This is a genomic window from Lysinibacillus sp. fls2-241-R2A-57 (genome assembly GCF_030209535.1).
GTDB lineage: Bacteria > Bacillota > Bacilli > Bacillales_A > Planococcaceae > Lysinibacillus.
This window is the reverse complement of record NZ_JARVRU010000008.1, coordinates 1-43703: the sequence shown is the minus strand read 5'-3', so window position 1 is coordinate 43703 and position 43703 is coordinate 1. Positions and strand designations below refer to the sequence as shown.

The following is a 43703-nucleotide window of genomic DNA, read 5'->3' as shown; positions in this document are numbered from 1 at the left end:
TAAACATTGTTGCTGCCGCTCCGCTTTCGCACAGATAAACATTGTTGCTGCCGCTCCGCTTTCGCACAGATAAACATTGTTGCTGCCGCTTCGTTGCACTACGCTTTCGCACAGAAAACATTTGTTGTTGCTGCCGCTCCGCTTTCGCACAGATAAACATTGTTGCTGTCGCTACGTTGCACTACGCTTTCGCACTGATAAACATATTGCTGAAGTTTCGTTTTATCACTATGAATTAGAGTGCATACCAGAAGATACACACTATACGAAATGGTTGATCTTCGTTCCAGCTAGACGCCCCCAGGAAACCGTCCAGTCGGAACGGAAATCATGCCTTCGTTTTGCCGAAGAGATCTATATTATATACGACACCTTAATTTCATCTAAGTAATAGTTATCACAACAAAAAGTTGAAGCCACTAACATATGGGCTTTAACTTTTTTGTTTAAAAAACTTTTTGACATAAAACAAACAAAAGTTTATAATGTAAACAAATATAATAAAAGGTGATGCTATGAATGAAAGAGAACAGGCTGTCCTTGCATTAATTCGCCAGAATCCGTTTATGTCTCAGCAAGAGATGGCAGATAAGATGAAACTATCTCGTCCAGTCCTTGCTAATTTAGTGTCGAGCTTAACGAAGCAGGGGAAAATTGTCGGTCGTGCATATATTTTGCCTGAGGAAAATGAAATTATTTGTATCGGTGGAGCCAATCTTGACCGAAAATTTCATGTCAAGGGGAACGTACAGTTTGGTACATCCAATCCTGCTAGCTCTTCATTTAGTGTAGGTGGTGTTGGTCGAAACATTGCTGAAAACTTAGGCAGATTAAATCATCAGGTTACATTACTGACTACTGCCGGCAAAGATGCTGATTGGCAAGTAATCCAAGAAGCTTCAGAGCCATTTATGAATTTACGTTATGTAGAGCAGTTACCGGATGCTTCGACGGGTTCCTATACTGCGGTTATGGATGAGCAGGGCGAGCTAGCATTAGCGGTAGCAAACATGGAAGTATATGATCTTTTATTGCCAAGTTTGCTAAAAAAACATGAGGCAATGCTGATGAATGCTGACTGTTTTATTATGGACTTAAATTGTCCAAAGGAAACAGTAGCTTACATTCAGCAGGTGTCGATTGCCCGCGAAATTCCATTTGTCATCGTACCGGTATCTTCGCCAAAAATGAATCGATTACCAGATACGTTGCAAGGTGTAACATGGTTTATTTGTAACACAGATGAAGCAGAGACGATTGTAGGTCATAAAATCGAAAACGCTGCACACTACGAAAAGGCTTTACAGCAACTTCTTACACTAGGTGCTGAGCATGTCATTATTACAGCTGGTAGTAAGGGTGTGTATGCTGCTTCTACTACAACGAAGCCAAGTCATTTTGCAGCTAAAGCTATAGAAAAAATTGAAGATGTGACAGGTGCAGGAGATGCCTTTGTCAGTGCTGTGATCCATAGCTGGCTTACTGGGCAATCCTTTGCAACATGTATTGATGCAGGCTTAACAAATGCCAAAAATACGCTTGCATCTCCATATACGGTAAGACCTGAGCTATCAGTTGATTTGTTAAACAGTGAAATGGAGGAATAACAACATGAAAGAATTCATCGTATTATCAGAGGAAGTAAAAGCAGGACAAGCGAAAGGTTTACCAATCGTAGCATTAGAATCAACAATTATTTCTCACGGAATGCCATATCCACAAAATGTGAAAACAGCACGAGAAGTAGAACAAATTATTCGTGATAATGGTGCAGTACCAGCAACTATTGCATTAATTGACGGTAAAATTAAAATTGGTTTATCAGATGAAGAACTTGAAATGTTCGGTAATTCACAAGGTGTAGCAAAAGCATCTCGTCGTGACTTAGGCTATCTTTTAGCAACAAAAAAATTAGGCGCGACAACTGTAGCTGCAACAATGATTTGTGCGGAGCTAGCTGATATCGAAATTTTTGTAACTGGCGGTATCGGTGGTGTACACCGTGGTGCTGAAACAACAATGGATATTTCAGCAGACTTAGAAGAGTTAGCACAAACAAATGTTGCTGTAATTTGTGCGGGTGCTAAGTCCATTTTAGATATTGGTTTAACTTTAGAATATCTTGAAACAAAAGGTGTACCAGTCGTTGGATACGGTACAGATGAACTGCCAGCATTCTACACACGTCAAAGCGGTTTTGATGTAAACTTCAAGATTGATACGCCAGAGGAAGTAGCAGAAATGCTACGTGCAAAATGGCAATTAGGCTTAAAAGGTGGAGCAGTCATTGCTAACCCAATTCCAGAGTCTGAAGCACTTGAACATTCATTCATTACAGAAATCATTGAAAAAGCTCTAGTAGAAGCAGAAGAAAACGGAATTCAAGGTAAAAACGTGACACCATTCTTACTTGGAAAAGTTAAAGAATTAACAGAAGGTAAAAGCCTTGATGCCAATATTGCATTAGTAAAAAATAATGCAGTAGTTGGGGCAAAAATTGCAGTTGCGTATAATAAATTAGGCTAAACAATTATACGAGAAGATAGACTCTTTGCGAAAGATGAAACTCGCAAAGGGTCTTTTTATTCATTTCGGAGGATATTTTTCCATTTTTCATATTGTTCACGAGATTAACTAAACAAAATGACACAGTTACTTTACAATAGCCCATAATATTTTATACAATTGAATTTATATCTAATCTGAAAAATTTGACGAGCAAGGTGGACATGTTATGGCGAAAGAGCAAATTTTGACTCCCGAGGACGTTTTTGAGTTAGTCAAATCCTACATGAATGATGAAAATGTCGCATTCGTGAAAAAAGCATATGAATTAGCAAGGGATGCACATATAGAGCAATTCCGAAGCTCGGGTGAACCGTATATTATTCACCCAGTGCAAGTAGCTGGTATTTTAGCTGAATTACAAATGGATCCTGAAACAGTTGCGGCTGGTTTTTTACATGATGTTGTCGAGGATACGGATTTTACGCGCGATGATTTGGTTCGTGAATTTGGCGAAGAGGTTGCAATGCTTGTAGATGGTGTAACGAAGCTTGGAAAAATTAAATATTTATCTAAAGAAGCGCAACAAGCAGAAAATCATCGGAAAATGTTTGTAGCAATGGCGCAGGATATTCGTGTCATTTTGATTAAACTGGCTGACCGTCTACATAATATGCGCACGTTAAAGCATTTGCCTGCAGAAAAACAACGCCGTATTTCTAAAGAGACGCTTGAAATTTTTGCACCACTTGCGCATCGTCTAGGGATTTCGACTGTTAAATGGGAGCTTGAGGATACAGCACTTCGTTATTTAAATCCACAGCAATATTATCGCATTGTCAGTCTTATGAAGAAAAAACGTGACGAGCGTGAAGCATATTTAGACAATGTTATGGCTGAGATGAAGTCACAGCTTACTGAGGTTGAAATTGAAGCGGATATTTATGGTCGTCCTAAACATATTTACAGTATTTATCGTAAAATGGTATTACAAAAAAAACAATTTAACGAAATTTACGATTTATTAGCCATTCGTGTACTTGTCGATAGTATTAAAGATTGCTATGCCGTGCTTGGAATCGTCCATACTTTATGGAAGCCGATGCCTGGCCGTTTTAAAGATTATATTGCGATGCCTAAACAAAACCTATATCAATCATTGCATACAACAGTCATTGGTCCTTATGGCGATCCATTAGAAGTACAAATTCGTACGAAGGAAATGCATAAAATTGCTGAGTACGGGATTGCAGCGCATTGGGCGTATAAGGAAGGTAAAAAAATTGATAATGAAAAACAAAATGTTGACCAAAAATTAACGTGGTTCCGAGAAATTTTAGAATTCCAAAATGAATCTTCTAATGCTGAGGAGTTCATGGAATCTTTAAAATTTGATTTATTCTCTGACATGGTCTATGTATTCACGCCTGAAGGAGATGTCATTGAATTACCAGCAGGCTCTGTACCTATCGACTTCGCATACCGTGTGCACTCAGAAGTTGGAAATCGTACAATCGGCGCAAAAATAAATGGTAAAATGGTACCACTTGATACACCGTTAAAAACGGGAGATATTATTGAAATTTTAACTTCTAAGCAATCGTTTGGTCCGAGCCGCGATTGGCTAAAAATAGCCCAATCCTCACAGGCGAAAAATAAAATAAAGCAGTTTTTCAAACGTCATCTTCGTGAGGAAAATATCGTCAAAGGTAAAGAGATGATAGAAAAGGAAATCCGTGCACAAGATTTCGACTTAAAAGAAACAATGTCAGCGGAAAATTTAAAACGCGTTTGTGAGAAATTTAACTATACAAATGAAGAAGATTTATATGCCGCTGTCGGTGTGAATGGTATTACAGCACAGCAAGTCGTTAATCGTCTAGCGGAAAAACGTCGCAAAGAGCGTGAGCAGGAAGAAGCGCTCGAGAAAATTGAGCAAAAAATGAAAAACCCTATTCCACAAAAACGTACGGAATCGGGTGTTATCGTAAAAGATATCGACAATATGCTTATTCGACTTTCACGTTGCTGTACGCCAGTTCCAGGAGATGACATTGTCGGTTTCATTACGAAAGGTAGAGGTGTTTCAGTGCACCGTGCAGATTGCCCGAATATTCAAGTTGATGATGAGCAGGAGCGCTTAATAGAAGTTGAATGGGAACACGGACTTACTCCTGAGAAAAAAGAATACCCTGTCGATATTGAAGTTTCAGCCTTCGATCGCCCAGGTATTTTAAATGAAATCATGCAAATTGTTAGCGAAACGAAAACGAATATTTTAGCAGTGAGTGGTCGTGTAGATCGAGATAAAATGGCAACGATTCATTTAACGATTTCGATTTCAAATATTTCGCATTTGCATAAAGTGGTAGAGCGTATTAAACAAACACCAGATATATATTCAGTACAACGTGTTATTAACTAATTGATTTCTTTGCTGAATATATATCGATAGGTAGTAGCAACTTTGTAATGCACCGAAAACGAGTCTTCTGGTGCATACAATGACAGAATTGAGGTTTTAAAGAATGAAAGTAGTTTTACAACGTAGTAAAGCAGCCTCTGTTACTGTTGACGGGAAAGTAACAGGAGCTATTGATAGTGGCTATGTTCTTCTTGTTGGTATTACACATGGGGACACGCAAGAGGATGTTGAATATTTAGCAAAAAAAGTAGCTAATCTCCGCCTTTGGGAAGATGCTGATGGGAAAATGAATCATTCCATTTTAGAGCATGGAGGAGCTATTTTATCCGTCTCACAATTTACATTGTATGGGGATGCAAAAAAGGGGAATCGTCCAAGTTTTACAAGTGCAGCAAGACCAGAAGTTGCGGAGCCATTATGGGAGGCTTTTAATAATGCCTTACGTGAATTTGGTTTATGCGTGGAGACAGGGATATTTGGTGCAATGATGGATGTTGCGCTTACAAATGATGGCCCGATTACAATTCTTCTTGAGTCCAAATAGTGGTACATTTCCTATCATTCCTTCATACACTATTAAGTATGGTTAATTTTTGTAGGAAGGAAGTGTCTTAAAGATGACGCAGATAGGAAGCATATCAAATCCATATTTATACGAAACTCTTAACATGATGATTGGTCAGTCAATTGTAGTGCAAACTGAGAAAACTATTCATCGAGGAATATTAATCTCTGTATTACCTGATGATATCGTTGTAGAGATTAGCCATGAGCCTTTCTTCATTCGTATGGGGGAAATTATATGGGTTACATTGGCAACAAGAAAAAAATGAGTGCATAAGCATCTCCCTACTCATGTAATGTGAGGTGGAGGTGTTTTTGTTGTTGAAAAACTATTATGTCAATGAAATTAAGGTGTCAGATTAAATAAAGTATGGCTCTTCGGCAAAACGAGTGGTTGATTTCCGTTCTGACTGAGCGCTTTCCTAGAGGCGTCTGATGCCAACACGATGTTTTATGGCGAAAGCGGAGCGACAGTAATAGCAGGTTTGAGAATAAAATAGCCTTATTAACAATTAAAGCCTAATTTCTATAACTGAAGAATATTTAATACAAGCTCATTGTTGGATGATAATAGTAAAAAGCTGCGAGGAAAGTACAATTCTACTTTCCTTCGCAGCTTATTTTAGTGAAAATTTATTGATTTTCATCAAAGTAATTTAATATCCCTTGATAGATGCCGAGAGTCGCTTGTTCTCGGAATTTAGCGGTTGTAACTACACGTTCCTCACTGGCATTACTTAAGTAACCTAGCTCAACGAGAACAGCTTTTTGACGATTTTCTCGTAGTACTAAATAATTCCCTTGTTGAGTACCACGATCTTTTAAATCTATTTTACTTGAAAGTCCATTATTTATGGCTTCTGCAAGACCCTGTTGATTACTGTTCATATAATATGAGGTGAAGCCATTAATGGAGCTATCTTCTGCTGCATCATAATGAATGCTGATAAAAGCATCTGCCTCATATTGGTGTGCAATTGATACGCGTTTGCGGAGGTCTACATATTCATCTGATTCTCTTGACATAACAACATTTGCACCTGCTGCACTAAGCTTTGAGGCAAGTAGAGAGGCTGTTTTCAGAGTAATATCTTTCTCATCGGTTCCTCGTTGACCGGTTGTGCCATGATCATTACCACCATGTCCAGCATCTACGACAATTGTTAGCCCATTTAAAGTGCCTTTTTTGCGTGGTTTAGATTTTTCCTTTTTTGTAGCAGTATCAGCTTTGTTCGACGAAGTAGTAACGACCCAGTTCGCCACAAATGCAGTTTTGTCATCTACTTGTATTTCATAAAAGTCATCTTTAGCGCCTACAATAGGGTAGGTTTCACCAGCATCTACACGTTCAACTACATCAGCAGTTGTTGTAGCATCTGTCCGAAGGTTTGTCCCATTATAAATGATTGTGACAGATTCAAGCTCTGAAGAAGAAGATGAAGATTTAGATGTCTTTTTTTCTACATTTGAAAAAGTACCATAAAAGCTATAAACCCAGCCTGCTTCTTTATCGTTATATTGAATTTGTACCCAGTTATGCTCTTGAGCAAGCACTTTAAACTCTTGTCCATTTGAAACAGTACCTATATTTTTAGCATTTAAGTCTGGTTTTTTACGGACATTAAGTGTATCTACTAAAACTGTAAAGGTTGTATCTTTGTTGACCTTTTTTGTAGATACTTCAACTTTAGGTTCGTCAGCCTCAGGTTCATCAGCTTCAGCTTTTTTTTCAGGTAGGTCATTGATTGTAACATAGTCTGCAGATACCCAACCAACTAGCCCATTCCAATCTATTTTCGACCATTCGCCATTTTTTTCAATAAGATTTGCTTGTTCGCCTGTTGATAATTGTCCAAGAACTGCTGAAGAAATATCAGGCTCAGTACGGATATTTAGACGATCGACCTGTGAAATCACGGTTTGATCAATCGTTTGTTTAGCGTTTGTTGGAGCTGTTAGCCAGGATGCTACCCAACCTTCGTAATTGCCTGCTTTTACTTGAATCCAATCGCCTTCACGACCAATAGAGGTTAACGGATCACCCTCTTCTAATGTCGTAATGATTGGATAAGACAGTCCAGGTCCCTCACGTAAATGAAGAATCGATCCAGTTACTGTTAAATCACTGGTGTCGGCTAGTGCTTTTTGAACATTGTTCATACTTGGAATCGCAATCGTTAACACTAGTACGAAGATGATTATAATATGTAATAATTTTGTCCTCATCAGATTCCTCCTATTCCTTGTGCTATTTTACCATGCTTTAGTAATAGAATTCGTGGGAAAAAGGTAATGGAATTTGTAATTTTCACGACTGTATTGTAAAAAACACAAAAACAGTTGACATTACCTTTCGTTGTGACTAACATAAAGGGTAATCAAAAAATGATTAATCGCTTATGACCAAGCAAGTAGCGTATACCTCTATTGGAGAAGAGAGGGAAAGACTTAGGCTGCAATCTTTCCTACAAAAATGTATAACGTGAACAACACTTGAGAGGCTTTTTTCTGAAAAGTAAATCTTAGTAGGAAAAAACGGAATCGGCCGTTATCCGATCAGGAGGAGGACGCATGTATTTGATGCGTCAACTAGGGTGGAACCGCGGAAGCTTATACAGCTCTCGTCCCTTGCAATATGCAAGGTGGCGAGAGCTTTTTTTATTGGACAAATTTGGAGAGAATTATTGCTCAAAATGAGAGTAGTCCAGTTGTAAGCTTGTTCATAAGCAATCTACAGAGGAGGTATTTATATGAGTTTTAAAGTGCCACGAGGGACACAAGATATTTTGCCTGGGCAATCGGAAAAATGGCAAAAGGTAGAAGCGATTATCCGTGATATCTGTCGTGTCTATCGCTACAATGAAATTCGCACACCAATTTTTGAGCAAACAGATTTATTTGCACGTGGTGTCGGTGAAACAACAGATGTTGTTCAAAAGGAAATGTATACATTTGAAGATCGCGGTGGCCGTTCGTTAACATTGCGTCCAGAAAATACAGCTGGTGTAGTTCGAGCTTATGTTGAACATAAAATGTTTGGTGCACCTGATCAACCAGTGAAGCTTTCATATTTAGGACCAATGTTCCGTTATGAACGTCAACAAGCAGGGCGCTACCGTCAATTTGTTCAATTTGGTGTAGAAGCAATTGGTTCAGCAGATCCAGCTATCGATGCTGAAGTAATTGCACTAGCAATGGATGTCTATGAATCAGCAGGTTTAAAGGATCTAAAATTAGTTATTAATTCCCTTGGTGACAAATCAACACGTGATACACACCGTACGGCACTGCTACAACACTTTGAACCACATATTCATGAATTTTGTTCAGATTGCCAAAATCGTTTGCAAAAAAACCCACTACGCATTTTAGACTGTAAGGTAGACCGCGAGCATCCATTAATGAATACCGCACCTGCGTTAACTGATTTCCTAACAGAGGAGTCAGCAGCATATTTTGCTCAAGTTAAAACGTATTTAGATACATTAGGAATTACGTATGAGGTTGATCCAAATCTTGTGAGAGGTCTTGATTATTACAATCATACGACTTTTGAAATTATGTCTACGGCATCTGGCTTTGGAGCGATTACTACACTTTGTGGTGGAGGTCGCTATCATGGCCTTGTTCAAGAAATCGGTGGACCAGAAGTACCAGGTATCGGTTTTGCATTAAGTATTGAACGTTTGTTGCTTGCACTTGAAGCTGAGGGTGTTGAATTAGACACAGCATCAGGACTCGATGTCTATATGATCGCTATGGGCGATGAAGCGAAGCTAAAGACTGTAGAATTAACAAGTACCTTCCGTGCGAAGGGCATTTCTGCAGAGATGGATTATTTAGATCGCAAAATGAAAGCTCAAATGAAATCCGCAGACCGTTTAGGTGCAAAATATACGATTGTTTTAGGTGAAACAGAGCTAGAAGAACAAGCGGCTACTGTTAAACATATGGAATCAGGTGAACAACAAAAAGTCGCATTCTCAGAATTAGTAAACTACTTGTTAAAACAATAAACGAACACAAGTATTAATCGTTTACAGGATTATCTGTCCAAATGATTCAAATATCGACTTCATTTTGGACAGATAATTCAGTTAACAAAGAACTACTAATTGTCCTTGGCATCAATTCACTACGTTGGTGGGAACTGTATGCTACATAAGTGAAATAAATGGACTATCACCAAAAGTTATGGTGATTAGCCAAATAAATTTTGGAGGAATTAAACAAATGGCAATAAGAACACATGCTAGTAACGAGCTTTCAGAAGCATTACAAGGCGAAAAAGTCGTATTAAAAGGTTGGGTACAACGTCGCCGCGACCTAGGTGGTTTAATTTTCATTGATTTACGTGACCGTACTGGAATCACACAGGTTGTGTTTAGCCCTGATGTTGCAGAAGCACATGCTTTAGCCGACAAAGTGCGTAGCGAGTACGTAATTGAAGTAGAAGGGACAGTTATTCTACGTTCAGAAGATCAAATCAACCCAAATGTACCAAACGGTAAAATTGAAGTAGAAGCGACAAAATTAATCGTTATTAATACGGCAAAAACAACACCGTTCCAAATCGAAGATCGCACTGACGTATCCGAAGATTTACGTTTGAAATATCGTTATCTCGACCTGCGTCGTCCTGTTATGTTTGATACATTCAAAATGCGTTCAGACGTTACTCGTACAATTCGCAACTTCTTACAAAACGAAGGCTTCTTAGAAGTAGAGACGCCAATTTTAACAAAATCGACTCCTGAAGGCGCTCGTGACTATTTGGTACCATCACGTGTTCATGAAGGTGAATTTTATGCATTACCACAATCACCTCAGCTATTTAAACAATTATTAATGGTGGCTGGTTTCGAGAAGTACTTCCAAATCGCACGTTGCTTCCGTGATGAAGACTTACGAGCTGACCGTCAGCCAGAGTTTACACAAGTTGATATTGAAACAAGCTTCTTAACACAAGAAGAAGTTTTAGAAATGAACGAACGCTTAATTCAAGCTGTTATGAAAGAAGTAAAAGGTATTGATATCCCTGCTCCATTCCAACGAATGAAATATCAAGAAGCGATGGATCGTTACGGCTCAGATAAACCAGACGTGCGTTTCGGTTTAGAGCTAATCGCATTAAACGATATTTTTGATGGCTGCGATTTCAAAGTATTTGCTGATACAGTAGCACAAGGTAAGCAAGTAAAAAGTATCAACATTAAAGGTGCGGCAGATAAATACTCTCGTAAAGACATGGACGAACTAACAAAATTCGTTGGTATTTACGGAGCAAAAGGTCTTGCTTGGTTAAAAGTTACTGAAGAAGGCTTGAACGGACCAATTGCAAAATTCTTTGACGACGCATTAGCTGCGGCATTAATCGAACGTATGAAAGCTGAAGTGGGCGATATTTTAGTATTCGTAGCTGATAAAGCGCCTGTAGTAGCAGCATCTCTAGGTGCACTTCGTACGAAATTAGGTCAAGAATTAGGCTTAATCGACGAATCACAATTTGCATTCCTATGGATTACGGATTGGCCATTATTTGAGTACTCTGAGGAAGATGGCCGTTACTATGCAGCACATCACCCATTCACACGTCCGTTCGATGAAGATATTCATTTAATGGATACTGATCCTTCAGCAGTCCGAGCACAAGCTTACGATATCGTCTTAAACGGCTATGAGCTTGGTGGAGGTTCATTACGTATTTATGAGCGCGATTTACAAGAAAAAATGTTTAAATTACTTGGCTTCACAGAAGAAGAAGCTAAGGCACAATTTGGTTTCTTATTAGAAGCATTTGAATATGGTGTGCCGCCACATGGAGGTCTTGCATTTGGTCTTGACCGCTTCGTAATGCTACTTGCTGGCCGCACTAACCTACGTGACACAATTGCCTTTCCGAAAACAGCAAGTGCTAGCTGCTTAATGACAGAGGCACCGAGTGGAGTATCTGCTGATCAATTGAGCGAGTTAAGTCTAGCGATCAAACCATTCAGAAAATAATTAGCACTTCTAAATACCTGGATTCTCTAGCGAAAACGGTTGAGAATCTAGGTATTTTTTGCGTTTTCACAAAAATTTAGATATTTTAAAAGAAAATAGTTTGAATTATCAGAAATATCGTGCTATTATAACTGTAATACGAATCCTGATGTGTTTGTCTAACTGCTAGTTCTACTTAACAGTTTTGACCGAACACAATAGAATCGGGAGCCTTCATTTTGTAGTCGCAAACATGCCCCATGCGGAGCGGGACGTTTAAAACTGCAAAGCGGGCACCCACCTGCAAATTGCGGGTTCAAAACGAATGTTTCTTGGCATTACGGCACAATCGGGATTCGTCATACATAATTCATAAGCACAAAAGGAGCATTGAAATAGCTCCTTTTATTAACTTATTTCAGCAATGGTTTTAGTAGCGAAAGCAAAGCGTCAGCTACAAATGTTTTTTGTAATGAAAGTGCAACGGCAGTTACAGATGTTTTTTGTAATGAAAGTGCAACGGCAGTTACAGATGTTTTTTGTAACAAAAGTGTAACGGCAGTTACAGATGTTTTTTGTAACGAAAGTGTAACGGCAGTTACAGAAGGCTCCCACTTCTATAGCTTTAGCAGGAGATGAATAAGGTGTGGATATAGACTGCAAAAATAGAACGAAGAAATTGTATGATAATTAACATGTTCTTATCACTAAAAATGATCTTTTACAAGTTGGGGTGTCGGGGATGACATTTGTTAAAACGTATACCATGTAATATAAGTTGATCTTCGTTCCGGCTGGACGCCCCCGGGAAAGCGCCAATCCGGAACGGAAATCAACCCCACGTCATGGCGATGAATCGAAAAATTTTGAAAATATGAAAAATACTTTTTATTTTTTTAGAAGAATCATATAATTGGTATAGACAACTATACCAAGTTGATTAATAGTTTGTTAACTTCAGCAAAGCTCCTCAAAAATGAATAGGGGTGATCTATTGAAGAAAACGCTTTTAATTTCCAATGTTACGATCGTCAATCATGGAGAAAAGCCGTTTAAGGGTGACTTATTCATTGACAATGGTAGGATTATTAAAATAAGTCATGATTTATCTGATAAGGCTGAGCGTTATATAGATGGCAAAGATAAAAATTGGTTACTGCTACCTGGCTATATTGATATGCACATACATGGCTCTGCTGGGCATGATGTGATGGATGCTACGCAATTAGCTTTACATCAAATGGCACGCTCTTTAGTACAAGAAGGCGTCACAGGCTTCCTTGCTACTACCATGACGCAATCTATAGAAGCAATTGAAAGTGCTCTAACTAATGTTGCGCAATTTGAAAATAGTGATGATGAGGCAAGTTTATTAGGTATACATGTAGAGGGGCCATACGTATCGAAAAAACGGGCAGGTGCTCAGCCTTTAGAATACATTATTTTACCATCTATTGAGCAATTTGCATCATGGCAGAAAAAAAGTAAGTATCGCATTAAACAAGTAACAATTGCACCTGAGGTAGAGGGAGGATTTTCGTTTATTGAAACGTTAAAGGATTTAAATGTTATTGCTTCCATTGGCCATTCTGACGCAACAATTGAGGAGGTAGATAGATCAGTAGCATTGGGAGTAAGACAAGCTACACATTTATATAACCAAATGAGCCCTTTCCATCATCGAAATCCAGGTGTCGTCGGTGCAGTGTTTTTAGAGGATAAGGTGAAGGTTGAAATTATCGCAGATTTCGTGCATAGCCATCCTCAAGCCGTAAATCTGGCGTATCGGATTAAAGGCGCAAAGGGCATTGTTTTAATTACCGATGCGATGCGGGCAAAAGGCTTACATTACGGTGATTATGATTTAGGTGGGCAAACCGTTCATGTTTCTAAGGATGGAGCTCATTTATCTAATGGGGCTTTAGCTGGTAGTGTGTTAACGATGGAACAAGCAGTAAAAAATATAAAAGCAATCACTAATTGCTCATTGCAGGAAATTGTCGCAATGTCCTCTATGAATGCTGCTGAACAATTACAGCTTACAACTAAAGGTCGTATTGCAGAAGGCTACGATGCAGATTTTGTATTACTAGATGAAAAATTGAATGTGCAAAAAACTATTTGTCGAGGTAAAGTTGTATTTGAGAAATGAAAGTAAAGTTGGATAAGGATGGTGCAAGACTTGTTAGATAAAAATTCTCATATACCAATCTATATACAAATAGAAGAGATTATAAAACAACGTATTTTTTTAGAAGAATACAAAATCGGTGAAAATATACCTTCTGAGCGAGAGCTTTCTACGCAATTTGATGTTAGTAGAATGACTGTTCGTCAATCGATCACAAATTTAGTCAACAGCGGCTTACTGTATCGTGAAAAAGGGAGAGGTACCTATGTAGCTAATCCAAAATTAGAGCAACCACTAAAAGGGTTAACAAGTTTCACAGAGGATATGCGGGCTAGAGGGATGGAACCGAGCAGTAAAGTTCTACGCTTTGAGAAAATCATACCACCCGTCGATGTTGCAGGAGATTTAATGTTAGAGCCGGGTGAAGAGGTATTCTTTGTAGGGCGAATTCGTAATGCAGATTCCGAGCCAATGGCAATTGAAAGAACATATATCCCAGTAAAAGTATATCCTGAATTAGATGAAAAGAAGATAATGGGATCATTATATGCCTTAATCGAAGCAAAATCTCATCGGAAAATTGGAAATGCTATTCAGCAAATGGAGGCAGCAATTGTTTCAAAAGAAGACAGTAAATTTTTGCAAATTAATAATACTGCACCGGTGTTAATTATTAAGCGTATTAGTTATTTATCAGATGGAGTCCCGTTTGAGCTTGTACGAAGCACTTATCGAGCTGATCGATACAAATTCATTAGTGAAATTAAAAGGTGATCTTATGGATGCGTATTTTCTAGAAATACAAAAGTTAATGCAGGTTGTGAAGGTGCAAGAAAATGCTCAAATAAAAGGAGCCGCTCAAATAATTGTACAACGGCTTCAACGAGGAGGGATTGTCCAATTATTTGGTTGTGGTCATTCTCAACTTTTAGCACAGGATGCATTTTATCGAGCTGGAGGGCTTGTACCTGTACGTCCTATAATTATTGAACCTTTGACATTACAGGCAGGAGCAATGACATCGTCTAAAAACGAGAAGGACCCGACAATCATTGAACAGTATAAAGATCAATTTGATTTTCGTGAAAATGATGTTTGCATTGTTATTTCGACATCTGGTAGAAATCAAGCCCCTATAGATGCAGCATTTTTAGCGAAAGAATCAGGGGTATTTGTTATGTCTTTGCAATCTCTCGCTTATCGTGAACAGCCGTCACGCCATCGAAGTGGACAACGCTTAGAGAATATAGTGGATTTAGTTATCGATACCCATATACCAATTGGAGATGGTTTGCTACATCACAATAAAATACAGTATGCACCTGCCTCTACAGTTATTAGTTCAATTATTTTAAATGCATTATTCAGTGAAATCATTGAGATCATGGCCATATCTATCGAAGCATTACCTGTTTTTAAAAGTAATAATGTTGACTCGGATTTGTCTCATAATGAGGCTATGATTGCCAATTACCAACATCGTATTAAGTTTTAATGACATGCGGAGGGATAGCGATGAAGAAAATGTTTAAAATAACAACGCCAGAAGGACTACATGCAAGACCAGTAGCGTTACTTGTAACTGCTGTAACGCCATTTGAGTGTGACGTTCAGTTAACCTATAAAGAGAAATCAGTCAATTTAAAATCAATAATGGGGGTTATGGCACAAGGAGTAGCGCCTGGAAGTATTGTTGAAATTTCAGCAGAGGGACCTGATGCTGAGAAGCTTTTCCAAACAATAACAGAAGTAATTGTTTCTGAAGGGATTGGTGAGGAATGCTAGAAATACAAGGAATTGCTGTGTCTCAGGGCATTGCCTTTGCAAATGCTTATTGTTTAAAGGAACCAGATCTATCTTATGAAGAGGTAAAGGTCGCTGATGTAGATGCTGAACTAGTAAGGTTCAAGGCAGCAGTTGTGAAAACGAAAACGGAACTCCGAGAAATCCATGAAATAGCTCAGGAGAAATTTGGTGCAGAGAAGGCGGATATTTTTGCGGCACATCTATTAGTACTAGAGGATCCTGAAATGCTAGCAGCTATTGAAGCTAAAATTCAAGCTGGGGTGAATGCAGAATTTGCATTAGATGAAATATCAAATATGTTCATAGCTATGTTTGAGGAGCTAGACAATGTCTATATACAGGAGCGAGTTGCTGATATTCGAGATGTGTCTAAACGAATATTAGCCAACTTGTTGGGGGTCGAAATGGTGGATATGAATCATTTAGCCTCTGAAGTAATTATCGTCGCTAAAGATTTAACACCGTCCATGACTGCGATGCTAGATACAAAGTATGTAAAAGGGTTTATAACGGATATTGGCGGCAAAACATCTCACTCTTCTATTCTCGCACGAACATTAGAGATTCCAGCAGTAGTAGGGACAAAAAATGCCACGCAAAATATACAACACGGAGCACCAATTATTATAGATGGAACAAATGGCAAGATTATTGTCAACGCTACATCGGAAGTATCTAGTTATTATATGCAACAACAACGTTTACAAATTGAAGAGCAAGAAGAACTTTTCCAATATCGTACATTGCCAAGTTTGAGTGCGGATGGATGCTCTGTAGAAATTGCTGGGAATATAGGGAAGCCTGAAGATGTGGAATTTGTTATAAATGCTGGTGGAGAAGGTATCGGCCTTTTTCGTACGGAATTTTTATATATGGAACGTCAGGAGCTACCTACAGAAGAGGAGCAGTTTCAAGCATATAAAAGTGTACTTGAGAAAATGCAGGACAAGCCGACGATTGTTCGAACATTAGATATAGGTGGCGATAAGCACCTTCCATATATGAAGCTTGCTGCTGAAATGAACCCTTTTCTTGGCTATCGAGCGATTCGAATTAGTTTAACGCAACAAGAAATGTTTCGTGTACAGCTTCGCGCATTACTAAGAGCAAGCGCTTACGGCAATTTAAAGATTATGTTTCCGATGATTGCTACAGTGGATGAATTTAAAATGGCGAAGGCAATTTTGTTGGAGGAAAAACAAAATTTAGAAAATAATGGTTATACTCTATCTGAAACGATTGAAGTAGGGATGATGATTGAAATTCCGTCGGCAGCTATCATTGCAGATTTATTTGCAAAGGAAGTGGATTTTTTCTCAATTGGTACAAATGATTTAATCCAGTACACGTTGGCGGCAGATCGCATGAACGAAAATGTTTCTTATTTATATCAGCCATACCATCCTGCTGTCTTAAGACTTATAAAAAATGTCATTGATGCAGCACATCATCAAGGAAAATGGGTAGGTATGTGTGGTGAAATGGCCGCAGATGAAATAGCATTACCGATTTTACTTGGATTTGGATTAAACGAGTTTTCCATGAGTGCTTCATCTATTCTAAAGACTCGTGCACACATCGCTAAGCTTTCGAAACAGCAGTTAATGACACATAATGAACGCATTTTATTGCTATCCACTTCTTCTGAGGTTGAGGAGTATGTCAAAAAAAATCAATTAAGTCTATCTTGAATTTTAAGAATATTCAGTGTTGTTATAAGGGATCTGTTATGGAAATTAAGATAATTCCACCAAAAGATTATATACAGGTACATCAATTAAGAGATTATTGTTTTCCTAATAAGTATACTGGTGCCAGGCGAGATGATTTTCATTATTGGATTGAGAACAGCACAACATTAGGTGCTTTCGATGAACATAAAGTAGTTGGTCAGCTTTTAATATTGCCACTTAATATGATCGTACATGGTGCAAAATATGATATGGGCGGAATTGGCTTTGTTGCATCCTATCCGGAGTATCGGCAGCAAGGTATTATCAAAAGACTTATGATAGAGGCACTTAAGAAAATGTTAGAGAATGGACAAGTCATTTCTGTGTTAGCACCATTTTCTGTATCCTTCTATCGTTACTTTGGATGGGAATTGTTTTTTGAGAAGCTACATTACACCATTCCGCAAATGATGTTTCCTTCTTTCGGAAAGCAATTTGATGTAGTCGAATGAGCTTTGAATGGCCAGATTCCGCTCTTTTCCAGGCGATTAAGGATTTTCACAATGCACAAGCGCTCATTAATAATGGAAGTATGCTACGAGATGATGCTTGGTGGAAAAGAATAGAGAGAAGGGCGCCTGATAGTCATTTTGCAGCATATTTTAAGTCTGATCAAATTGCAGACTATATTCGTTATATTATTCAGGATGGAACGTTTGAGATTCATGATTTTATAACAGAGGATTTACTAGCAGAACAAGCGATTTGGCGTTTTATAACGTCACATGCGGCGAATGTCAGTAGCATTAAAGGAGTTACTTCTAACGACCATCAATTTGGCTTCTATTTTAAAGAGCGACAGTTTAAAAAGGAAGTCGTTCAGGATGTGATGATCAGAGTAGTAGATGCTACACGGTTTATGCAGCATTATCCTTGGGGGGATATTCAAGAGCCATTGTATATTCGAATTGAAGATGCACTTTGTAGTTGGAATGATCGCCTATATTAAATAAATAAGAGTGAAGATGTCTCGGTAATTGGGACAAATACTATCGCGGAAATGCATCTGTTAGCATTGCCGATTAATCTTTTTTCAGCGATGATGGTTGGCTACCTTTCAGTGGAGGATGCGGTCTTGTATGCAAATAAACAATTGGCTGAAGAGATTATTAATCGATGACAATTGGCATTACCTTCCAATAAGCCAACCTTCGAATATTTTTAAGCATGTTAATAATTGTATGTCGATAGATAGGTTTAGCAACTAAAATTTTTTTGAACTTTTTTCTGGACTATACCAGTTGAGAGAATCCTTTCGATAGTATGTGATAAAGATATAGCCCAATTTTTGCAGACCTTTTCTGAGGAGAGAAATGGTGTGAAAAACGTATTGTGGTATATACCAATAGGTGCTATTCTCAAAATAAGAAAGCGGTTTCACAGTAGGGGGATTACAAAATTAAAGTTAACTAGAAAAGATGAACTTAATCATGAAAAGGAGTGTTTTGATGAAAAACATTATGTTAGTGTGTGTAGCGGGAATGAGTACTAGTTTATTAGTGACTAAAATGCAAAAAGCGGCACAGGAACAAAACATTACGGCAGATATTTATGCGATTGCTGAAAGTGAAGTTGACAAAGTATTAGCTACTAAAATGGCGGATGTGCTGCTATTGGGTCCTCAAGTCCGTTACTTAAAAGGGACATTTGAAACAAAATACAAGGAAATGAATTTCCGAATTGATGTTATTAATATGGTGGATTACGGCATGATGAATGGCGAAAATGTCTTAAAGCAGGCACTAAAGTTGATTGATTAAGGGGGCTATGGCAATGGAGGAAACAGTTTTAATGGAATCCATTATGGGATTGATTGTGCATAGTGGTAATACGAAAAGTGAGTGTATGGAGGCTATCCAGCTAGCAAAAAAGGGGCAGATTCAGCAAGCAAAGGAAAAAATACAATTAGCTAATGATGCATTGATTGAAGCACATCATTCTCAGACGGCTTTACTGTCACAAGAGGCAAGGGGAGAGAAAGTAGAAGTGTCGATGCTGTTAATTCACGCGCAAGATCATTTAATGAATGCCATTACGTTTCGCGATTTAGCAACGGAAATGATTGAATTATATGAGCGAATCAAAGGGGAGTAGCATCAAGCCTTGATGTCACGATAAAAAGCAAAGGGAGTGTGTGAAATGTTCCGTTTTTTAGAAGAAAAAATTGTGCCGGTTGCTGCTAGAGTAGGGAATCAGCGACATTTAGTTGCCATTCGAGATGGTTTTATTACGATCATGCCATTAACAATTGTTGGATCTCTTGCGATTCTTGTTAATAATTTACCTATCAAATATTATCAAAATGCACTCGATGCCATCTGGAAACATGAAACTTGGACTCAATGGGGCGGGAACATTTGGGGTGCAACATTTGGAATCATTTCTTTGTTATTAGCCTTTTCAATTGCTTACAATCTTGCAAAAAGCTATGACAAGGATGGACTTTCTGCCGGTGTCATCAGCCTTTCAAGTTATATGACGTTTGGTACTTTTAGTGACGGTGGATTAACAGGGTTAACAACAAGTACAGGTGGTTTATTTATAGCTATTATTATTTCTCTGCTCTCAACTGAAGTATTTTGTAGATTGTCTGGCAATCCTAAGTTGCTAATTAAAATGCCGAATGGTGTACCACCAGCTGTTTCAAAATCATTCGCAGCATTGCTACCTGCTATTATTACAATTGGTTTATTTGCTCTAGTTCGTACAATTATTTCGGCAGGCTTCGGTATTCCTGATATTGTCGGTTCTTTCTACTCAGCAATTCAAGAGCCATTTATGGGCTTAACGAATACATGGGTTGCGGCTTTAGTTTTAGCATTCATCCCTACTTTTTTATGGACATTAGGTGTTCACGGTGCTAATATCATCGAACCGTTCATGCAAACAATAAATTTACCGGCGATTAAAGAGAATGTAAAAGCAATTTCAGCTGGAGAAGTAGCGCCATATATCGTAAATAAGCCATTCTTTGATGCTTTCATCAATATGGGTGGTTCCGGTACGACAATAGCACTTATTATTGCTATTTTCATTATCGCTAGAAAGAATAAACAATACAATACCGTTGGAAAATTGTCGGCAGCACCAGGGCTTTTCAATATTAATGAACCATTACTTTTCGGTCTTCCAATTGTGTTAAACCCAGTGTTATTCGTACCGTTTATTTTGACACCAATGATTAACGTAACAATTGCTTTCTTTGCAACAAAGTGGGGCTATGTGCCAGCAGCTACAGTTTCACCACCATGGACAACGCCACCGATTATTAATGGATTCCTAGCGACGCAATCTTGGAAAGGAGCTGTACTTAGTATTGTCTTACTTATAGTCGCTGTGTGTATTTATTTACCGTTCATTTCGCTGGCAAACCGCATGGCAAAGCGAAATGAACAGCTAGCTGCTGCCTCAGAAACTCAAAATGAACAGCACCTTGTACAATCAGAAGGCCAAAAAGTAGAGGTGTAATGGCGAACTAAACGGAGGTTTTTGAATTGAGAAGATTAGGGATTTCACTATATCCTCAGCATAGTACATTAGAAGATATGAAGCGGTACGTTCAGCTCGCTCATGACAATGGTTTTGATCGTATATTCACATGTCTTATGTCGTTAAATACTGATCAGGAACGCCATAAATTACAGCAAATAAATGAATTTGCGCAGCAGCTTGGTTTTGAAATTTCTGCTGATATTGCACCGGCCATCTTTAAAGATTTAGGCTTAACCTATAAAGATATTGGGTACTTTAAGGAGCACTATCATTTAGCTGCATTGCGCTTAGACATGGGTTTCTCTGGCCAAGAAGAAGCATTTATGTCTCTCGATGCAAGTAATTTAAAAATAGAGTTAAATATTAGTAACGGTACGAAATATGTAGAAACTATATTATCCTATCAACCGAATAAAGATAATATTATTGGCTGCCATAATTTTTATCCGCGACGTTTTACAGGTCTTTCGCGCCAACATTTTCTACAAACATCTAGGCAATTTAAAGCGAATCATATTCGAACAGCAGCCATGATTTCATCGCAACATGCTATGTTTGGACCTTGGGAAGAAACCGAGCATGGCTTGCCAACATTAGAAGAGCATCGTCATCTGCCAATTACTGTCCAAGCAAAGGATTTATGGCACACTGGTTTTATTGATGACTGTATTATTGGCAATATGTATGCTTCTGAGGAAGAAATACGTGCGTTAGGTCAATTAAATCGCCATAAGTTAGAGCTGAAGGTTGAACAGTCTGTTGAAACGACTATTTTAGAAGAAGCGATCCTTTTTAAGGAGCCACATTTTAATCGTGGCGATGTTTCAGAGTATGTGATCCGTAGTACTCAATCTCGTGTTAAATATAAAAATGGTGACTTCCCTACACATGATATCCATCCATTAACATTGGGGGATGTGACAATCGATAATAATTTAGATGTACGATATAAGGGTGAATTGCAAATTGTTTTAAAGGAAATGCCTAATGCCGGATCAACAAATGTTGTTGCAAGAGTTGTAGAAGAAGAACAATTCTTATTAGCACATATTCAGCCATGGGCATCATTTGGTTTTACGAAATGATAGAAGAAGGGATTAAGCCATCAGCTGACAGTGCTTAATCCCTTTTCTATCTTCATTCAGCAAATGTTTTCTGAGCGAAAGTGAAACGACAGCTCCAAATGTTTTCTGAGCGAAAGTGAAACGACAGCTATAATTACTCCCAAGCGAAATTGATAGTGAAAGGAGCAAAATTATGTATGTATTAGCGATTGACGGTGGTGGAACGAAAACGTCTGCAGTGATTTGTGATGAGTTTGGCAATATTTATGCCAAAGTAGAAACGACTCGGAGTAACCCAACAGCAATGGATGTTCAATATTTTAAGTCAACGATTCACGATATACTACAGAATTTACAACAACAAAATCCACGAGTATTTGCAGCTATAGATAGTTGTTTTGCTGGCATGGCTGGGGTCAAGGAGCTACAGGCAGAGGAAGTTGTAGAAATGATAGTACGTCAATATGTTCATAAAAAAGCACATGTTTTTGTTGATAATGATGCTCTAATTGCACTTTATGCGGGCACACTTGGGCAGGAAGGCATTGTGCAAATTGCAGGAACGGGTGCCATCACAATGGGGTATGATTGTAAGCAACATTTTCATCGGGTAGGGGGCTGGGGTTATCTTTTTGATGATGAGGGCAGTGGCTATGATTTAGGGGTTCAAGTAATGAAAGCTATTTTTAAAAGCTATGATGGAAGAGCAGACTCAACAGCTTTGACAGATGTAATATTGCGTTATTTTTCTGTGGAAAATGTACCGCAATTAATAGAGCGTATTTATGGAGAGGTGCATCCTCGGACAGTAATTGCGCCAGTAAGCAAATATGTATTTGATGTGGCTGAAAAGGGAGATGACGTTGCCATTAGCATTATTGAAGATGCTTGTAAGAAATATTATATGGCGATTAAAGCATGTTACTCTTGTATGGCTTGGGGTCAAGGGGATGTACCTGTCGTATTAGTGGGTGGCGTTTTTCATAATGAAGCTTTTATTATACCTAAATTACAACAACTCGCAAAAGCTGATGAGCTGCCAATGCAATTTATGACACCGGTATTACAACCAATCGGCGGGGCAGTAATTGCGGCTTTCAAGCAAGTGAATGTTCAGCTCGGTTCAAATTTTGTAGAAGCTTTTCAAAAAAATATGAACAGATAGGAAGTTGATGGAAGTTCGAGGCAAAAGAGGCTGGGATATAAGTATATTCACATCAGAGAAGCGAGAGAAATCAATGTTTCTAAAATTGAGTTCTCTCGTTATTTAAGGTTTTGAGCAGTTATTTTTCCCAACCTCTTAAATTTTCTACTGCTTACTTTAGTAGTGCGGATACATAGCTCTGATAGACCCAGAAGTATTTTGATTAGGAATACTTATTGATTTTAGTTATAATTTTTACTTGATGAATATCATGATAAAATGTAATATAAGTTTGATTTATCTTAGTATATAACTAGGTTTACTAATAAAGTGAAACTTTAATTAGTGGAGGGTTCTTCATCCACCGCTGATTGTTAGTCTTCATCAATCGGGCTTTTACTGCCCGTTAAAGCGGGATAAAAAATTCAATAGACGGAGAGTGTAATGATGCTACATCAATTTTCACGTAACGAGCTCGCAATAGGAACAGAGGGACTCGAAAAATTAAAAAATACAACGGTAGCCATTCTTGGTGTAGGCGGTGTAGGTTCATTTGCTGCAGAGGCATGTGCAAGAAGTGGTATTGGGCGCATTATTTTGGTAGATAAGGATAATGTAGATATTACAAATGTGAATCGTCAATTAGTTGCCTATCTTTCAACGGTCGGTAAATCAAAGTCAGGTGTCATGAAAGAACGTATTGCTGATATTAATCCAGAATGTGAAGTTATTGATATGCATATGTTTTACACGGAGGAAACATATGAGGAATTTTTCGCGCAAGGCATAGATTATGTCATTGATGCGAGTGACACAGTGATGTATAAAATTCATATTGTGAAGGAATGTCTACAGCGTAATATTCCAATCATATCTAGTATGGGTGCAGCAAATAAAATGGATCCTACTCGTTTTAAAATTGCAGATATATCCAAAACACATACAGATCCATTGGCAAAAGTAATTCGTACGAAACTACGTAAAGAGGGTATTCATAAAGGCGTGATGGTTGTATTCTCAGATGAGAGTCCTATTGTAGTTCGTCCAGATGTCGTGGAGCATGTCGGAAAACCAGATGCAGCCATCCGTAAAGCAAAAATGCCGCCATCTTCCAACGCTTTTGTTCCGTCAGTGGCAGGCTTGATTGCTGCAAGTTGGGTAGTGAATACAATCATAAAAGATGTAAAAATTACACGTGTTCAAGGTTAAAACAACTTAAAAAAATCCTTGATGTCGATAAATATAAAAAGTTGGTCGATAAATTCAAAATTTTCATCGATAAACTCAAATATTTCTCGATAAAAAAAAAGCAAAGAAATCGCGTAAAAAACCCGTGTTGTTGTTGTCGTTGTTGCTGCCGCTTCGTTGCACTACGCTTTCGCACAGACAAAACCCGTGTTGCTGCCGCTCCAGCCCTACATTGTGGCGATGTGCCAATTTACAGAAGTAGCTGTCTCAATTGACTTTGGAGACAGCTGCTTTTTCTATGTTACAATAGGAACGTTGTGAAGAAGGGGTCTACAACATTTGTGACTCTAACATTTGATGTAGAGCCTATAAAAGGAGACATTTAATAATGGAGCAAATCTATCAAATGGAATATAGGGGCATAAATTTATTCGATGAAATTAGCTCAGTAGAGTTAGCTATTGATGAAGAGAGTCAAACAATACACATTTTTGATGTTGGCCAGGTTGTAAGCCCTATTTTTAATTTTGATGTTTCTGCTTATGAACTATCAGATGGTTTTTACAAAATGGCGGATATACTTCGGCATAAACGTATATTGATAAATCAACAGCCAGGTAGTGAACTAACGCTAAGTGATTGGTTAATTACAAACAGTGCTTATTTTTATATACCACAAAAAAGAATAAAAAAATATGCACAAGGAAGTATTATAGAAATTGTTGATCGAACGAAAGAGCAATCATTATATGATGATTATGTACAAAGAATATAATTCTACCAAAATTGTTCGCCTTACGTGCTCAAAATGCTATTAATTCACGAAATTGTCTTATTTTGTTCAAGTGACCACTTCTTTATTTGGTTTATTGCTATAATTTAAATAATTCCAATAGATAATAGATCCGTTTGTTTAGAAAGTGCAGGACTGCTTAGGAAAGTAGGAGTGACGTTTAGAAAACAAATGAGAACATCGGAGAGTGGTAAAATGGAAATTCAAGTAATTCGTGATCATTTAGATATTGTAAAGCTTCAAGAGAAAATGAATGATATTGTATTTGACTATTTGGATACATCTAATAATTATCCGAAGGCTATGAAGGAACTAAATCCTTTATTTACGCAAGTTACAACATTTTATAAAGATTATGTTGATGAAAGAGCGGGTGAGATACCGAGTGCCAATACATATTGGCATTTGTTTATAGATTGTTGTGCAAAGCTTTGCTATTTTTTAGCGGCATCAACTTATTATTCATCTAATGCGCTACAAAAAACACCTGAAACAATTGAGCAATTATTAACGATTGCTGCCTTTTCTTTACCTAGTATTGAACAGGAAGAGAATGAACAATTATTAGAGGCTATTTTTACACTTTATAGTGAAGTTGTAGAGGATGAAGAGAAAACAACATCACTACGAAGAGCAGTACTTGAACAAAAAGGTGCAGTCAAACAATGCTTGCAACAATTTAAACTATTTGTTGATAATGAAATTACGAGATAATTGATTGATCCATACTTTTCAGAAAATAGAATAACAATTTAGAATCTGCTTACTTTTTTGCGGTTTATCCTCCATTCCTTACAGCGCTCGGGCTTGAAAGGGGGTGGATGGGTTTCCGTTTCTTAAAGGTTTTGCAGATTTTTTTAGTAATGTTAATGGATTATTAAGAAGAGAGTTGGAGTAGTGTCAAAATTTTATTGTACAGAAATGAAAAAAGGACTTTTTTCTTAAAAGGTATTTACAGATTTTTGTCGAAATATAGTTAAAAATTGAAAAACTATGTGTATGGTTTATAGGAAGGAGGCTGTGTAATGTTCATAAACGGTATCGAAATTGATTTGTCGAACTTAGAAAACCCACTCTTATTAGTAAGTGAGGATGAGGAACATTTATTTCTACGACTTATACAATCAACACTTGAACAGGGGCTTATCCAATGTCAATTAGCTTTTTCGACAAGAAAATCCATCTCTTTAGTAAGGGATTTTTGGTTGGCTATGTATAAAGATCAAGAAAAATTATATATCAACAGTGGAAATGCGCTCCTATATCCAATTCGTCTAATCATATTCGAGCTCGTGACACAAGCAGAACACTTTAAACGTTTGTCGAAAAAATCTTTTGGAGATGAATGGCTGTCACTTATTTATGCAGTTGTCCTATTACAATTTATTTTGCTGTGGATAAGAGAACGATTTAGTGATAACAAGGAAGTTTTTGAGGCATTAAAAGAGTTGTACAGAGCAACGGATGATAATGTAGATGAGGACCAAACCTCGCCATCAAGAGAGCAATCGATTGGTCAAGCAATAGCTGTAAAAGCAATTCGCTTTGAAGTGCGGGAGAATTCCCAGGAGTTCGCTAGTTTACTCACTCAAACCCAAAATTTTATTAATTATTTACATGAAAAAGATAATGAAAAAGATGAGAAAGAAAAGACTAAGGTTCCATCGCTGAGAAATGTAGAAGATACATTGAACCTCTTTTACAGTAAGCGTTATATAACGAATATCCATAATTACTCATAAAGTGAAGCTTTAACTAGTGGGGATTTTTCTAATGATTAGTCTTCACCAAATCGGGCTTTTACGGTCAGTTAATGCGGGATTAAAAATAGGAAGATGAAGCGGAATTATTTAAATCAATGAGATATAAAGCGTTGAAAAGTAAGCGATATAGTATTTAATTAAAGATAAGGCGCTTCTTGTTTAAAATTGAAGTGCCTTATTTTCATGAAAATCAATATAATATGTTTTTCAGTATTCTAATCATGTAGCGATATTATTTTTTATCTTTATGAAAAGATATAAGCTTTTCGTAGATTCCGGCCATTCGTTTTTCTTCACCTGCAATGACAGGTTTGTAAAATTCTGTACCGACAAGCTCATTGGGTAAATATTGCTGATCGACCCAGCCACCAAATGTTCCAATCGGGCTGTTGTGGGGATATTGATAACCTGTATGACCTAAATCTTTGGCCCCTTCATAATGAGCATCGCGTAAATGATGTGGAATATCGCCTGTTTTTCCTTCATGAATGCTGGCAATTGCGGCATCAATGGCTATTATTGCAGAATTGGATTTAGATGCTAGACACATTTCAATAACAGCACTTGCGAGCGGAATACGCGCCTCTGGTAACCCTAAACGCTCTGCTGCTTGTACTGCTGCAAGCATATGCGGACCTACATCAGGATTGGCAAGCCCTATATCCTCATAAGCCATGACAAGTAAGCGTCTGCTGACAGCTACTAAATCTCCTGTTTCTAATAAATGTGCTAAATAATACAATGCTGCATTCGTATCACTTCCACGAACAGATTTTTGCAATGCAGATAGCAAATTATAAAAATTAGACCCTTTTTTATCACCATAAACGCCAATTCTGCCGATAAGATGTTCAATGATATGATCAGCTGCAATTGTTTGACCATCAACTTCATCACTTGCATAATAAATCGATTCAAGCAAAGTCAATGCTTTCCTTGCATCACCATTAGCTGCTCCAGCAATTTGAGTAATTTGATCATCTGTTAATGCAAAATGATGTTTACCCAGTCCACGTTTTTCATCAAAAAGTGCTTTTCTAATCAACTCGATTAAATTTTCTTTCGTTAAACGTTTTAGTTGATATATTTCTCCGCACCGTGAGCGGATAGCGGGATTTACATCATGGTACGGATTTTCTGTTGTTGCCCCAATTAATACGATCGAGCCATTTTCAACATGTGGCAACAAAGTATCCTGCTGTAATTTATTAAAACGATGAATTTCATCCAAAAAAAGTAGGACTTTTCCTGAGATTCGTGCTTCCTGCACTATATCCTCAACGTCCTTTTTACCAGCGCGAGTAGCATTAATTGCGAAAAATGGGAGCTTCGAGCTTCCTGCTATGGCGTTCGCTATTGACGTTTTGCCGATACCTGGCTCACCGTATAGTAGCATAGATGGAACATGTTCATTTTGAATCATTTTATAAAGAGCGGTAGTAGGACCGATAAAATCTTGGTGTCCAACAATTTCATCAAGGGTTAAAGGACGCATGCGATAAGCAAGTGGTTCATTATGCATTTTAAAATTCCCCCTTTTAACAGTTTTCAATGTTTTTAATTTTTTTTCAGTGGGAGTCTAAACATCCGCTGAAAAAGAGGAACTCAGGCTAAGACCTTCACATTCAGTGAAAACGCCTGAGTGACCAACATCGTGTTGGCCTAAAGCCTCCGGACGCAATTATGCCGGGTAGAGTTGATTTGCTAAATGTTTTTTTGAGCTAAAATGAAGCGATCATAGTATTTTGCCTAACTATACCAAGGCGCAGTTAATAGTATATCATAACCTCCCAAGAGTATTTCCGAGTTCTTCAAGAGGAGATTATGATATACTGATTGTAGTATTTTGACTAGACTATTTGAGGGTGATAAAATGAAAATTTCTACAAAGGGCCGTTATGGGCTAACGATTATGATTGAACTAGCAAAGCATTATGGAGAAGGACCTATTCCATTACGCAAAATTGCTGCTGAAAAGGAGCTTTCTGAAGCATACTTAGAGCAATTGGTTTCACCACTACGTAATTCAGGCTTAGTGAAAAGTGTTCGCGGTGCATATGGTGGGTATATGCTAGCGAATCCACCAAGTGAAATTTCGGCGGCTAATGTTATTAGTGTGTTAGAGGGGCCAATTCAACCAGTTGAAGGAATTGAAAATGAAGAAGCACCTCAGCGAGAGTTGTGGCTCCGCATTCGCGATGCTGTGAAAAATGTATTAGATACAACGACAATTGAGGATCTAGCACAATATACTGAGGAAAATGTAGCGGAAGGCTATATGTTCTACATTTAAAATGTTTAGGCTAAAGCATCGCTCCCTAAGTCGTCGCAAAGTCGTGTGGCAGGGGGTGCAGATCTTTAGCGCTTTTCGTACAAAGGAGTTTTCAACATGAATTCATATATTTATCTCGATCATGCAGCGTCTTCACCAATGAATGACCAAGTAATAGAAGCTATGACTACAGCAATGCAAAAGGTTTATGGAAATGCTTCAAGTATTCATGGGGCAGGTCGAGAGGCGCGCAAATATTTAGATAATGCACGTGAAGAATTAGCTAAATCAATTGGTGCTCAACCTGGGGAAATTATTATAACAAGTGGCGGAACTGAGGCGGATAATACGGCTATTTTTGGCACTGTTTATGCACGTGCTGCTGAAGGAAAGCACATAATTACCACACAAATTGAACATCACGCAGTATTACATACGTGTGAAAAGCTTGAACGAAATGGCTTTGATGTGACATATTTGCCAGTTGATGAAAAAGGGCGTGTATCTGTAGAAGATGTGCGAAATGCATTACGTGAGGATACAATTTTAGTAACGATTATGTACGGCAATAATGAAGTTGGTACGATTCAACCGATTGCTGAAATAGGTGAATTGTTACGTGAACATACAGCTATTTTTCATACGGATGCTGTTCAGGCATATGGCTTAGAGACAATTAATGTTGCTGATTTACATGTTGATTTACTAAGTGTTTCCGCACATAAAATTAATGGTCCTAAGGGGATTGGCTTCCTTTACCAAAAAGCTGGAACACCATTCACTAGTTATGCATTAGGTGGAGCGCATGAGAAAAAGCGCCGTGCAGGTACTGAAAATGTACCTGCAGTGATTGGCTTTGCTACTGCGGTGCGAATTGCAAATGAGTTGCGCGATGAGAAGCGTGCGCTATACAATCGCTTTAAGCAAATTATGCTTGATGTTTTCACGCAGGAAAAGCTGGCATTTCATGTAAATGGTGATTTAGAAAATACGCTTCCACACGTTTTAAATGTAAGTTTTTCTAGTATGGAAGTAGAGTCATTTCTAGTGAATCTTGATATGGCGGGTATTTGCGTATCGAGTGGTTCGGCGTGCACTGCTGGCTCCATTGATCCATCACATGTTTTAGTTGCGATGTTTGGACAAGGGACAGAGGAATTACGTAACTCGATCCGCTTTAGCTTCGGTCAAGGTTTAACAGAAGCTGACGTACAACGTGCTGCTGAAAAAACAGCTGGGATTGTGAAAAGATTAGCGAAAAAGTAGTTTGCTAAAAATTCAGGTGTGTTGATAAGGAAAAAATAGGTTTATTATTGAGCGATAAAAGGATTTTATTTGTTGTTATTTTGCTAATATATTTCCATTTTAACTGATTGTAGCCCGTAGCGGAAATCAGCCATTTCGAATTAATTCGAATGTATAAAAATGGTTAATCCATACACCTGTTAAAAATTATATATTTAATAGAAATTGAATAAAAGAAAAGGTGACCATAATGAAAGAAACACGTGATCCCTCACAAATTCGTGTTGTTGTCGGCATGTCGGGTGGGGTAGATTCTTCGGTTGCTGCATATTTACTAAAACAACAAGGATATGAAGTAATCGGGATATTTATGAAAAACTGGGATGATACAGACGAAAATGGCGTTTGTACAGCTACAGAAGACTATGATGATGTTATTAAAGTGTGTAATCAAATCGGCATTCCTTACTATGCAGTGAATTTTGAAAAGCAATATTGGGATAAGGTTTTCACATACTTTTTAGAAGAATATAAAGCAGGGCGTACGCCAAATCCTGATGTTATGTGTAATAAGGAAATCAAGTTTAAAGCATTTTTAGAACATGCAATGGATCTTGGCGCTGATTATTTAGCGACAGGTCACTATGCTCGAATCGATCGTAGTGGTGAAGGCGAAGTAAAAATGCTTCGTGGAATAGATGAAAATAAAGATCAAACGTATTTCTTAAACCAATTATCACAGGAGCAATTAGCTCATGTAATGTTCCCAATTGGACATATTGAGAAAAAGGAAGTCCGTAAAATTGCGGAGGAAGCTGGATTAGCTACAGCTAAGAAAAAGGATTCAACAGGTATTTGTTTTATAGGGGAACGTAATTTCAAAGAATTCCTAAGTCAATATTTACCGGCTCAACCTGGTAAGATGGAGACGATGGATGGTGTTGTAATGGGCCAGCATGATGGATTAATGTACTATACACTTGGTCAACGTCATGGCCTTGGAATTGGTGGTGACGGTGAGCCGTGGTTCGTGCTAGGGAAAGATTTGGAACGCAATGTGTTACTTGTTGGACAAGGCTTCCATCATGAGTCATTATATTCTACTTCATTGACTGCTGTGAAAATGAACTATACTTCGACAAAAAAATTGCCCGGGAAATTTTCATGCACAGCAAAATTCCGTTATCGTCAAACAGATACACCTGTAGAAGTAGAGATTTTAGAAGATGGACGTACACATATTACGTTTGCTGAACCAGTACGTGCAATCACACCTGGACAAGCTGTTGTATTATATGATGGTGAAGAATGTTTAGGTGGCGGTACAATCGATGAAGTCTTTAAAAATAATGAAAAACTAACATATGTAGGATAATTTGCGAAAAGACTGCTTATACTGCCTCTCATAAGGTGTATAGAATTGAGGCAGTCTTTCGCTACATAGAGGTGAACAAAAACAATGAATTTTAACGAGCAGGGTATTCAAGCATTTCAAGAAAAGCGCTATGAGGATGCCGCACAACTTTTTACACAAGCAATTGAAGCAGAGCCTGAAAATGCAATTGGGTATGTGAATTTTGGAAATCTCTTAGCGGTGTTGGAGGATATTGAACGTGCAGAGCGTTTCTTTCAAAAAGCAATTACTGTTGATGAAACAGCAGCAACTGCTTATTATGGCTTAGCAAATTTATATTATAATGCGGAACGATATGCAGAAGCAGTAAAGCTTTATGAGCAAGCGCTAAAGTATAACATTGAGGGCGCAGATGTATATTATATGATGGGCAAATGCTTTGAGCGAATGGAAAATCCGAAGCTTGCACTGCCATATTTACAACGAGCTTCAGAGCTTGCCCCTGAAGACACACAAATTCGTCTAGCATATGCAATTGTACTATGTGCGCTAGAAATGTTTGAAGAAGGTAAGAAAGAATTAGACTATTTAATCGAACAGGATTGGAATAACGCAGATGCACATTATAATTTAGGTGTACTTTATGCGGTGTCCACTGAACAAACAGAAGATGCTATGTACCACCTGAAACAAGCCTTTACATTACAGCCAGACTACGACCAAGCACGTTATATTTACGATATGATTGCACAGCGATTTAACTAAACTAAATCATAGTAGAGAAAGGATGCCGGAATTACTTCGGCATCCTTTTATATCGTGAGTTTAGTCTTGATCATCATCGGAAGAATAAAATGGTAATTGAGAGATATATTGTGCTAAATAAGCAATAGGCATTGCATCTAATGACGTCTCTTCTTCTTCCGCTTTTAAAATATTTATTTCTTCATTAAGTCGTTCCATTTTTCGATCCAGTTCAGCTGCTTGAATGGCAGCTTCCTTCAATTCCAAACGTATATGTTCAGGTACTTCCTGATTGTATTTGTAATAGATCTTATGCTCAAGGCTAGCCCAGAAGTCCATTGCAATTGTACGGATTTGAATTTCTGTATAAACACTTTCCACACGATCGGACATAAAAATTGGGATTTTTATAATAAGATGCAAGCTTTGATAGCCATTCTCCTTAGGGGATTTAATATAATCCTTTACATCCACAACTTCAATATCATTTTGCGCCTGTAGCATTGCACTTACTTTATAAATATCCTCTACAAAGGAGCATGTGATTCGCACGCCCGCAATATCACGAATGTTTTCACGAATCACTTCGACAGATGTCTCGAGGTTCTTTTTTCGGATTTTCGATAATATACTTTTTGGTGACTTTACTCGAGTTGATATATGCTCTATCGGGTTATATTCATGTATTAACTTAAATTCTTCTTGTAAAATATTTATTTTCGTTTCAATTTCTTGCAAGGCAAATTTATAGGCTAAAAAGAAACGTGTTATGTCTGATTTTAGTTTTTTTAAAGTGTTTACTTCGAGTTCATTTTTCATTCTTCATAAAATCCTTTCTTTTAGCAAATAACATTAATGAAATTCTCTTAATCTCATTAAATAATAGCTTAACAAAAATAGCTACTAAATAGAAATATGTGCTCTAAATTAAGTATAGTATTCTTGTTTCAACTAAAAAAAAAGGGGATTTTAGTCCCCTTCGTTATTAAACGATAATTTCAGCATTTAGATTGTATCGTTGATTAAATTCATCAACGAATATTTGTAAGTCGATATACGTACAAATATAAGGTTCTGTTTCTTGATCACGGAGGAAGCCGCATGTTGTCTTTAAAGATTTTGAAAACTCAAGTAGCATTTGTTCATTATCTAGCTGTACGTGCAACGAAAGAGAATTATCCTTCGTATTGACTTTGAAATATTTACCATCTATAATACGTTCTAAATTTGTTTCTTGAAAAGGAAATACATAATCCTTATATACTAACTTCACAATACCCCGCCTTTTTTGCAATAATTTACCACATCTGAATATGGTAAGTCTCCTCCGAAAATTGAAAGAGCGCTACCGATTGTAACATGAAGCTTACCACTTGCTATATTTTTAAATTTCATTAAGTCGTCTAGAGAACGGACGCCACCAGCATATGTTGTTGGAATTGTTGTCCAAGCGGCTAAATCATGCACTAAGCTTTCTTGCATACCACCTTTTTTACCTTCTACATCAACAGCGTGAATAAGTAGTTCATCACAGAAATTTTCGATATACGCAATAGACTCAGCATTTACTTCAAAATCACTAAACTTTGTCCATTTATCAGTAACAACAAACCATTTTCCATCGCACATACGGCAGCTTAAATCGATGACAAGATGCTGTTTACCGATAATCTGTACTAATTGCTTTAGTCGATCTAAATTAAGCTTGCCATCATAGAAGATAAATGATGTGACAATAACATGGGAAGCACCAGCATCAATATACTTTTTTGCATTTTCAGTAGTAATGCCACCACCAACCTGCAAACCTTGAGGGTACGCTGATAGTGCTGCTAATGCGGCTTCTTCGTTTCCATCACCTAGCATAATGACGTGACCACCTGTTAATTGATCTTTGGCAAACATTTTTGCATAATAACTAGCGTCATAATTTGAAATAAAGTTTTCGATGACTTCTTGATCTGTATGACCGAGTGTACTGCCAACAATTTGTTTTACTTTGCCATCGTGTAAATCGATACAAGGTCTAAATTCCAATAGCTTCACAATCCTTCCGTGCAACAAAATTCAACTATATCATAGCATGGAAAGGTTGTTAATAGCGGTGAAATGTCATTTGTCAAAATAATTTTAACTTCATTCAGTGAATATTCTGATAGTTAAAGCTGAATATCAGCTAACAAAAGTCTCTCGCCTCATCGTCGGATAACCAAACATCTGCTAAAAAGAAGTTAAAGCCTCTGGCAGATGTCATAGAATCAAAAGGAGTTCTTTGTGCAAGCACAAAGCCGATTCTGGACGCAATTATGCCGAGGCATATGATTAAAATATAGTGAAATGTCTTTTTAAACGATATTTCTTGATATGCTGTGGTACAATATAATGATTGAAATGGACACGAAAGGGCGAATCGAAAATGGCAGAGAATCTTGATTTATTTGAACTAAATAAATTATTTATACTCGGACGTCCGATTGTCTCTATCTTCCACAATGCACAAAATATGTATTCAATAGTTCGTGTGAAAATTCAAGAGACCAACTTACAATATGAGGATAAAGAAATAATTGTTGTTGGATATTTTCCACCGTTACAGATGGATGAACAATATCGTTTTACAGGTTTATTGAGACAACATCCAAAATATGGTGTGCAATTTCAAATTGAGACGTTTACAAAAGAAGTGCCGGCAACAGAGCAAGGAATTATTCATTATTTATCGAGTGATTTGTTTGTTGGAATCGGAAAAAAAACGGCTGAAACAATTGTAGAGAAACTAGGAGCAAATGCGTTACGTCTTATTTTAGAGGACCCAAATGCGCTTGATGCTGTACCTCGACTATCAGCTGAAAAAAAAGAGGTTATCCATCGTACGATTGAACAAAACCTAGGCTTAGAACGAGTGATGATTCAACTTAATGAATGGGGTTTCGGACCACAGCTCGGCATGAAAATTTACCAAACATATCGAACAGAGGCGATTGAACTATTAAATGAAAATCCATACCGCCTTATTGAAGATGTAGAGGGTGTTGGGTTCTTTCGTGCTGATGAGTTAGGTGCTAAATTAGGTATTACTGGCAATCATCCAGACCGTATTAAGGCGGCGATTTTACATATTCTAAATACAGCAGCTTTATCGGATGGGCATGTGTATTTAGATGCAGAACATGTTTTGCCACTAGTAAAAGATATGCTTGAGCAAAGTCAACGAGTGGAAATTCCCTTTGAGACCATTTCTAAAGCTTGCATCGAATTGCGTGAGGAAAGTAAAATTTGTGGGGAAGAAACGAGACTATATTTACCATCCCTATATTTCTCAGAAGTAGGAATTGCATCGAAAATATTAGCTTTAATTGAACGTAACAATAAGGCTGAACATTTTAGTAAGGACGAAATACGCAAAGCGATTGGTGAAACAGAAGAAGTGCTAAATGTCACATATGCTGAAACACAAGCGAATGCTATTGAACACGCACTAAACTCAGCCGTTATGATTTTAACGGGCGGCCCTGGTACAGGTAAAACAACTGTTGTTCGGGGTGTAGTAGAGGTGTATGCAAAGCTACATGGGCTATCATTAAACCCGAAGGAATACGCTCAAAAAGAAGAACCATTCCCGATTATTTTATGTGCCCCTACAGGACGTGCTGCCAAGCGTTTATCAGAATCAACAGAACTTCCAGCAATGACGATTCATCGATTACTAGGCTTTACTGGTCAGGAAAAAGAAGAAGAGACTGAGCGTGAGGTTACCGGGAAACTCATTATTGTAGATGAAATGTCGATGGTCGATACTTGGCTCGCGCATCAACTATTAAAATCCTTGCATGAGGATGTGCAAGTTGTATTTGTTGGCGATCAGGATCAGCTCCCTCCAGTAGGTCCAGGGCAAGTATTAAAGGATTTGTTGGCTTCTAAGCAAATTCCTACTGTGGAATTAACGGAGGTTTATCGACAAGCAGAGGGCTCAACAATTATTGAACTTGCTCATCAAATTAAACGTGGTCATATCACGAATGATTTGACTGTAAAAACGTCTGACCGTTCATTTGTTAAAGCCTCCTCAGATCAAGTAGCAAGCGTTGTCACACAGGTTGTGAAAAGTGCGGTTGCGAAAGGTCAAGAAATTCGTAATATCCAAGTGTTAGCACCAATGTACAAAGGTCCAGCAGGAATAGACAATTTAAATAAAATGATTCAGGAGCTTATTAATCCTAACGATACTGGTACTAGAAAAGAGCTCATCTTTGGGGATGTCACCTATCGCATAAAGGATAAAGTTTTGCAGCTTGTCAATCAACCAGAAAGCAATGTTTTTAATGGTGATATGGGTGAGGTAATCAGTATTATCAAGGCAAAGGAAACAATTGAGAAACAAGATTTGCTTGTTGTGTCATTCGATGGTATAGAAGTAACTTACCAGCGTAGTGATCTCAATCAATTGACACTAGCCTATTGTTGCTCTATTCATAAATCCCAGGGCTCTGAGTTCCAAACAGTTATTATGCCAGTTGTCCGAGGATATTCTAAAATGCTGCGTCGTAATTTATTATATACAGGTATTACGCGTGCAAAAAATTTCTTGATTTTATGTGGTGAACCGGATGTACTAGCAGCTGGTTTACAGCGTACGGATGATTTACAGCGCTTTACGTCCTTACGTGCAAGACTCAATCCAATGGATGTTGCAGAGGAAGTTGTAGAAGCAGAAGATGTTCCATTAAACGAAGATTTACAAAATGAAAAATCATCTATTGATTTAAAGCTAACGGTAGAAACAGAACCATATATTCATCCATTGATTGGAATGGATGGCGTCTCACCGTATGATTATTTAGATAAGTGAGTTAATTTCATAAATTTAATCAAAGGTTCTGAAACAATATGATTTATGAAATTAATTCAACCAATAAACTTTTATAGGTTGGAAAATCGTCTAATGATTGAAGTAAAAGATAATAAAAATTTTTATGAGGTGAATAAAGTGAAACGCTTATTATTATTGCTTCTATTCATGATGGTATTACCTTTTGCAGAAAAAGCATATGCAAAAAATACTGTCATCCAAGTGAATGAGGAAGCAGCTGTCTTTGATAATCGTTCAGGCTCACTAGTACAGGTGGGGACATTATCAGCAGGGCAAACTTTTGAAGTAACAAAAGATTACGGAGCGAATTGGTGGCAAATTCGTTGGGGTGGTTATTACGGTTATGTTGATAAACGCTACACAACGGTTGTACCAGTAACAACTTATAAAAATACAGTCCCAACTGTTGCAAAGATAAAGGATTATATTGTCACAACAAATGTTGCGCCAATTTACGATAATACAGGCAACGAGCTAGTGCAATTTGCAACTTTGTCAGAAGGAGTTAGTTTTCCTATTTATAATAGAATGGGGAATTGGTACGGAATTGCTGTGAACGGACGATTAGGATTTGTACATAGTAATTTTGTTGTGGAAGAAAAAAGTCAGGGTACAACAAATACTACAAAGCCTATCGAAAAACCAACTCCAACTCCGCCGCCACCTAATAAGCAAAATGGTTACATCGAGGCATTAGAAAATGTAACTCTTTATGATTTCCGTCGCGAAAAACCAATGGCTATTGCTACGTTAATGAAAGGCCAACAGCTAGAGATTGTAGATGCATTGGATCCAACATATGTAAAAGTTCGTTGGGGGAAAACATATCTTTATGCAGAAAAATCAATGGTGAAATTTATAAATACTCCTGCCTATAAAAATACAGGCAAGGACAATGCCATGATAAATGAATATTTCATCCCTATTTCTGCAAACAGTGAACTTTATGACCATTCATCAAAAACGTTGCAGCCATTTGCTAAGCTAGATACAAATCATCGTTATCCAATTTTACGGAAAGAAGGTAGTTGGTACGTAACGGTACTTGGTGGCCGTGAAGGATATATCCATAGCTCTAAAGTAGCGCTCGATCGCGGTGTTCCAGTTATGATGTATCATCATTTTCTGAAAGAGGATGAACTTGGACGTTTTAAAAATGTAAGTACTACGATGACAGATGTTCAATTTACGAATGAAATGCAGTATTTAAAAAGTAAGAACTACGAAACGGTTAGTGCAGACGAATTATTACGTTTCATGCGCGATGAAATTACATTGCCTGCCTATTCAATTGTTTTGACTTTTGATGATGGTCTATTATCGACACGTGAATATGCATATCCGGTGCTCAAAGAAAATGGCTTTAAAGCTACGCAGTTTTTAATTACGTACCGTAATGAAAATTCGAAAGATGAACAATTATTTAATTATCATGATTTACAGTCACTTTCACGTCAAGATATGGCAAATATGCAAGACGTCTTTACGTATGGATCACACACGTACAATTTACACGACTTGGTAGGGAATAAAGGCAAAATGCTTCTAATCCCATATCATGAGGTTGTTGAGGATTTAAAGCGTAGTGTAACAATGATTCCAAAGGCAAATGCTTTTGCTTATCCGTTTGGGCAATATAATGCTAACATCATTAATGCGGTAAAGGAAGTGGGATTCACAATGGCGTTTTCAACGGCGCTTGGCTATAATAAACCGTACGATGATGTGTATCAAATTAAACGCTTGTCCAGTAATCAAAAAACAACATTTGAACAATTCCAAAAGATGGTTCTACCATATGCGCAGTAAAATACTTACCCGATCAATTAATTGATCGGGTTTTTCTATGTTAAAAAGCCTCCTCACCAACTTTTGGTGAGGAGCCTTAACATTAGTGGTTACCAACTATATGGTGTTTAACTACTTCATATGCTTGGCAAACATTTTTAAATTGATCTTTTTCTTTGGCAATCATATCTGAAGCAATCGAAAATAAAAGATTTTCTTCATTATGATCCTCCATTTTATTCATTAAAGCAGCTTCCATTTTCGCTACGTATGAGATGATTTGATTATTCATATATATTCTCCTAAAAAAAAGATGTATTTGTTTTGGTTACGAAGCTATCTTACATCTATATATAGATAAAATCCAGCAATTCTGTACTAGTCAAAATGGACTTTTTTATGAATGTGACGCAAAAATGAACTTGTTAATAAAGCGCTAATTGAAAGCGTTTTTATCTAAAATAACTGAAAAATCGTGCAATGAAGAAGGTTTCTCAACTGTATTTATAAAGTAGTACAGTTTGCTTAATTTGAGGTGTTGCTATAATACAGTTTTCTATGACGGAACCTAATATTAGGAAATTTCATATACTTAATGAGTATAAAGATATTTGTAAAGTTAGGGGGGACTTTCATGCCAGTAATTACAGGACAGCAATATATTGACCGTATTGACGCTTTACAATCGTATATTTATATTGATGGGAAAGTTGTCACAGGGAAAGTTTCGGAACATCCAGCGTTTAAGGGAGTGATGCAGAGTCAAGCAAGGCTTTTTGATTTACAAAATGAAAACGAATTGCTTGAGAAGATGACATATGTGTCACCGACAAGCAATAAGCGCGTAGGTATGTCTTACCTTCAAGTGATGACAGTAGAGGATCTTGTGAAAAGACGTAATGCAGCACGGGAATGGGCATTATCCACTCATGGCTTAATGGGTAGAAGTCCTGATTACATGAATACGACACTAATGGCACTAGCATCAGCGGCTGATTTTTTAAAAGATAAGCCAAATTGTTTTCCTAATCATTTATTGAATTTTTATGAGTATGCACGAGAGAATGATTTGACAATGACACATACATTTATAGAGCCACAAGTGAATCGCAACCGATTTTACTTTGAGGATGAAGAAGAGACAATTGCTGCTAAAATTGTAGATAATACAAGCGAAGGATTAGTAATTAAAGGTGCAAGACTTTTAGCGACGCAGGGAGGAATTACAGATGAACTCCTTGTGTTATCAACGAATGGCTATGATGAAGGAAAAGGCTTTGGTTTCTCGATACCAAGTAATACGAAAGGTTTAAAGTTTTTATGTAGACAATCATTTGTTGGAGGGGAATCAGTTTTTGACCATCCATTAAGTAGTCGTTTCGAGGAAATGGATGCAATCGTTGTATTTGATAATGTTGTTGTACCGTGGGAACGCGTTTTTTATTATGGGAATGTGGAAGTTGCCAATAGCTTTATGAACGTAAGTGGATTTCAAACATATGGTTTGCACCAAGTTCTTTCACGTCAAATTGCCAAAACAGAATTTGTCTTAGGTGTTGTACAGTCAATTGTTAATACAATCAGTATCGGCGACTACCAACATGTGCAGCAAAAAGTTGTTGATATTATTGTGACACTAGAAACGATGAAGGCTTTACTGTTAAAGTCTGAGATTGAGGCAAAAAAAGATGCTTTTGGCTTTATCAGGCCTGATCATCCGACATTACTTGCAGCTATTCAGATTTTCCCTAAGGTATATCCGACTTTTACAGACATTATCCAGTTACTTGGGGCAAGTGGATTAATGTCTATCCCAAGTGAAAAAGCATTCACAGCAGATGACGGTGACCTTGAGCATTATTTACAGTCGTCTCAGGGTGGCGGAGAGGAGCGCGTCAAAAAATTCCGCTTAGCTTGGGATTTAACGATGAGTAGCTTTGGTACTAGACAAACACTGTATGAGCGCTTTTTCTTTGGTGACCCAGTTCGTTTAGCAACTGTACTTTATAAAACTTATAATAGTGAAGATTTAGTTAATAGAGTAGACAGCTTTTTAAAAAATAATCATTAATGTTGAGGAAGTAACTGTTTATAACTAGTTAAAACAGTTACTTCGTTTTGAGTGGGAAAATATTAGTTCCATAAGAAATGTTAGAATCCTTATAGAAAAGTCAGTACATCATCAAAAGTAACAATCCCGAGAAGTTCGTAGTTCTCTGTTACAACAGGGACTGCTAAAAGACCATATTTGCGTATGATTTGAGTTACCTCAGATTGATTTGTGTTGGCAGACACTGAAATGATTCCAGAGTTCATAATTTCATCCATTCGACACGTTGGAGGGGAAATGATTAGCTCTCGTAATGAAACGACACCAAGTAATTGTTTATTAGTATCTGTAACATATAAGTAATAAAAAGTTTCTGCATCTACTTCACTATGCTTTAGGCGTTCAAACACATCAATTACTAAGTCATCTTTTGTAACTATTACCACTTCTGTTGTCATCAAGGCACCTACTGATCCTTTTTCGTATTTAAGTAATTGCTTAATATCATCAGCTTCATCTTTTTCCATGCGCTCTAAATAAAAATCAGCTTCTTTATACGATAGTAGTCCAAAAAAATCTGTGGCGTCATCTGGAGGTAATTCATTTAACATCTCCACTGCAAACGGACGTTCAAGCTCCATAATACATTTTTTTTGCAAGGCAGGTTCTAGCTCACTAAAAATTTCTCCAAATTCACAAGGTGTTAAAAAAGAATAAATGGTGAAGCGTCTTTCCTCGCTGAGTTCGGTAAAAAATGTTGCTTGATCCATAGGGTGCAAATCTAGGAAATCCATTCGAAAAGAATCTTTTTTTCCCGACTTTAAAGATTGCAACATATAGTATGTGTACTCTTCTTTATATTTATATTGATTTAGTCTAATCATTAGTGATGCTCCTTTCTATTACAAATCCTCAATTTCGACACTCAGAACGTGATCAATCTTTTTGACATAATAATAAATTTCCGTCGTATATTGGTCTTCTGGTACAGAAAGAACTAAGTCAATTAATTGGTGATCGTTATCGATATCTTTGAGCTTGAAATGCCGAATTTTATACTCGTATTTTTTGGATGCTCCATTTTGCCCTCTATACTTAATCATTTTAATTAAGTCTGTCATACGATAATTCGATTCCACGATAATCTTTAATGAGATTTCCTGACGGTTGAGTGTTGATAGACCTAATGTTTTGATGAGAAATGGCACAATGTTGACTGCCCCCATCAAGAGGATGACAGCGCATGTTGCTTCTAGATAAAACCCCGCCCCGATAGTAATTCCGAGTGCAGAAGCTGACCAGATTAGCGCAGCGGAAGTAAGACCAGAAATAACCTCGTTGCTTCTTCGTAAAATAACCCCGGCACCAATGAAACCAACTCCACTTACAATCTGCGCAGCAAGTCGCATCGGATCCATATTCGGATGATTTGCACCTCCGAATTTTCCGAATGCTTCTATGGAGACAATTGTTAATAAACAGCTAGCAATACAAATGACCATACTAGGTCTCATGCCAAGTTGTTTTTGTTTAATCTGTCTGTCAATCCCTATCAATAATCCGAATAGTAAAGCTAGGCTTAACTTGATTATCATTTCTATTGTCATCGTCATCGTAAAACACCTCTTCATTTCTTCACTTCTTTTTGTAGAATGCCTAAAATTAAAAATAATATAAAAAAGCTCCCGTAAAAAAGGGAGCTTCTTGCTTAAAATGTATCTTGTTCGGCGTACACATCAAATAAACCTATCTTGATAAACTCCAATTTACAGAAGATTCATAACTGGATTTTTGAAGAAAGGGACATATGCGGACTGAACGCAAAAACGCTGCCTTTTGCCATATTCGAATTATTTAAAAATATAAAATTCCATATCGAATAACTATCCATCACATGTTCCCCCTTTGTAGTTAAATAAAATAAAAACCCCTCTAACGATTTAGAGGGGAGAAGCGCACGAAAAAAACAAAAAGCATTTTCGATTCCCCTAACTCGAGTTTTAGCACTATACACCGTAAAGAAATGAAATCATTTCTTAGCCACCTTATGAAAAGCCTTAATTCGGCAATTCCTGTTCTACCCATGGGCATCTTTCGATATTTCTGGGCAGTGGCCTATGTTTGCATAGGAGCCTCACCTAATGAGGATTTATTGTTTTCAGGTGAATTGTACTCTGAATAATTTTGGTTGTCAACATTTGTTTCAAGAGTAAAAATCTTAAAAGGTATCAGGGAATAGTGTATTTACGGCTCATCATCATAACGGTTCCGTCTTGGGGACCTAAGAGCACTTGGAGGAAAATGATATTAGGCACGAAGGAGTATCACAGGACTTAATGCCTTTAACACCCGTTTCAATCAACTTTTTACTCCCGAACTTTTGATGACAAGCCTTATTTTAATGCTTACAAAGATATGTATTTTTACTTCGAATTAAATTTTTGAGTAGAAGTTTTTCGGAATAATAAATAATAAATTTGTGCTTTATGATAATCAATAGCTTCTGTAATAGTTGTTAAGTCCTTTTCATGATACAAATGTTTTTTTGTATTTAAATTGCTGAACAAAAAATCGAAAGAGAATCAATACAACAGGTTTTTTGTGCGAAAGCGAAGTGCTAACGTAGCGGCAGCAACAGGTTTTTTTGTGCGAAAGCGAAGCGACAGCAACAGGTTTTTTTGTGCGAAAGCGAAGCGACAGCAACAGGGAATTGTTTGTGCGAAAGCGAAGTGCTGACGTAGCGGCAGCAACAAAAAATGTTTTCTGTGCGAAAGCGAAGTGCTAACGTAG

42 protein-coding genes, 1 other RNA gene, 1 riboswitch and 1 other annotated feature are annotated in these 43703 nt (G+C 37.5%); of the genes, 32 read left to right on the top strand and 11 right to left on the bottom strand.

Annotation, left to right across the window (positions count from 1 at the left end; all coding sequences use genetic code 11):
* Nucleotides 1-98 precede the first annotated feature (98 nt).
* Nucleotides 99-260 (bottom strand): hypothetical protein, encoded by a 162-nt coding sequence (locus QRN68_RS02280; protein WP_285395025.1) that lies wholly within the window; start codon nt 258-260, stop codon nt 99-101.
* A gap of 255 nt (nt 261-515) precedes the next feature.
* On the opposite strand from QRN68_RS02280, the gene QRN68_RS02275 reads away from it, so the two are divergent.
* From QRN68_RS02275 to QRN68_RS02255, 5 genes are all read left to right on the top strand, one after another.
* Nucleotides 516-1607 (top strand): carbohydrate kinase, encoded by a 1092-nt coding sequence (locus tag QRN68_RS02275; protein WP_285395024.1) that lies wholly within the window; start codon nt 516-518, stop codon nt 1605-1607.
* A 4-nt stretch (nt 1608-1611) separates the two neighbouring features.
* Complete coding sequence (locus QRN68_RS02270; protein ID WP_285395023.1) at nt 1612-2526, top strand: pseudouridine-5'-phosphate glycosidase; 915 nt, start codon at nt 1612-1614, stop codon at nt 2524-2526.
* 208 nt (nt 2527-2734) lie between these two features.
* On the top strand, nt 2735-4930 hold the full coding sequence (locus QRN68_RS02265; protein ID WP_285395021.1) for a RelA/SpoT family protein: 2196 nt from the start codon (nt 2735-2737) through the stop codon (nt 4928-4930).
* A 103-nt stretch (nt 4931-5033) separates the two neighbouring features.
* Nucleotides 5034-5474 carry a D-aminoacyl-tRNA deacylase gene (gene dtd, locus QRN68_RS02260; RefSeq protein WP_285395019.1) on the top strand — a complete coding sequence of 147 codons (441 nt, stop codon included), beginning with the start codon at nt 5034-5036 and terminating at the stop codon, nt 5472-5474.
* A gap of 73 nt (nt 5475-5547) precedes the next feature.
* On the top strand, nt 5548-5763 hold the full coding sequence (locus QRN68_RS02255; protein WP_285395018.1) for a DUF2642 domain-containing protein: 216 nt from the start codon (nt 5548-5550) through the stop codon (nt 5761-5763).
* Nucleotides 5764-6127: 364 nt separating this feature from the next.
* Here QRN68_RS02255 and QRN68_RS02250 read toward each other — a convergent pair whose 3' ends face one another.
* On the bottom strand, nt 6128-7720 hold the full coding sequence (locus QRN68_RS02250; protein WP_285395017.1) for an N-acetylmuramoyl-L-alanine amidase family protein: 1593 nt from the start codon (nt 7718-7720) through the stop codon (nt 6128-6130).
* Between the two features lie 164 nt (nt 7721-7884).
* Nucleotides 7885-8126: a binding site (T-box leader), on the top strand.
* Between the two features lie 118 nt (nt 8127-8244).
* On the opposite strand from QRN68_RS02250, the gene hisS reads away from it, so the two are divergent.
* The 3 genes from hisS (at nt 8245) to ssrS (ending at nt 11836) form a co-directional block, all read left to right on the top strand.
* Nucleotides 8245-9510 carry a histidine--tRNA ligase gene (hisS, locus tag QRN68_RS02245; protein ID WP_285395016.1) on the top strand — a complete coding sequence of 422 codons (1266 nt, stop codon included), beginning with the start codon at nt 8245-8247 and terminating at the stop codon, nt 9508-9510.
* 217 nt (nt 9511-9727) lie between these two features.
* Nucleotides 9728-11497 (top strand): aspartate--tRNA ligase, encoded by a 1770-nt coding sequence (gene aspS / locus QRN68_RS02240; protein ID WP_285395015.1) that lies wholly within the window; start codon nt 9728-9730, stop codon nt 11495-11497.
* Between the two features lie 139 nt (nt 11498-11636).
* A non-coding RNA gene (gene ssrS, locus QRN68_RS02235) (6S RNA) lies at nt 11637-11836 on the top strand.
* Between the two features lie 53 nt (nt 11837-11889).
* On the opposite strand, the gene QRN68_RS02230 is transcribed toward ssrS, so the two are convergent.
* Nucleotides 11890-12024, bottom strand: a complete 135-nt coding sequence (locus QRN68_RS02230) for a hypothetical protein (RefSeq protein ID WP_285395014.1) — start codon at nt 12022-12024, stop codon at nt 11890-11892.
* A 446-nt stretch (nt 12025-12470) separates the two neighbouring features.
* Between QRN68_RS02230 and nagA the strand changes: the two genes are divergently transcribed.
* The 13 genes from nagA (at nt 12471) to QRN68_RS02165 (ending at nt 24055) form a co-directional block, all read left to right on the top strand.
* On the top strand, nt 12471-13628 hold the full coding sequence (gene nagA / locus QRN68_RS02225) for an N-acetylglucosamine-6-phosphate deacetylase (protein ID WP_285395012.1): 1158 nt from the start codon (nt 12471-12473) through the stop codon (nt 13626-13628).
* A gap of 30 nt (nt 13629-13658) precedes the next feature.
* Nucleotides 13659-14381, top strand: coding sequence for a GntR family transcriptional regulator (locus tag QRN68_RS02220; protein WP_285395010.1), 723 nt, complete (start codon nt 13659-13661; stop codon nt 14379-14381).
* 4 nt (nt 14382-14385) lie between these two features.
* Complete coding sequence (locus QRN68_RS02215) at nt 14386-15102, top strand: SIS domain-containing protein (protein WP_285395028.1); 717 nt, start codon at nt 14386-14388, stop codon at nt 15100-15102.
* Between the two features lie 20 nt (nt 15103-15122).
* A complete protein-coding gene (locus QRN68_RS02210) occupies nt 15123-15392 on the top strand; it encodes an HPr family phosphocarrier protein (RefSeq protein ID WP_285395008.1) in 270 nt (89 codons plus the stop codon).
* Complete coding sequence (gene ptsP, locus QRN68_RS02205; RefSeq protein ID WP_285395007.1) at nt 15386-17104, top strand: phosphoenolpyruvate--protein phosphotransferase; 1719 nt, start codon at nt 15386-15388, stop codon at nt 17102-17104. The genes QRN68_RS02210 and ptsP overlap by 7 nt, the downstream gene beginning before the upstream one ends.
* Before the next feature lie 38 nt (nt 17105-17142).
* Complete coding sequence (locus QRN68_RS02200) at nt 17143-17598, top strand: GNAT family N-acetyltransferase (protein WP_285395006.1); 456 nt, start codon at nt 17143-17145, stop codon at nt 17596-17598.
* A complete protein-coding gene (locus tag QRN68_RS02195; RefSeq protein WP_285395005.1) occupies nt 17595-18095 on the top strand; it encodes a GNAT family N-acetyltransferase in 501 nt (166 codons plus the stop codon). The genes QRN68_RS02200 and QRN68_RS02195 overlap by 4 nt, the downstream gene beginning before the upstream one ends.
* A gap of 499 nt (nt 18096-18594) precedes the next feature.
* Entirely contained in the window at nt 18595-18906 is a 312-nt protein-coding gene (locus QRN68_RS02190) for a PTS sugar transporter subunit IIB (protein WP_285395004.1), read from the top strand.
* Between the two features lie 13 nt (nt 18907-18919).
* Nucleotides 18920-19240 (top strand): PTS lactose/cellobiose transporter subunit IIA, encoded by a 321-nt coding sequence (locus QRN68_RS02185; protein WP_423475356.1) that lies wholly within the window; start codon nt 18920-18922, stop codon nt 19238-19240.
* Between the two features lie 45 nt (nt 19241-19285).
* Complete coding sequence (locus tag QRN68_RS02180; protein ID WP_285395002.1) at nt 19286-20614, top strand: PTS sugar transporter subunit IIC; 1329 nt, start codon at nt 19286-19288, stop codon at nt 20612-20614.
* Between the two features lie 26 nt (nt 20615-20640).
* The gene (locus QRN68_RS02175; RefSeq protein ID WP_285395001.1) at nt 20641-21723 is read left to right on the top strand and encodes a DUF871 domain-containing protein; all 1083 of its coding nucleotides are present in this window, start codon (nt 20641-20643) and stop codon (nt 21721-21723) included.
* Nucleotides 21724-21895: 172 nt separating this feature from the next.
* The gene (locus QRN68_RS02170) at nt 21896-22867 is read left to right on the top strand and encodes an N-acetylglucosamine kinase (protein WP_285395000.1); all 972 of its coding nucleotides are present in this window, start codon (nt 21896-21898) and stop codon (nt 22865-22867) included.
* Between the two features lie 426 nt (nt 22868-23293).
* The gene (locus tag QRN68_RS02165; protein ID WP_285394999.1) at nt 23294-24055 is read left to right on the top strand and encodes a tRNA threonylcarbamoyladenosine dehydratase; all 762 of its coding nucleotides are present in this window, start codon (nt 23294-23296) and stop codon (nt 24053-24055) included.
* Between the two features lie 75 nt (nt 24056-24130).
* On the opposite strand, the gene QRN68_RS02160 is transcribed toward QRN68_RS02165, so the two are convergent.
* A complete protein-coding gene (locus QRN68_RS02160) occupies nt 24131-24283 on the bottom strand; it encodes a hypothetical protein (protein ID WP_285394998.1) in 153 nt (50 codons plus the stop codon).
* 139 nt (nt 24284-24422) lie between these two features.
* On the opposite strand from QRN68_RS02160, the gene QRN68_RS02155 reads away from it, so the two are divergent.
* The 3 genes from QRN68_RS02155 (at nt 24423) to QRN68_RS02145 (ending at nt 26569) form a co-directional block, all read left to right on the top strand.
* Nucleotides 24423-24809, top strand: coding sequence for a hypothetical protein (locus QRN68_RS02155; protein ID WP_285394997.1), 387 nt, complete (start codon nt 24423-24425; stop codon nt 24807-24809).
* 213 nt (nt 24810-25022) lie between these two features.
* Nucleotides 25023-25541 (top strand): hypothetical protein, encoded by a 519-nt coding sequence (locus QRN68_RS02150; RefSeq protein ID WP_285394996.1) that lies wholly within the window; start codon nt 25023-25025, stop codon nt 25539-25541.
* A 311-nt stretch (nt 25542-25852) separates the two neighbouring features.
* Nucleotides 25853-26569: a hypothetical protein gene (locus tag QRN68_RS02145; protein WP_285394995.1), complete on the top strand. Its 717-nt coding sequence runs from the start codon at nt 25853-25855 to the stop codon at nt 26567-26569.
* A 253-nt stretch (nt 26570-26822) separates the two neighbouring features.
* On the opposite strand, the gene QRN68_RS02140 is transcribed toward QRN68_RS02145, so the two are convergent.
* Nucleotides 26823-28112 carry a replication-associated recombination protein A gene (locus tag QRN68_RS02140; protein ID WP_285394994.1) on the bottom strand — a complete coding sequence of 430 codons (1290 nt, stop codon included), beginning with the start codon at nt 28110-28112 and terminating at the stop codon, nt 26823-26825.
* Between the two features lie 351 nt (nt 28113-28463).
* Between QRN68_RS02140 and cymR the strand changes: the two genes are divergently transcribed.
* The 4 genes from cymR (at nt 28464) to QRN68_RS02120 (ending at nt 32226) form a co-directional block, all read left to right on the top strand.
* Entirely contained in the window at nt 28464-28883 is a 420-nt protein-coding gene (gene cymR / locus QRN68_RS02135) for a cysteine metabolism transcriptional regulator CymR (RefSeq protein WP_053484768.1), read from the top strand.
* Nucleotides 28884-28979: 96 nt separating this feature from the next.
* Entirely contained in the window at nt 28980-30128 is a 1149-nt protein-coding gene (locus QRN68_RS02130; protein ID WP_285394993.1) for a cysteine desulfurase family protein, read from the top strand.
* 229 nt (nt 30129-30357) lie between these two features.
* Nucleotides 30358-31482, top strand: coding sequence for a tRNA 2-thiouridine(34) synthase MnmA (gene mnmA, locus QRN68_RS02125; protein WP_285394992.1), 1125 nt, complete (start codon nt 30358-30360; stop codon nt 31480-31482).
* A gap of 84 nt (nt 31483-31566) precedes the next feature.
* Nucleotides 31567-32226, top strand: coding sequence for a tetratricopeptide repeat protein (locus QRN68_RS02120; RefSeq protein ID WP_285394991.1), 660 nt, complete (start codon nt 31567-31569; stop codon nt 32224-32226).
* Nucleotides 32227-32286: 60 nt separating this feature from the next.
* Here QRN68_RS02120 and QRN68_RS02115 read toward each other — a convergent pair whose 3' ends face one another.
* The 3 genes from QRN68_RS02115 to hisA all read right to left on the bottom strand — a co-directional run bounded on the left by QRN68_RS02115 (nt 32287) and on the right by hisA (nt 34242).
* Nucleotides 32287-33024, bottom strand: coding sequence for a GTP pyrophosphokinase (locus tag QRN68_RS02115; protein ID WP_285394990.1), 738 nt, complete (start codon nt 33022-33024; stop codon nt 32287-32289).
* Between the two features lie 166 nt (nt 33025-33190).
* Nucleotides 33191-33478: a hypothetical protein gene (locus QRN68_RS02110; protein WP_285394989.1), complete on the bottom strand. Its 288-nt coding sequence runs from the start codon at nt 33476-33478 to the stop codon at nt 33191-33193.
* On the bottom strand, nt 33475-34242 hold the full coding sequence (gene hisA, locus QRN68_RS02105; protein WP_285394988.1) for a phosphoribosylformimino-5-aminoimidazole carboxamide ribotide isomerase: 768 nt from the start codon (nt 34240-34242) through the stop codon (nt 33475-33477). The genes QRN68_RS02110 and hisA overlap by 4 nt, the downstream gene beginning before the upstream one ends.
* Nucleotides 34243-34621: 379 nt before the next feature.
* Between hisA and recD2 the strand changes: the two genes are divergently transcribed.
* Nucleotides 34622-37054, top strand: a complete 2433-nt coding sequence (recD2, locus tag QRN68_RS02100) for an SF1B family DNA helicase RecD2 (RefSeq protein WP_285394987.1) — start codon at nt 34622-34624, stop codon at nt 37052-37054.
* Between the two features lie 45 nt (nt 37055-37099).
* A complete protein-coding gene (locus QRN68_RS02095) occupies nt 37100-38884 on the top strand; it encodes a polysaccharide deacetylase family protein (protein ID WP_285394985.1) in 1785 nt (594 codons plus the stop codon).
* 82 nt (nt 38885-38966) lie between these two features.
* Here QRN68_RS02095 and QRN68_RS02090 read toward each other — a convergent pair whose 3' ends face one another.
* Nucleotides 38967-39155 (bottom strand): hypothetical protein, encoded by a 189-nt coding sequence (locus QRN68_RS02090; protein ID WP_285394984.1) that lies wholly within the window; start codon nt 39153-39155, stop codon nt 38967-38969.
* A 342-nt stretch (nt 39156-39497) separates the two neighbouring features.
* On the opposite strand from QRN68_RS02090, the gene hpaB reads away from it, so the two are divergent.
* On the top strand, nt 39498-40934 hold the full coding sequence (hpaB, locus tag QRN68_RS02085; RefSeq protein ID WP_285394983.1) for a 4-hydroxyphenylacetate 3-monooxygenase, oxygenase component: 1437 nt from the start codon (nt 39498-39500) through the stop codon (nt 40932-40934).
* Between the two features lie 89 nt (nt 40935-41023).
* Here hpaB and QRN68_RS02080 read toward each other — a convergent pair whose 3' ends face one another.
* Both QRN68_RS02080 and QRN68_RS02075 read right to left on the bottom strand, forming a co-directional pair.
* A complete protein-coding gene (locus tag QRN68_RS02080; RefSeq protein WP_285394982.1) occupies nt 41024-41797 on the bottom strand; it encodes a magnesium transporter in 774 nt (257 codons plus the stop codon).
* Between the two features lie 18 nt (nt 41798-41815).
* On the bottom strand, nt 41816-42520 hold the full coding sequence (locus QRN68_RS02075; protein WP_285395027.1) for an MgtC/SapB family protein: 705 nt from the start codon (nt 42518-42520) through the stop codon (nt 41816-41818).
* A 371-nt stretch (nt 42521-42891) separates the two neighbouring features.
* Nucleotides 42892-43066: riboswitch (M-box (ykoK) riboswitch) on the bottom strand.
* Nucleotides 43067-43557: 491 nt separating this feature from the next.
* On the opposite strand from QRN68_RS02075, the gene QRN68_RS02070 reads away from it, so the two are divergent.
* A complete protein-coding gene (locus tag QRN68_RS02070) occupies nt 43558-43698 on the top strand; it encodes a hypothetical protein (protein WP_285394981.1) in 141 nt (46 codons plus the stop codon).
* Nucleotides 43699-43703 lie beyond the last annotated feature (5 nt).

Coding starts and splice junctions, on each gene's coding strand:
- QRN68_RS02275 (WP_285395024.1), top strand. CDS start 516: ATGAATGAAAGAGAACAGGCTGTCCTTGCATTAATTCGCCAGAATCCG.
- QRN68_RS02270 (WP_285395023.1), top strand. CDS start 1,612: ATGAAAGAATTCATCGTATTATCAGAGGAAGTAAAAGCAGGACAAGCG.
- QRN68_RS02265 (WP_285395021.1), top strand. CDS start 2,735: ATGGCGAAAGAGCAAATTTTGACTCCCGAGGACGTTTTTGAGTTAGTC.
- dtd (WP_285395019.1), top strand. CDS start 5,034: ATGAAAGTAGTTTTACAACGTAGTAAAGCAGCCTCTGTTACTGTTGAC.
- QRN68_RS02255 (WP_285395018.1), top strand. CDS start 5,548: ATGACGCAGATAGGAAGCATATCAAATCCATATTTATACGAAACTCTT.
- QRN68_RS02250 (WP_285395017.1), bottom strand. CDS start 7,720: ATGAGGACAAAATTATTACATATTATAATCATCTTCGTACTAGTGTTA.
- hisS (WP_285395016.1), top strand. CDS start 8,245: ATGAGTTTTAAAGTGCCACGAGGGACACAAGATATTTTGCCTGGGCAA.
- aspS (WP_285395015.1), top strand. CDS start 9,728: ATGGCAATAAGAACACATGCTAGTAACGAGCTTTCAGAAGCATTACAA.
- QRN68_RS02215 (WP_285395028.1), top strand. CDS start 14,386: ATGGATGCGTATTTTCTAGAAATACAAAAGTTAATGCAGGTTGTGAAG.
- QRN68_RS02210 (WP_285395008.1), top strand. CDS start 15,123: ATGAAGAAAATGTTTAAAATAACAACGCCAGAAGGACTACATGCAAGA.
- ptsP (WP_285395007.1), top strand. CDS start 15,386: ATGCTAGAAATACAAGGAATTGCTGTGTCTCAGGGCATTGCCTTTGCA.
- QRN68_RS02200 (WP_285395006.1), top strand. CDS start 17,143: ATGGAAATTAAGATAATTCCACCAAAAGATTATATACAGGTACATCAA.
- QRN68_RS02195 (WP_285395005.1), top strand. CDS start 17,595: ATGAGCTTTGAATGGCCAGATTCCGCTCTTTTCCAGGCGATTAAGGAT.
- QRN68_RS02190 (WP_285395004.1), top strand. CDS start 18,595: ATGAAAAACATTATGTTAGTGTGTGTAGCGGGAATGAGTACTAGTTTA.
- QRN68_RS02185 (WP_423475356.1), top strand. CDS start 18,920: ATGGAGGAAACAGTTTTAATGGAATCCATTATGGGATTGATTGTGCAT.
- QRN68_RS02180 (WP_285395002.1), top strand. CDS start 19,286: ATGTTCCGTTTTTTAGAAGAAAAAATTGTGCCGGTTGCTGCTAGAGTA.
- QRN68_RS02170 (WP_285395000.1), top strand. CDS start 21,896: ATGTATGTATTAGCGATTGACGGTGGTGGAACGAAAACGTCTGCAGTG.
- QRN68_RS02165 (WP_285394999.1), top strand. CDS start 23,294: ATGCTACATCAATTTTCACGTAACGAGCTCGCAATAGGAACAGAGGGA.
- QRN68_RS02155 (WP_285394997.1), top strand. CDS start 24,423: ATGGAGCAAATCTATCAAATGGAATATAGGGGCATAAATTTATTCGAT.
- QRN68_RS02150 (WP_285394996.1), top strand. CDS start 25,023: ATGGAAATTCAAGTAATTCGTGATCATTTAGATATTGTAAAGCTTCAA.
- QRN68_RS02145 (WP_285394995.1), top strand. CDS start 25,853: ATGTTCATAAACGGTATCGAAATTGATTTGTCGAACTTAGAAAACCCA.
- QRN68_RS02140 (WP_285394994.1), bottom strand. CDS start 28,112: ATGCATAATGAACCACTTGCTTATCGCATGCGTCCTTTAACCCTTGAT.
- cymR (WP_053484768.1), top strand. CDS start 28,464: ATGAAAATTTCTACAAAGGGCCGTTATGGGCTAACGATTATGATTGAA.
- QRN68_RS02130 (WP_285394993.1), top strand. CDS start 28,980: ATGAATTCATATATTTATCTCGATCATGCAGCGTCTTCACCAATGAAT.
- mnmA (WP_285394992.1), top strand. CDS start 30,358: ATGAAAGAAACACGTGATCCCTCACAAATTCGTGTTGTTGTCGGCATG.
- QRN68_RS02120 (WP_285394991.1), top strand. CDS start 31,567: ATGAATTTTAACGAGCAGGGTATTCAAGCATTTCAAGAAAAGCGCTAT.
- QRN68_RS02115 (WP_285394990.1), bottom strand. CDS start 33,024: ATGAAAAATGAACTCGAAGTAAACACTTTAAAAAAACTAAAATCAGAC.
- recD2 (WP_285394987.1), top strand. CDS start 34,622: ATGGCAGAGAATCTTGATTTATTTGAACTAAATAAATTATTTATACTC.
- QRN68_RS02095 (WP_285394985.1), top strand. CDS start 37,100: ATGAAATTAATTCAACCAATAAACTTTTATAGGTTGGAAAATCGTCTA.
- QRN68_RS02090 (WP_285394984.1), bottom strand. CDS start 39,155: ATGAATAATCAAATCATCTCATACGTAGCGAAAATGGAAGCTGCTTTA.
- hpaB (WP_285394983.1), top strand. CDS start 39,498: ATGCCAGTAATTACAGGACAGCAATATATTGACCGTATTGACGCTTTA.
- QRN68_RS02080 (WP_285394982.1), bottom strand. CDS start 41,797: ATGATTAGACTAAATCAATATAAATATAAAGAAGAGTACACATACTAT.
- QRN68_RS02075 (WP_285395027.1), bottom strand. CDS start 42,520: ATGACAATAGAAATGATAATCAAGTTAAGCCTAGCTTTACTATTCGGA.